Annotated in this window: 47 protein-coding genes and 6 pseudogenes (2 of these 53 only partly in view); 19 read left to right on the forward strand and 34 right to left on the reverse strand. The window is 62.3% G+C overall.

Translation table 11 applies throughout. The features are described 5' to 3' along the window. From ACZ1G0_RS13340 to bcoG, 9 genes and pseudogenes are all read right to left on the reverse strand, one after another. Positions 1–67, reverse strand: the 5' end (the start) of a protein-coding gene (locus ACZ1G0_RS13340) for a hypothetical protein (RefSeq protein WP_472737386.1). It extends 479 nt beyond the left edge of the window; 67 of the gene's 546 nt are visible here — the first part of the coding sequence; it begins with the start codon at positions 65–67; the stop codon falls past the left edge of the window. 118 nt (positions 68–185) lie between these two features. Next, positions 186–812, reverse strand: a complete 627-nt coding sequence (locus tag ACZ1G0_RS13345) for a LysE family translocator (RefSeq protein WP_472737387.1) — start codon at positions 810–812, stop codon at positions 186–188. Positions 813–934: 122 nt separating this feature from the next. After that, the gene (gene rpsD / locus ACZ1G0_RS13350; RefSeq protein WP_472737388.1) at positions 935–1,555 is read right to left on the reverse strand and encodes a 30S ribosomal protein S4; all 621 of its coding nucleotides are present in this window, start codon (positions 1,553–1,555) and stop codon (positions 935–937) included. 136 nt (positions 1,556–1,691) lie between these two features. Next, positions 1,692–2,744: a Hint domain-containing protein gene (locus tag ACZ1G0_RS13355; protein WP_472737820.1), complete on the reverse strand. Its 1,053-nt coding sequence runs from the start codon at positions 2,742–2,744 to the stop codon at positions 1,692–1,694. A 108-nt stretch (positions 2,745–2,852) separates the two neighbouring features. Next, positions 2,853–3,482, reverse strand: coding sequence for a LysE family translocator (locus tag ACZ1G0_RS13360; protein WP_472737389.1), 630 nt, complete (start codon positions 3,480–3,482; stop codon positions 2,853–2,855). A gap of 1 nt (position 3,483) precedes the next feature. Next, positions 3,484–4,893, reverse strand: a complete 1,410-nt coding sequence (locus ACZ1G0_RS13365) for a carnitine 3-dehydrogenase (protein ID WP_472737390.1) — start codon at positions 4,891–4,893, stop codon at positions 3,484–3,486. Continuing rightward, a pseudogene (locus ACZ1G0_RS13370) lies at positions 4,890–5,641 on the reverse strand (SDR family oxidoreductase). Before ACZ1G0_RS13370 ends, ACZ1G0_RS13365 begins: the two are co-directional and overlap by 4 nt. Continuing rightward, positions 5,638–6,264: a GDSL-type esterase/lipase family protein gene (locus ACZ1G0_RS13375; protein WP_472737391.1), complete on the reverse strand. Its 627-nt coding sequence runs from the start codon at positions 6,262–6,264 to the stop codon at positions 5,638–5,640. Before ACZ1G0_RS13375 ends, ACZ1G0_RS13370 begins: the two are co-directional and overlap by 4 nt. After that, on the reverse strand, positions 6,261–7,169 hold the full coding sequence (gene bcoG / locus ACZ1G0_RS13380) for a 3-dehydrocarnitine:acetyl-CoA trimethylamine transferase BcoG (RefSeq protein ID WP_472737392.1): 909 nt from the start codon (positions 7,167–7,169) through the stop codon (positions 6,261–6,263). The genes ACZ1G0_RS13375 and bcoG overlap by 4 nt, the downstream gene beginning before the upstream one ends. Positions 7,170–7,293: 124 nt before the next feature. On the opposite strand from bcoG, the gene ACZ1G0_RS13385 reads away from it, so the two are divergent. Beyond that, complete coding sequence (locus ACZ1G0_RS13385; protein WP_472737393.1) at positions 7,294–8,163, forward strand: GlxA family transcriptional regulator; 870 nt, start codon at positions 7,294–7,296, stop codon at positions 8,161–8,163. A gap of 47 nt (positions 8,164–8,210) precedes the next feature. Here the strand turns inward: ACZ1G0_RS13385 and hisG are convergent, their stop codons facing one another. The 3 genes from hisG to hisS are packed head-to-tail and all read right to left on the reverse strand — an operon-like array spanning position 8,211 to position 11,454. Beyond that, the gene (gene hisG, locus ACZ1G0_RS13390) at positions 8,211–8,903 is read right to left on the reverse strand and encodes an ATP phosphoribosyltransferase (protein ID WP_472737394.1); all 693 of its coding nucleotides are present in this window, start codon (positions 8,901–8,903) and stop codon (positions 8,211–8,213) included. Next, positions 8,900–10,003 (reverse strand): ATP phosphoribosyltransferase regulatory subunit, encoded by a 1,104-nt coding sequence (locus ACZ1G0_RS13395; RefSeq protein ID WP_472737395.1) that lies wholly within the window; start codon positions 10,001–10,003, stop codon positions 8,900–8,902. The genes hisG and ACZ1G0_RS13395 overlap by 4 nt, the downstream gene beginning before the upstream one ends. Further along, positions 9,988–11,454: a histidine--tRNA ligase gene (gene hisS, locus ACZ1G0_RS13400; RefSeq protein ID WP_472737396.1), complete on the reverse strand. Its 1,467-nt coding sequence runs from the start codon at positions 11,452–11,454 to the stop codon at positions 9,988–9,990. The genes ACZ1G0_RS13395 and hisS overlap by 16 nt, the downstream gene beginning before the upstream one ends. A 70-nt stretch (positions 11,455–11,524) precedes the next feature. Between hisS and ACZ1G0_RS13405 the strand changes: the two genes are divergently transcribed. After that, a complete protein-coding gene (locus ACZ1G0_RS13405; RefSeq protein WP_472737397.1) occupies positions 11,525–11,725 on the forward strand; it encodes a SlyX family protein in 201 nt (66 codons plus the stop codon). A gap of 73 nt (positions 11,726–11,798) precedes the next feature. Here the strand turns inward: ACZ1G0_RS13405 and ACZ1G0_RS13410 are convergent, their stop codons facing one another. Further along, positions 11,799–12,116, reverse strand: coding sequence for an H-NS histone family protein (locus ACZ1G0_RS13410; protein ID WP_472737398.1), 318 nt, complete (start codon positions 12,114–12,116; stop codon positions 11,799–11,801). A gap of 51 nt (positions 12,117–12,167) precedes the next feature. Next, a pseudogene (locus ACZ1G0_RS13415) lies at positions 12,168–12,598 on the reverse strand (DUF1489 family protein). Positions 12,599–12,688: 90 nt separating this feature from the next. Between ACZ1G0_RS13415 and ACZ1G0_RS13420 the strand changes: the two are divergent. Both ACZ1G0_RS13420 and ACZ1G0_RS13425 read left to right on the forward strand, forming a co-directional pair. After that, a complete protein-coding gene (locus ACZ1G0_RS13420; RefSeq protein WP_472737399.1) occupies positions 12,689–14,947 on the forward strand; it encodes an adenosylcobalamin-dependent ribonucleoside-diphosphate reductase in 2,259 nt (752 codons plus the stop codon). A gap of 408 nt (positions 14,948–15,355) precedes the next feature. After that, positions 15,356–15,916 carry a P-loop NTPase family protein gene (locus ACZ1G0_RS13425; RefSeq protein WP_472737400.1) on the forward strand — a complete coding sequence of 187 codons (561 nt, stop codon included), beginning with the start codon at positions 15,356–15,358 and terminating at the stop codon, positions 15,914–15,916. Between the two features lie 40 nt (positions 15,917–15,956). Here ACZ1G0_RS13425 and ACZ1G0_RS13430 read toward each other — a convergent pair whose 3' ends face one another. Continuing rightward, entirely contained in the window at positions 15,957–16,496 is a 540-nt protein-coding gene (locus ACZ1G0_RS13430) for a rhomboid family intramembrane serine protease (protein ID WP_472737401.1), read from the reverse strand. A 132-nt stretch (positions 16,497–16,628) separates the two neighbouring features. On the opposite strand from ACZ1G0_RS13430, the gene ACZ1G0_RS13435 reads away from it, so the two are divergent. Both ACZ1G0_RS13435 and ACZ1G0_RS13440 read left to right on the forward strand, forming a co-directional pair. Further along, positions 16,629–18,332, forward strand: a complete 1,704-nt coding sequence (locus ACZ1G0_RS13435) for an AMP-binding protein (RefSeq protein WP_472737402.1) — start codon at positions 16,629–16,631, stop codon at positions 18,330–18,332. Between the two features lie 3 nt (positions 18,333–18,335). Further along, positions 18,336–19,217, forward strand: coding sequence for a bile acid:sodium symporter family protein (locus tag ACZ1G0_RS13440; RefSeq protein ID WP_472737403.1), 882 nt, complete (start codon positions 18,336–18,338; stop codon positions 19,215–19,217). On the opposite strand, the gene ACZ1G0_RS13445 is transcribed toward ACZ1G0_RS13440, so the two are convergent. From ACZ1G0_RS13445 to ACZ1G0_RS13460, 4 genes are all read right to left on the reverse strand, one after another. After that, complete coding sequence (locus ACZ1G0_RS13445; protein ID WP_472737404.1) at positions 19,209–19,982, reverse strand: IclR family transcriptional regulator; 774 nt, start codon at positions 19,980–19,982, stop codon at positions 19,209–19,211. The genes ACZ1G0_RS13440 and ACZ1G0_RS13445 overlap by 9 nt on opposite strands. 6 nt (positions 19,983–19,988) lie before the next feature. Then, positions 19,989–21,347, reverse strand: a complete 1,359-nt coding sequence (locus ACZ1G0_RS13450; protein ID WP_472737405.1) for a TRAP transporter large permease — start codon at positions 21,345–21,347, stop codon at positions 19,989–19,991. Next, positions 21,344–22,015, reverse strand: a complete 672-nt coding sequence (locus ACZ1G0_RS13455; RefSeq protein WP_472737406.1) for a TRAP transporter small permease — start codon at positions 22,013–22,015, stop codon at positions 21,344–21,346. Before ACZ1G0_RS13455 ends, ACZ1G0_RS13450 begins: the two co-directional genes overlap by 4 nt. 114 nt (positions 22,016–22,129) lie before the next feature. Then, positions 22,130–23,362, reverse strand: a complete 1,233-nt coding sequence (locus ACZ1G0_RS13460) for a TRAP transporter substrate-binding protein (RefSeq protein WP_472737407.1) — start codon at positions 23,360–23,362, stop codon at positions 22,130–22,132. Positions 23,363–23,466: 104 nt separating this feature from the next. Here ACZ1G0_RS13460 and ACZ1G0_RS13465 point away from each other — a divergent pair, with 104 nt between their 5' ends. From ACZ1G0_RS13465 to ACZ1G0_RS13480, 4 genes and pseudogenes are all read left to right on the forward strand, one after another. Continuing rightward, positions 23,467–25,062: a GMC family oxidoreductase gene (locus ACZ1G0_RS13465; protein WP_472737408.1), complete on the forward strand. Its 1,596-nt coding sequence runs from the start codon at positions 23,467–23,469 to the stop codon at positions 25,060–25,062. Positions 25,063–25,143: 81 nt separating this feature from the next. Beyond that, positions 25,144–26,303 (forward strand): annotated as a pseudogene (locus ACZ1G0_RS13470) (acyl-CoA dehydrogenase family protein). Between the two features lie 191 nt (positions 26,304–26,494). Then, positions 26,495–28,414: an acetate--CoA ligase family protein gene (locus tag ACZ1G0_RS13475; RefSeq protein WP_472737409.1), complete on the forward strand. Its 1,920-nt coding sequence runs from the start codon at positions 26,495–26,497 to the stop codon at positions 28,412–28,414. Next, entirely contained in the window at positions 28,375–29,154 is a 780-nt protein-coding gene (locus ACZ1G0_RS13480; protein ID WP_472737410.1) for a carnitinyl-CoA dehydratase, read from the forward strand. Before ACZ1G0_RS13475 ends, ACZ1G0_RS13480 begins: the two co-directional genes overlap by 40 nt. Before the next feature lie 484 nt (positions 29,155–29,638). Here ACZ1G0_RS13480 and ACZ1G0_RS13485 read toward each other — a convergent pair whose 3' ends face one another. Further along, positions 29,639–31,033, reverse strand: coding sequence for a hypothetical protein (locus tag ACZ1G0_RS13485; protein WP_472737411.1), 1,395 nt, complete (start codon positions 31,031–31,033; stop codon positions 29,639–29,641). 35 nt (positions 31,034–31,068) lie between these two features. Here ACZ1G0_RS13485 and lepA point away from each other — a divergent pair, with 35 nt between their 5' ends. From lepA to ACZ1G0_RS13500, 3 genes are all read left to right on the forward strand, one after another. After that, positions 31,069–32,865 (forward strand): translation elongation factor 4, encoded by a 1,797-nt coding sequence (lepA, locus tag ACZ1G0_RS13490; protein WP_472737412.1) that lies wholly within the window; start codon positions 31,069–31,071, stop codon positions 32,863–32,865. A gap of 127 nt (positions 32,866–32,992) precedes the next feature. Next, positions 32,993–33,124, forward strand: coding sequence for a DUF4160 domain-containing protein (locus tag ACZ1G0_RS13495; RefSeq protein ID WP_472737413.1), 132 nt, complete (start codon positions 32,993–32,995; stop codon positions 33,122–33,124). A 91-nt stretch (positions 33,125–33,215) separates the two neighbouring features. Continuing rightward, positions 33,216–33,449: a DUF2442 domain-containing protein gene (locus ACZ1G0_RS13500; protein WP_472737414.1), complete on the forward strand. Its 234-nt coding sequence runs from the start codon at positions 33,216–33,218 to the stop codon at positions 33,447–33,449. A gap of 10 nt (positions 33,450–33,459) precedes the next feature. Here ACZ1G0_RS13500 and ACZ1G0_RS13505 read toward each other — a convergent pair whose 3' ends face one another. Further along, positions 33,460–33,645: a hypothetical protein gene (locus tag ACZ1G0_RS13505; RefSeq protein ID WP_472737415.1), complete on the reverse strand. Its 186-nt coding sequence runs from the start codon at positions 33,643–33,645 to the stop codon at positions 33,460–33,462. A 455-nt stretch (positions 33,646–34,100) separates the two neighbouring features. Here ACZ1G0_RS13505 and ACZ1G0_RS13510 point away from each other — a divergent pair, with 455 nt between their 5' ends. Together ACZ1G0_RS13510 and ACZ1G0_RS13515 are read left to right on the forward strand one after the other, a co-directional pair. After that, positions 34,101–36,113: a M3 family metallopeptidase gene (locus tag ACZ1G0_RS13510; protein ID WP_472737416.1), complete on the forward strand. Its 2,013-nt coding sequence runs from the start codon at positions 34,101–34,103 to the stop codon at positions 36,111–36,113. After that, positions 36,110–36,940, forward strand: coding sequence for an inositol monophosphatase family protein (locus ACZ1G0_RS13515; RefSeq protein WP_472737417.1), 831 nt, complete (start codon positions 36,110–36,112; stop codon positions 36,938–36,940). Before ACZ1G0_RS13510 ends, ACZ1G0_RS13515 begins: the two co-directional genes overlap by 4 nt. A gap of 7 nt (positions 36,941–36,947) precedes the next feature. On the opposite strand, the gene ACZ1G0_RS13520 is transcribed toward ACZ1G0_RS13515, so the two are convergent. Then, the gene (locus ACZ1G0_RS13520; protein ID WP_472737418.1) at positions 36,948–37,445 is read right to left on the reverse strand and encodes an SH3 domain-containing protein; all 498 of its coding nucleotides are present in this window, start codon (positions 37,443–37,445) and stop codon (positions 36,948–36,950) included. 103 nt (positions 37,446–37,548) lie between these two features. On the opposite strand from ACZ1G0_RS13520, the gene ACZ1G0_RS13525 reads away from it, so the two are divergent. Beyond that, the gene (locus ACZ1G0_RS13525) at positions 37,549–38,535 is read left to right on the forward strand and encodes a 2-hydroxyacid dehydrogenase (RefSeq protein WP_472737419.1); all 987 of its coding nucleotides are present in this window, start codon (positions 37,549–37,551) and stop codon (positions 38,533–38,535) included. Between the two features lie 24 nt (positions 38,536–38,559). On the opposite strand, the gene panC is transcribed toward ACZ1G0_RS13525, so the two are convergent. Beyond that, positions 38,560–39,399, reverse strand: coding sequence for a pantoate--beta-alanine ligase (gene panC, locus ACZ1G0_RS13530; RefSeq protein WP_472737420.1), 840 nt, complete (start codon positions 39,397–39,399; stop codon positions 38,560–38,562). 136 nt (positions 39,400–39,535) lie between these two features. On the opposite strand from panC, the gene ACZ1G0_RS13535 reads away from it, so the two are divergent. Further along, the gene (locus ACZ1G0_RS13535; RefSeq protein WP_472737421.1) at positions 39,536–42,043 is read left to right on the forward strand and encodes a GcvT family protein; all 2,508 of its coding nucleotides are present in this window, start codon (positions 39,536–39,538) and stop codon (positions 42,041–42,043) included. Positions 42,044–42,133: 90 nt separating this feature from the next. Here the strand turns inward: ACZ1G0_RS13535 and ACZ1G0_RS13540 are convergent, their stop codons facing one another. The 10 genes and pseudogenes from ACZ1G0_RS13540 to xdhA form a co-directional block, all read right to left on the reverse strand. Further along, positions 42,134–42,787 (reverse strand): DUF938 domain-containing protein, encoded by a 654-nt coding sequence (locus tag ACZ1G0_RS13540; protein ID WP_472737422.1) that lies wholly within the window; start codon positions 42,785–42,787, stop codon positions 42,134–42,136. Then, positions 42,784–43,857, reverse strand: a complete 1,074-nt coding sequence (locus tag ACZ1G0_RS13545; protein ID WP_472737423.1) for an NAD(P)/FAD-dependent oxidoreductase — start codon at positions 43,855–43,857, stop codon at positions 42,784–42,786. Before ACZ1G0_RS13545 ends, ACZ1G0_RS13540 begins: the two co-directional genes overlap by 4 nt. Before the next feature lie 174 nt (positions 43,858–44,031). Continuing rightward, a complete protein-coding gene (locus ACZ1G0_RS13550; RefSeq protein WP_472737424.1) occupies positions 44,032–45,129 on the reverse strand; it encodes a BMP family ABC transporter substrate-binding protein in 1,098 nt (365 codons plus the stop codon). Positions 45,130–45,151: 22 nt separating this feature from the next. After that, positions 45,152–46,084, reverse strand: a complete 933-nt coding sequence (locus tag ACZ1G0_RS13555; RefSeq protein ID WP_472737425.1) for an ABC transporter permease — start codon at positions 46,082–46,084, stop codon at positions 45,152–45,154. Continuing rightward, the gene (locus ACZ1G0_RS13560) at positions 46,084–46,338 is read right to left on the reverse strand and encodes a hypothetical protein (RefSeq protein WP_472737426.1); all 255 of its coding nucleotides are present in this window, start codon (positions 46,336–46,338) and stop codon (positions 46,084–46,086) included. Before ACZ1G0_RS13560 ends, ACZ1G0_RS13555 begins: the two co-directional genes overlap by 1 nt. Next, a pseudogene (locus ACZ1G0_RS13565) lies at positions 46,335–47,410 on the reverse strand (ABC transporter permease). Before ACZ1G0_RS13565 ends, ACZ1G0_RS13560 begins: the two are co-directional and overlap by 4 nt. Continuing rightward, complete coding sequence (locus ACZ1G0_RS13570) at positions 47,407–48,921, reverse strand: ABC transporter ATP-binding protein (protein WP_472737427.1); 1,515 nt, start codon at positions 48,919–48,921, stop codon at positions 47,407–47,409. Before ACZ1G0_RS13570 ends, ACZ1G0_RS13565 begins: the two are co-directional and overlap by 4 nt. Next, a complete protein-coding gene (xdhC, locus tag ACZ1G0_RS13575) occupies positions 48,918–49,682 on the reverse strand; it encodes a xanthine dehydrogenase accessory protein XdhC (protein WP_472737428.1) in 765 nt (254 codons plus the stop codon). The genes ACZ1G0_RS13570 and xdhC overlap by 4 nt, the downstream gene beginning before the upstream one ends. After that, positions 49,675–51,982 (reverse strand): annotated as a pseudogene (gene xdhB, locus ACZ1G0_RS13580) (xanthine dehydrogenase molybdopterin binding subunit). The gene xdhC and the pseudogene xdhB overlap by 8 nt, the downstream one beginning before the upstream one ends. Continuing rightward, positions 51,979–53,363, reverse strand: a pseudogene (gene xdhA / locus ACZ1G0_RS13585) (xanthine dehydrogenase small subunit). The pseudogenes xdhB and xdhA overlap by 4 nt, the downstream one beginning before the upstream one ends. Before the next feature lie 182 nt (positions 53,364–53,545). Here xdhA and dnaE point away from each other — a divergent pair. Further along, positions 53,546–57,040: a DNA polymerase III subunit alpha gene (dnaE, locus tag ACZ1G0_RS13590; RefSeq protein WP_472737429.1), complete on the forward strand. Its 3,495-nt coding sequence runs from the start codon at positions 53,546–53,548 to the stop codon at positions 57,038–57,040. A 26-nt stretch (positions 57,041–57,066) separates the two neighbouring features. Here the strand turns inward: dnaE and ACZ1G0_RS13595 are convergent, their stop codons facing one another. After that, entirely contained in the window at positions 57,067–57,582 is a 516-nt protein-coding gene (locus ACZ1G0_RS13595) for an Lrp/AsnC family transcriptional regulator (RefSeq protein ID WP_472737430.1), read from the reverse strand. Positions 57,583–57,668: 86 nt separating this feature from the next. Between ACZ1G0_RS13595 and ald the strand changes: the two genes are divergently transcribed. Beyond that, positions 57,669–57,671: the 5' portion of an alanine dehydrogenase gene (gene ald, locus ACZ1G0_RS13600; protein ID WP_472737431.1), read on the forward strand. Its footprint extends 1,116 nt past the window's final position; 3 of the gene's 1,119 nt are visible here — the first part of the coding sequence; it begins with the start codon at positions 57,669–57,671; its stop codon lies off the right edge, out of view.

Consider the following 57,671-nt stretch of genomic DNA (forward strand, 5'->3'; position numbering starts at 1 on the left):
CCGCGTTTTTGGGCTTGGGGTCTTTACACTTGGGATCACCCACGGGGGCAGAAAGTTTGTTTTCCATCAAATAGCTCCGGACAAAATGGCGTCGATTTTTGCGAAAATGCGCAAAGGATAACGAAGGATATGCCCAAAGTCCTTATTTTCCCAAGTATGTTTTTCCGTAGTTCGACGAGCGGGTTCTACTTGTCCGTGAACACCAGCTTGGCCGCCAACGCCACGAACACAAGGCCAGATGCCCGCCCGATCCAGACCTGCGCCCTTGGGGATCGTTGCAGCCATTCGCCCAACGCCCCCGCCGCCAGCGCAACCGCACCAAACACCACGATCGTAATGGCGAACATCAGCGCGCCCAGTTGATACAATTGCGCCACGATAGAGCCATGGGCGGGGTCCACAAACTGCGGTAGGAAGGCCAGAAAGAAGATTGTGATCTTGGGGTTAGCGATGTTCATGATCAATCCGCGCAGGTACAGGCGCGGGATCGCCTCGGCGGGTGGTCTGTCACCCGCGACGGCGGGCCCAGAGGTGCCAAAGGCCTTCCACGCCAGATACAGCAGATACCCTACGCCCACATATTTCAGGACCAGAAACGCCACTTGCGAGGTCTGAAAAATCACCGCAACCCCAAGGGCCACCGCCGTGGTGTGAAAGACCAACCCCGACGCAAGACCCAGCGTCACAGCCAGTCCAGCCATCCGACCGTGCATCGCCGATTGCATCATGACAAAGATATTGTCGGGCCCAGGCACGGCAGCCAAAGCGAAGCCTACGCCAAGGAACAGAACGAGAGTATCTAAGGGGATCATGGACTTGTCCTTGGTACGGGCGCGTTATCTGACCCCTACACCGAACACGCTCCAAACAAAAAGGGCCGCGCCTTTCGGCACGACCCAAACTGTAGGGTGGGACTTGTCCCACCGCGCCCGGGTTAGTTCTGGGCGTAGTATTCGATGACCAGATTTGGTTCCATCTGCACAGGGTATGGGACATCGCCCAGACCGGGGGTGCGCATGAAGACCGCTTTCATCTTGGAGTGGTCGGCTTCGATGTACTCGGGCACGTCACGCTCGGCCAGTTGGACGGCTTCCAGAACCGAGACCAACTGCTTGGAGCGCTCACGTACCTCGATCACGTCGCCTTCTTTGACGCGGTAGGAGGGGATGTTCACCTTCTTGCCGTTCACAGTGACGTGACCATGGTTCACGAACTGGCGCGCCGCGAAAACGGTGGCCACGAACTTGGCACGGTAGACAACCGCGTCCAGGCGGCGCTCCAGCAGGCCGATCAGGTTTTCACCGGTATCACCCTTCACACGCTGCGCTTCGCCGAAGATGCGCTTGAACTGTTTTTCGGTCAGGTCGCCGTAGTAACCTTTCAGCTTCTGCTTGGCGCGCAGCTGCAGACCAAAGTCCGACAGCTTGCCCTTGCGGCGCTGACCGTGCTGGCCGGGGCCATATTCACGACGGTTGACGGGGGATTTGGGGCGGCCCCAGATGTTTTCGCCCATGCGGCGGTCAATTTTGTACTTGGCAGACGTGCGTTTGGTCACGGCTGATCTCCTTCTAAGGGCCCTGTGGGGCGTGAAGGGCGTTGTCCTCTGCCGGGAGTATGCCCGACTGACAGGGTTCCCCTTGCGGGGTCCACCAACACCAATGGGCGGCGTATGCAGCCCATGGCAGTCTGTGTCAAGCCAGATAGTGCGGGGCCGAGGTATAGCGCAGGATCGCCAGTTCTGCCCGCGTCAGACACCGCCGCACATAGGGGCCGTAGGTGTCGGGTTGGGCACGGACGCCGGGGGTGACCTCGTCCATATCCTCCTGCTCCACCGCGTTCAGGTGCGCGAGATCGGCCAACCCGGGGTGGAAGCTTTCGGTTTCGACGCCATTGGCCCAGATCACCTCGTGTCGGGGCAGCATCAGATGCACATAGACCGTCTGTGTCGCGGCATGGTCAATCAACACGTTGCGGTCGTCCACAAGATCGCCAGCGCGCACAAGCACCTCGGGCGTGTTAAACAACACCTCTGCCTTGCGGCCTGTCAGAACGACCCGGTGATCGGGCGAGACCACGAGATCCGGCTGCGGCTGTTCGACCCCAAGGGCACCAGCGCGGATACGGATCGGACGCAGGCCGGGGTCAATGTGCAGGCGCGCCCCGCTGACCTGACGCAGACCCATCCACAGGATCTCTTGCGGGCCACTGTCCTTGGTCAGGACCGTGTCGCCAGGGTACAAATCCTCGACCGCTGTTTGGCCCGATGGCGTTGCGATCAGGGTGCCCGGCGTGAAACAGATCACCCCTTGGCGCGCCTTGCGGCGTCGGGCGGCGGCGGTTTGGACCACGGTCAGGGAGACATTGGCCGGCGGCACGGCCCCGGCAAAGACCACAAGCGGCCCGGCAGGATCGCGGCCTTCGATCAGCATCAGAGGATAGAACCGCGCCCCATCCGTGACCACGAAACCACCGTCGTACAAAGGATCAGGATCGTCGAAAGGGATGTGCGGATCAGCACCGTGGACCCGGGCCAGTTTGTGCACCACAGCACGGGCGCGGCGGCGCAGGTCGGCTTGGCCAATCGGCTCGCCCAGCAGCATGGCACCTTGGGGGCCGTCAACGCGCAGCGGGACGCCAAACCAGCGCCACGTTGCCCCTTCCATCACGGACGCATCAGGGGCCGGAGCTTCGCCCTCCAACCGCGTTTGCGCCCACGAGATGAGATGCGTGCCCACGCTCCCCATACTCATTGCCTGTACCTGCCTATGTTTGCTTTTGGTTGGCTGCCCAACGTGTTGGAGTTGATTCTAGCATAGCCGAATCAACCTGCCTAGTGGGTGATTCGCAAAACTTCAGCGAGCTTGTGCGGCCACTGCATCACGCAGGATCAACGCCCCTGCCCCACCAATCAGTGCAGCCGCGCTGCGGTTCAAGCGGCGCAGGGCGGCGGGACGGGTCAGCGTCACGCGCAGCCGGCCTGCAAGCAACGCATAGGGCATGAGAACCGCGAACAGCACGGCAAGTGTCACCGCCGACAGGACCAACCAGTCCCCCACCCGGACCGCCGCAAGGTCCAGCACATTGGGCAAAAGCGCCAGATAGAAGACCACCGTTTTGGGATTGCCCATGGTCACGGCCAGCCCGCTTAGCCCTGCGATCCACGCCGATTGTGAAGGGGCCTCCGTCATTTTTGTCTCTTGCACCGGCGCAGTCCAAAACCGGTAGGCGAGGTACAGCAGATATAAACCGCCAAGGACCTTCACGACGAAAAACACGCCGGAGGCAGCGGCGGCCAAGGCAGACAACCCCAGCACAGCGATGGTCAGAAAGACCACATCGCCCAAGGCCAAGCCAAGGATGAACGGAAAGGACGATCCGCGGCCCAAGGCACGCCCGATCACAGCCGCCACGCCCGGCCCCGGGATTGCCGCCGCGATGCCCAGAGCCAGCGCATAGGTCAGAAAAGGAGCTATGCTGTCCATGCTAGCCCCGCTGCCCCACGTAGCGCCCGGCTTGATCGGGGCGCGCCATGCCTGCGTGCGCCGCCGCATAGTGTGCCAAGGCAGCGGCCACATCATCCCGGGCCGGGGCGCTGCGTCGGGTGGACAAGTCCACGTGCAACAGGAAGGTCTCCATGGTTGCTGCCGTCTCACCCTCCGCGCCGATGATCCGGTGGAACAGGTGCATCTTTTTCGGGCCACCCTCAATCACTTGGGTCGTTACATGCACCCGGTCGCCCGCGTTCACCTCGGCCAGATAGCAAAGGTGGTTCTCAGTTGTGAAATAGGACAGCCCGCTGGCGATGTAGCCTGCGTCGGCCCCGATCATCTCCATAAACCTGTCCGTCGCCTGTGCGCCCAACTCCAGATAATGGGCCTCGTTCATGTGGCCGTTGTAATCGGTCCAGGTTTGGGGGATCACGCGGTCGGCGGTCACGGGCAGGTCGGCGGGCGCGGGTGCGGGCAGGGTCGCCTCGTGCGCCGCGATCACGCCCCCTGCGGCGGCGCCCGTGCGTTTCAGACTGCGTAGGAAGCCCACGAGGTTGTCGTCGCGCAGACGCTCCAGCTCTCGGATACTCAGGTGCCCCGATTGCGCGTCGGACTGGCCCGCGATCAGATCGACCAGTTCGTCGGTGAACTCTGGCACGTCCATCAGCTTGGTCCAAGGATAGGTCAGGCAAGGACCAAACTGAGCCATAAAGTGTTTCATCCCGGCCTCGCCGCCCGCCACGCGGTAGGTCTCGAACAGGCCCATTTGCGCCCAACGCAAGCCGAACCCCATTCGGATCGCCTCGTCGATTTCTTCTGTCGTCGCGATGCCATCCTTGACCAGCCAAAGCGCCTCGCGCCAGACGGCCTCCAGGAACCGGTCGGCAATATGGGCGTCGATTTCCTTGCGGACATGCAAGGGATAGAACCCCACCCCGCGCAACAGATCCGGCGCATGGGTCGGCACATCCCCCACCAGTTCGATCAGGGGCAGCAGATAGACCGGGTTGAACGGATGCGCCACGATGCAGCGTGCGCCCTGCGCTGTCAGCTCCGACGGCTTGAACCCAGAGGTGGAGGAGGCAATCACAGCCCCCTCGGGCGCTGCACCTTTGATCGCAGCCAAGACCGTGTGCTTGATCTCCAACCTTTCCGGTACGCTTTCCTGGACCCAGTCCGCATCCGCGCAGGCGTTCTCCAGCGTTCCAAACGAAAGCGTGCCCTCGGGCGGCAGGGCCACGTCATAGACCGATGGCAGGGACCGGCGGGCGTTGTCCAGCACCTCTGTGACCTTGCGTTCTGCCTCTGGGTCGGGGTCAGCGACGCAGACATCCCAGCCGTTCAAAAGGAACCGAGCGGCCCAACCGCCCCCAATCACGCCACCACCTATGATTGCTGCTTTCATGTCATACGCTCCGTATGGCCGTCGATCGACAGCGCTTGTCCTGAAATTCGTTTGCCCGCGTCGCTGGTCAGAAACAGCGCGGTATCCGCCAGATCATCCGCTGTCACCCATGTGCGCAGAGAGTTGCCGTCCGCGTACAAAGCGCGCACTTCCTCCGGGTCGCATTCCTTGGCCGCTGCTTCCATGGCCAGCACACGTTCCATCCGGTCGCCTTCGACCGCGCCGGGGCAGATGGCGTTGACGCGCACGCCTGCGGGGCCAAGCTCCATGGCGAGGGTTTTCATCAAACCAACGATGCCCCACTTGGCTGTGACGTATGGGGCGCGGGTCGGCACCCCCATTGGCCCGAGGTCGACGAGGTCAGCAGGATCGACCCCGCCCCCTGCCCCGTCATGTGGCGGGCCGCCCACCGGCAGGCGAGGAATGCGCCGTCGAGGTTGGCGGACAGGCACGCGCGCCAACCGTCGAAGTCCATGTCCTGGATCGGAGCCGCGGGCCCCCCGGTGCCCGCATTGGCACACAGGATGTCCACGCCGCCCATCTGTCCCTCGACCTGTGCAAAGAACGCGGCCATTGCGGCCTCGGACGTTACGTCCGCCTGCACCCTCAGCACGCCGTCCGGTGCGGTGCCAGGGTCCAGATCGCAGTAGGCCACCTGCGCGCCCGCCGCTTGGAACCGGCGCACAAAGGCCGCGCCGATGCCGGACCCGCCTGCGGTCACGACCACCCGTTTGCCTGCGTGGGTCATGGCCACGTGGCGCGCACAAAATCGCGGGCAGCACTGCCTATGGCCGCGTGGGTCTTTGCCGTCCAATGCACGCCGTCGATGTCCGAGGTCTGACCGTGCAGACCGCAGTCAAAAAACGCGCAACCTCGGGCCTGCGCCACCCGGGCGACCAGGTGGTTCAGACCCGCTTGCCGCGCCTCGGCCCCCGGGAACACATCCACCAAAGATCCAACCTCGCGCACGGGAACCGGGGCCATCAGGGCGATGCCGTCCGTCAGACCACTGTGATGGATGCAGTCGATCAAACGTTCAAGGGACCGGGCAATTTCATGGGCGGTCACCGAATAGCGCGGCTTCAGGTCGTTGGTGCCCAGCAGGATCATCACCGCATCCAACGGTTTATGGCTGTGCAGGATCGCAGGCAGGACCGTCAGACCGTTGCGCATGCCGCCCTCCACCAGGTCATCGTGTACCGTGGTGCGCCCGGGCAGGCCTTCGGTCACTACTTGCCAATCGGGCAGCCCCGCGGCCATCACATCCGGCCAAGGGGTGCCCCGGGGATAGCGGTGCGACACCCCGGCCACTTCCATCGGCATGGTGCCGTGGCTGTTGCTGTCGCCGTAAACAAGCAGGGTCCGGGTCATTTGGCCGCCCGCTTGACCAGACCCAGCTTTTCGCGCACGGCGGCGGGTCCGATCACATTGGCCCCCATACGGGTGATAATCTCGGCGGCGCGTTCCACCAGTTGCGCGTTGGTGGCCAGTACCCCGCGATCGAGCATGAGGTTATCCTCCAGCCCCACACGGACGTTGCCCCCCGCCAGAACGCTGGCCGCGACATAGGCCATCTGGTTGCGCCCCAAGGCAAAGGCGCTGAAGGTCCAATCATCCGGCACATTGTTGACCATGGCCATAAAGGTGTTCAGGTCATCGGGCGCGCCCCATGGCACCCCCATGCAAAGTTGCACCAGCGCGGGGCTGTCCAGCACGCCGTCTTTGACCAGTTGTTTCGCATACCAAAGGTGGCCGGTGTCAAAGGCCTCGATCTCGGGCTTTACGCCCATCTCGGTCATCATGCGGCCCATGGCGACCAGCATGCCCGGCGTGTTGGTCATCACATAATCGGCCTCGGCAAAGTTCATGGTACCGCAATCGAGGGTACAAATCTCGGGCAGGCAGTCGGCGATATGGGCGACCCGTTCGGTCGCGCCAATCATGTCGGTGCCGGGGGCCACGGGAAAGGGCGCCTCGGGTCCGCCGAAAACGATGTCGCCGCCCATGCCCGCAGTCAGGTTCAACACCACGTCCACCTCGGCGTCGCGGATACGGTCCGTCACCTCGCGGTAGTAGGCAAGATCGCGAGAGGGCGCGCCGCTTTCGGGGTCCCGCACGTGGCAGTGGACCACCGCCGCCCCGGCCTTCGCAGCCTCAATCGCGCTGTCCGCAATCTGCTTGGGGGACCGAGGTACGTGCGGGCTGCGGTCTTGGGTGCTGCCCGATCCGGTCACAGCGCAGGTGATAAAGACCTCTCGGTTCATGGTCAGTGGCATGGTATTCTCCCGTTTTGCGACACTTTAGCCAGCAATCGGGGATGCGTGCCAACAGATTTTGCCCTATGATTTGCAAATGCAGCCATTCCGCACCCATATCCTCCTTCACCCCGGTTTTTCAAACATGGTCCTCGCCTGCGCGCTAGAACCCCTGCGCGCAGTCCGCGACCTTCAACCGGGGGCGGTGGAGTGGGCCGTTCTGACACCGGACGATGGACCGGTGCACAGCTCCAGCGGGCTGGCCCTGACCCCCGATTGCACAAGGGACGCAGCGGGCGAGGCAGACCTGTTGATCGTGATCGCCAGCTACGGGTTTCGGGATCAGATTGGCCCTGTCGCAAATTCAGACCTGCGCCGTCTGGCTCGGCGCGCCAAGTCTGTCGTAGGGCTGGACAGCGGACCGTGGTTGATGGCCGCCGCTGGCCTGCTGGACCGCCGGCGTGCAACCATCCACTGGCAGACCAGCGCAGAATTTGCCGAAGCCTTCCCAAGGATCGAAGTCACAGCCGCCCGCGTCGAAGAAGACGGCCCCTATCTGACAGCGGGCGAGGCCTCCGCGACGCTCGACATGATCCTGACCGTGATCGAGCGGCGCTTTGGTCCCGGCATCGCCTTTGAGGTGTCGACCCTGTTCGTGCACGACCCATCGCGCCAAGGCCCCAGCCGCCTGACCGCACGCGGATCCCCTGCCCTGCGCAAGGCGGTGACCATCATGTCAGAACGCATCGAAGACCCGGTGCCCCTGCCCGAACTGGCCAAGGAAACGGGCCTGTCAGAGCGGTCACTGACCCGCCTGTTTACCGCAGAATTGGGGATGAGCCCGGGCAAATACTACCAATCCCTGCGCCTGTCCCGAGCCCGCGACCTTGCGGCCGCCGGGCAGTATTCTCAGACAGAGATCGCGTTGCGCACGGGCTTTGCCTCCTCCGCAACGCTCAGCCGCGCGTTTTCGACCCACTTTGGCCAGACGCTCAGCCGGGCGAAGGGGCGCTAGACGTCCGCGGTATAGTAGCCGCGTTGCGACACGTCACGTTTGCACGGCTACGAGGTCGTCAGCACCTCGCGCAGCCGAGCCAGCTCTGCCAGCTCCGCATTGCTCCAATCGGCTGCACGAGAGCGGAACAGCGTCGCTTGGGACCGATGGATCACTGCGTCATCCAAGATCTTCAGGTGGTTGGCCCGCAGGGTTTCGCCCGTGGATGTGATGTCCGCCACGGCCTCGGCGGTTTCGTTTTTCACAGTGCCCTCGGTTGCGCCCTGACTGTCGACCAGTTGATAATCCGCCACGCCGTGTTCGCGCAGGAACTCACGCACCAAACGGTGGTACTTCGTCGCAATCCGCAAGCGATATCCGTGTGTTGCCCGGAACTGCGCGGCTGCGGCGTCGAGATCGTCCAGCGTGTTCACGTCCACCCAGAACTGCGGCACGGCCAGAATCAGGTCCGCGTGGCCAAAGCCCATGGGCGCCATGTCCTCGACCTTCCGGTCCCAGGCGCCCAGCTTTTCGCGCACAAGATCACTGCCAGTCACGCCGAGATGGATGCGCCCCGCCGCTAACTCGCGCGGGATTTCCCCAGCGGACAGCAGCACCAACTCCATATCCGCGCCCTCCACGGCACCGGCGTATTCCCGGTCCGATCCGGTACGGCGCAGAGTCAGGCCCCGGTCTCCGAACCAGGCAAAGGTCTTTTCCATCAACCGCCCCTTGGACGGCACGCCGAGTTTGATCGTCATTGGCTAAGCCCTGCCAACTGGGCGACAACTGCGGGCCGGATGACGCCGCCCACTGCCGGGATGGAACGGCCATTTCCCAACACAGAGGTCAGCGCATCGTAGCGCCCGCCTGTCGCCACGCAGGGCAATTCCGGGTGCGCTGTCGCGGTGAAGCCAAAGACGAAACCATCATAGTATTCCATCGACGTGCGCCCGTAGGTGGTCGAGAATGACAAGGCCTCTACATCCAAGCCGCGGGCGGCAAGCGCGTCCAGACGCGCCTCCATCCCGTCGATGGCCGGGGCAAGGGCGGGCATGTCCACCTCGATATCGCGCAAGGTGGACAGGGCCGCGACACTGGTGCCCGAAACACCCAAGATCATGTCCAGAACCTCCGCCTGCATAGGGCTGATGGGCGCGGCGGCGGCATCGTCGCGCAAGGCTTGGATGCGATCGGTCACGTCTTCGGCACTTCGGACTCCCACGACTGGACCGGCGGTTGCCACAAGGTCGGCTGGGGCCAAAGGCGCTTGGATAAGGGCGGCGCGGGCAGCGGGTTCGGCAGTACGCCCGGTGAACCGGTCCAAAAGTGCGCGAAACCGCCGGGGCCGCCAGATGTGACGGCGCAGGGCAGCGCGGCGTCTGTCGGTGGTTGTCAGGGCGTTTACGGCCGCAATCAGAATACCGATATCACCGGTCAGGGGATGCAGGTCCAGAGGGGCCAATACATCCGCGAACAACGCGAACACCTCGGCATCGGCGGCGGCGGGGTTGATGCGGTCAAAAACCTCGAAACCGACCTGCATGTATTCGCGCGGACGGGTGTCGTCATGCTCTTGCCGACGGAACACGAGGCCGGAGTAGGCGTAGCGCGCAGGCTCCGCCCCTTCGGCCATGTGTTGCTGTACGACAGGCACCGTGAAGTCCGGGCGCAGCATCATGTCGCCAGCATCGCCCGTTGTGTAGGCACGCCCCCGGATGTCTTCGCCGTACAGGTCCAGCAGCGCGCCGGCCGGTTGCAGCACATCCGCCTCGACCCGCTGGGCACCTGTGGCCTCTAACTGAGTCAGCAGGCGAGCGGCGCAGGCGCGCTCGGCCTCGCGGGTCACTGGTTGAGACATGCCTGCACCTCGGTCATCAAATCGGCCAGCGCGACCTCTCGCTGGGCGGGCTGGCCTTTCCATTCCTCAAGGGTCGCGGTTCGGGCGATTTCAGCGCCCAAGATCAAATCCTTGATCTGTACAACGCCCCGTTCCGCCTCGTCCGTGCCTTGGATGATGGCCACGGGACTGTTACGTTTATCTGCATATTTCAACTGGTTGCCAAAGTTCTTGGGGTTGCCCAAGTAAACCTCGGCCCGGATGCCCGCGCTGCGCAGGGTCGTGACCATGGCTTGATAGTCGGCCATGCGGTCGCGGTCCATGACGGTGACGATGACGGGGCCATGGGACTGGCTGGTCATGCGACCCTTTTCACGCAAGGCGGCCAGCAGGCGGTCCACCCCGATGCTGACGCCCACGGCAGGCACGGCTTGGCCGGTGAACCGTTTGACCAGATCGTCGTAACGCCCCCCGCCCGCGACAGAGCCGAACTGACGCTTGCGGCCTTTTTCGTCGAGTATTTCAAAGGTCAACTCGGCCTCGAACACGGGACCGGTGTAGTAGCCAAGGCCGCGCACCACCGATGGGTCGATGTCGATCCGGTCTGGGCCGTAGCCTTGGGCCGCCAGCAGGGCGGCGATCTGTTCCAGTTCCAAGATGCCCTCGGCCCCGACGGTACTGTCGCCAATCGCCGCGCGCAGATTATTAAGTGTTTCCGAGACGTTCGCACCCTTGGACGTCAAGAAGGCAATCACGGGTTCGGCCTGTGCGTCGTCCAACCCAACCCCGTCGATATAGGCACCCGAGGCGTCCAGACGGCCCTTGCCCAGCAACTCGCGCACACCGGCCTCGCCCACTTTGTCAAACTTGTCGATGGTGCGCAGGACGTCTGCGGCCCGGGCGGGATCAGTGACGCCCATGGCTTCCAACACGCCATTTAGGATTTTGCGGTTGTTCACACGCACGATGTAATCACCGCGTGGGATACCAACCCGTTCCAGCGTATCCGACAGCAGCGCGCAAATCTCGGCGTCGGCGGCCATCGAGGACGTGCCGACGGTATCCGCGTCACATTGATAGAACTGCCGGAATCGCCCCGGCCCTGGCTTTTCATTGCGCCACACGGGACCCATCGCATAGCGGCGGTAGGGCGTTGGCAGGTCGTTGCGGTGCTGGGCGTAGACCCGCGCCAAGGGCGCAGTCAGGTCATAGCGCAGGGCCAGCCAGTCAGTCTCTTCTTCCAGCCACGCGAAAACACCCTCGTTCGGACGATCCACGTCGGGCAGGAATTTCCCAAGGGACTCCACGGTTTCTACAGCCGAGGATTCCAACGCGTCAAAGCCGTACAGGTGGTACACGTCGGCGATCTGATCCAACATGGCCTTGCGTTCCGTGACCTCTGCCCCGAAATAGTCGCGGAAACCCTTTGGCGTTTCGGCCTTGGGGCGACGGATTTTCTCTTTCTTGGCCATGGTGGTCCCTCTGCATTCTGGGGCCGCGTTTACAGGGGCCGCGCGCGCGGGGCAAGCAACGGAGCCGATGATGAGTAACCAATTGATCGAAGAGAAGGTGGCGCACCTCACGCGGATGGTCGAGGACCTGAGCGACGAGGTGGCACGCCTGTCCAAAGAGAATGACGTGGTGCAGCGGCGTCTGGCAATGCTGATGCAGCGCGCGGCGGAACAAGAGGCAGACCAGTCGGGCACAATCCCGTTGGCCGATCAGCGCCCGCCCCACTGGTGAACGGGCTATGTGCTTGGGGGCACGCTGCGTACCCCTGCACATGGAATGGTGTGAACGATCTGGCGTAGTCGATTCAGATTTTGACAGCGTCCAGATTGCCGTCGCGCGCCAACACGTCTTTGATCCACTGGGGCTGACGTCCACGTCCAGTCCAGGTCTTGTTCGGATCTTCGGGGTGGACGTATTTGGGGACGGACACGGTCTTGCCCTTTTTACCACCCATCACAGCGTCAAGGGTCACGCCCAATTCGCGCGCTTTTTCCTCTAGGACCGCGCGGGCTTCGGCCAATTTCCGATCCTCAAAACCGTCGATTTCCTTTTCGACATGTTTCTTGAGCGATTTGAGTTCCGCTAGGGAAAGGGATTTCAGATCCATTAGTTCAAAGTCCATATCATGAGGGATATGGCCGTTTAATCCCCATTCCAGAACGCCGCAATAGTCTTAAAGGACACCCATTGCCGCCAATTCCCGTTCCAATTCAGCAGGCAATGCCGTGTCGGTGGCTTCACCCTTTCGCAAATCGCGCGGGGCATCGGCATCGGGCAGATAACGCCAGCCCTGAAATGGACGTTTCGGCGAGGGCGCCACGCGAATCAGACCGGGTTCCAGAACGATGCCGCAGCGGCGGATGCCATCGGCCCCAATCACTTCGTCCAGACTGACAATCGGCTGGCGACACAGAATCACGCCTTTGATCACCCAATAGATCGACCCGCCATTCAGGATCTCGGCCTCGCGCTTGGGCCACATGCGGGTGACGTGACGCGGACGGCCGCAAGGCCCTTGGCGCGGGGATTTTCCTGCCACCGCGCGAGGTCCTCGATGGCTTCGGACCCGACGCTCAGCTTTACGAGATGCACAAGTTTATCCACAGGGTCCTCCACAGACTTTCGTAGATATGGTATTGGAAATGGGGGAACGTTCAAGCTATTGTGTGGTTCCCCGCACGCAGGAGCCGCGCCATGACACGATTTACCGCCCCCATCGCCGAACAAATCTGGGACATGAAATACCGGTTCAAGGACGCCGACGGTACGGCGCGTGACGTCACCGTCGAGGATACATGGCGCCGCATCGCCCGGTCTTTGGCCGAAGTCGAGGCGGAGCCCGAGGTCTGGGAAGAGCGGTTCTATGGCGCGCTGGAGGATTTCAAGTATCTGCCCGCAGGCCGGATCACCGCAGGCGCGGGCACGGCGCGGTCGGTCACGCTGTTCAACTGCTTTGTTATGGGCACGGTCCCCGACAGCATGGGCGGGATTTTCGACATGCTGAAAGAAGCGGCCCTGACCATGCAGCAGGGCGGCGGCATCGGTTACGACTTTAGTACCATCCGCCCCAAGGGCGCGGACGTCAAAGGCGTGGCGGCAGACGCCTCCGGCCCCCTGTCCTTCATGGATGTGTGGGACGCCATGTGCCGAACCATCATGTCCGCGGGCAGCCGCCGAGGCGCGATGATGGCCACCATGCGCTGCGACCACCCGGACGTGATGGACTTTATCGAGGCGAAATCCGACCCTGCCCGCCTGCGCATGTTCAACGTGTCAGTGTTGGTGACGGATACCTTCATGGACGCAGTCAAGGCGGATGGATCGTGGGATCTGGTCTTTGACGGGCGCGTCTATCACACCGTGCAGGCCCGGGACCTGTGGAACAAGATCATGAAGGCGACCTATGACTACGCCGAGCCGGGCGTGATCTTCATCGACCGGATCAACGCGGCCAACAACCTGAACTACTGCGAGACGATTGCCGCCACAAACCCGTGTGGCGAACAGCCCCTGCCCCCCTATGGCGCCTGTCTGCTGGGGTCGATCAACCTGGCGCGTCTGGTGGACCGCCCCTTTGAGGACGGTGCCGATCTGGACGAGGCGCTGCTGGTAGAGCTGGTCGCCACCGCTGTGCGGATGATGGACAACGTGGTGGATGCCAGCCGCTTCCCGCTGGACGCACAGCGGGCCGAGGCGCAGGCGAAACGCCGGATCGGGCTGGGAGTCACTGGGTTGGCCGATGCCCTGCTGATGGTGGGGTCGCGCTATGGGTCTGAGGAAGCGGCGCGTCTGACCGACCGCTGGTTACACCGCATCGCCCGCGCCGCCTATCTGGCGTCGGTGGAGCTTGCGAAGGAAAAGGGTCCCTTCCCCCTGTTCGATGCGGACGCCTATTTGGCCAGCGGCGCGATGCAGGTCATGGACGATGACGTGCGCGAGGCAATCCGCGAACACGGCATCCGCAATGCCCTGCTGACATCCATCGCGCCCACCGGCACGATCAGCCTGTACGCGGGCAACGTGTCCTCGGGGATCGAGCCTGTGTTCGCCTACGCCTACACCCGAAAGGTGTTGCAAAAGGACGGCACCAAGACCGAAGAAGAGGTCGTGGATTACGCCGTACAGATGTGGCGCGAAAAATTTGGTGACCGGGACCTGCCGGAGTATTTCGTCAACGCCCAGACCCTGGCCCCCCAAGACCACGTGCGGATGCAGGCGGCGGCGCAAAAGTGGATCGACAGCAGCATCTCTAAAACGATCAACTGCCCCGAGGACATCAGCTTTGACGATTTCAAAGACGTGTACATGGCGGCTTGGGATCAGGGCTGCAAGGGCTGCACCACCTACCGGCCCAACGACGTGACCGGATCCGTCCTGTCCGTATCCGAGACCAGCGAGGCCGCGCCCGAGGTCGACACCGGCGCGGACGTCATCCACATCGCCGAACCCCTGTCCCGCCCCGAAGCGCTGGAGGGGTCCACCTACAAGGTCAAATGGCCCAACACAGAACACGCGATCTACCTCACCGTGAACGATGTGATCCTGAACGGGCACCGGCGTCCGTTCGAGGTTTTCATCAACTCCAAGAACATGGAACATTTCGCGTGGACCGTGGCCCTGACCCGGATGATTTCCGCGGTATTCCGGCGCGGGGGCGATGTGTCCTTCGTAGTCGAGGAGTTGAAGGCGGTGTTCGACCCGCGCGGCGGGGCGTGGATGGGGGGCAAATACGTCCCCTCCATCCTTGCGGCCATTGGTGGTGTGATCGAACAGCACCTTGTGGCCACGGGGTTCATTGCGGGCGAGGGCATGGGCCTGAAATCAGACCCCCAAGCACAGGTGGTAAACCTCGGCAACAAGGGCACATCCTGCCCCAGCTGCGGCGGCTACGGCATGCGCATGGTAGAGGGCTGCATGACCTGCGGGGAATGCGGCCATTCCAAGTGTGGGTGAGCGGGGCGATCAGTAGTTTTGTTTGACATAGCAAAACGTGACCATTCCTGAGGTTTTTTGACCTCTCGACACAGATCAAATGACCACCGAGAGGACTGCTTTCGGTGGTTATTTGATTTTTTTCAATGCGTTGACGGGATTTCGCGCATAGGCCGCCTCTAAGCTGAACGAAGCGTTGGGGCACTGTGCAGAGGCCTTGCTCTGCGCAGTATATGTTCTCTAAAAGTTCCACTGGATTCCGGAACCATTTAGATCTCAACGCCCGACTGATTGCGGCTTGGGCGACCTGCGTGAAGACGTCTTCGCGCATTGAAAGGATTCCACCATGACCCGCGCCACGACGACCATACCGTTTCACAACCTGATCTTCATGGACGACATCGCCAAACTCCGCGATATCGAGGAGCGGTGGAAGAGGTTCCTCAAGCATTTCCGTCGAGAGGCGCAGGAGGCGGCCTGCCGATTGCCAAGATCACCACAGAGCACGACGCCGACGAGATCGCATCAGCCCTTCACGCCGAGTTGACATGGATGGCCCCCGCGACGGAGGAAGTATGGCACGGCTTGCGCGCATCAGCGCGTGAGGGGCTCCCAGGTGTTCGGCTCAATCCCCTGCTGCTGGTCGGTTCAGCCGGGATCGGCAAGAGCTTCTGGACACGACGTCTGGCGCATCACCTGACTGTGCCAACAACCAAGATCGAAGCCACAGGAGAACCCGCCGCCTTTTCGATCGTCGGTTTACAAAAGGGCTGGGGCAGTGCATCGCCGGGCAAGCTGGTGCAAACCGTTCTGCGGGACCGCCACGCTGGGCCGCTGATGATCGTGGACGAGGTCGAGAAGGCCGACGAGGTGTATTCGAACAAAGGCTCACGCCAACGAGGTACGTTCAAGCAAAAGAGGCGGGGGTGCCGTGCCGCCCTATCTTGGGATGGCAACAATCAGCACTGCCTGCTCGATGATGTTAGATAAACCGCCGCGCCTGCCGTGGGATGAGAGCTGACATAGCGGGCTAGCGGGACAGGACCTTGGCTGCGATGGCACCGGACAGGGCGCCGAACAGGTGCGCCTCCCAACTGATGCCGGGTTGGCCGGGCAGGACGCCCCAGATCATGGCCCCGTAAACGACACCGACCCCGATGCTGACCAGCAGCGGCAGGGCGCGGCGTTCCACCAGCCCACGCGCGACCAGATAGCCGAACCAGCCAAAGATCAGGCCCGAGGCGCCAACATGGATCGCCGTCTGTCCGAACATCCAGACCGCCAGACCGCCCAGTCCCACGATGATCGCCGTTGCCGGCACCGCATCGCGCCCGGCGGTCAGGGCCATCAGCGCGCCCAGCACCACCAAGGGGCCGGAGTTCGCCGCGGCATGTGCCACGGACCCGTGCAGCAGCGGCATGAACAGCACCCCGTCAAGTCCTGCGAAGCTACGCGGGATCAGACCCAGCCAGCCGTTCAACCCGTACCCTGTGATCAGGTTCACGACTTGCACGGCCCAGATCACCACCAACAGGGCCAACGGCCAGCGCAGGTTTCTCGTTATGTCCATGACGGCTCCTCTCTCGGCCCGACATAGAGCTCCGCTCTTCAAACCCAAGTGACGCGGCGTTGACGCGATCGGCAATAGACTCCGCCCCCTCTCTCGGTATGGTGAGCAAAATATCATCGGGGAGGGATGATGATGAACACCGAGGCACGCCCGTGGACGGCGTACTATGGCGCGGATGTGCGCGCCGACATTCCTGAACCAAGCTATCGCACCATCGGCGACCTGATCCGGTCTGTGGCAGAAACCTACGGCAAGGCTCCGGCCTTTACCACCTGCCTGCCCAACGGAATGAACGGCACCCTGACCTTTGCCCAAGTAGACGAGATGTCGGACGCCATGGCCGTCTATCTGCGCGAGGTGGCGGGCCTGTCCAAGGGCGACCGGGTGGCGCTGCAGATGCCAAACTGCCTGCCCTTTCCTGTGGCGGCCTTTGGGATCCTGAAGGCGGGCTGTGTGCTGGTGAACGTGAACCCCATGTACACCGCCGACGAAATGGCCAAGCAGTTCAACGACGCCGAACCGCATGCCCTGATCATTGTGGACATGTTCGCAGACAAGATCCCGGCGGCGACCAAGGGCCACCCGATCCCAAACATCATCGTCACGCGCGTGGCCGAATTCCTGCCCGCCGCCCCGCGCGGGATTGTGGGGCTGGTGCAGAAATACTGGGACAAGTCGGTCAAGCCTGTGACCGTGCCCCATATCCGCCTGCCCGCCGCCCTTGCCGCTGGACGTGCCAAACAACAATCCGCCCTGGTCGAAGTCGACGCTTACCACCAAGCCGTGCAGCCCGACGATATCGCCGTGTTGCAATACACCGGCGGCACCACCGGTGTGGCCAAGGGTGCGATGCTGACCCACGGCAATCTGATCATGAACATGGAACAGACCCTCGAGCTGTTGGGCACCTCTGTCCGCAAGGGGGAAGAAGTCGTGCTGACCGCCCTGCCCATGTACCACGTGTTTGCGTTCACTCTAAACCTGCTGGGGTTCTACTGGCTGGGATCGCGCAACATCCTGATCCCAAACCCACGCCCCCTTTCCAACCTCAAGCGCGCGTTCGAAAACTACAAGGTGACGCTAATCACGGGCGTGAACACGCTGTTCAACGGATTGACCAACGAGGTCTGGTTTACCGACAGCCCACCGCAGCACCTGAAACTGGCCGCCGCCGGGGGTATGGCCTTGCAAACGGCTGTGGCCGAGACGTGGGAAAAGATCACCGGCATCACGATCCTGCAGGGGTACGGTCTGACAGAAACTTCGCCGGTGCTGACCTTCAACCCCCAAGGCAAGGTGCGCGAAGGGTCAATTGGGGTGCCCGTCCCCTCCACCCAAGTGGCCTGTCTGGGCGACCGCAACCAAGTGTTGCCCGCAGGCGAAGTGGGCGAGATCGCGGCCAAGGGCCCGCAGGTGATGAAGGGGTATTGGAAGAACGACACCGAAACCGCCAAGGTGATGCATCAGGGATGGTTCCTGACCGGCGATATCGGCGTGATGGACGAAGATGGGTATTTCACCATCGTGGACCGTAAGAAAGACATGGTCGTCGTGTCAGGCTTCAACGTCTACCCGAACGAGATCGAGGATTGCCTGGCCACCCATCCCGGGATCGTGGAAAGCGCGGTCATCGGTGTGGACGATGGTGCCACCGGCGAGGCCGTACGCGCATTTGTCGTCGTGCGAGACCAAGGCCTGACCGAGGCGGACATCCGCAACCACTGCAAGGCGCATCTGACGGCCTACAAGGTGCCCAAGCGGGTCGAGTTCCGGGACGAGTTGCCGAAATCCAACGTAGGGAAGATCCTGCGCAAAGACCTGCGGGCGGAGGTATAAGCGATGGTTGATGAATTTACACAGACCCTCCTGGGGGTCATGGTCGCAGTGATCATGCTGGGCATGGGCGCGTCCCTGACCCCGCGCGATTTCTATCTGGCCCTGCGCCGCCCCTATGGTCTGATGATCGGGGTGATCAGCCAATACGGCATCATGCCCCTGCTGGGCTTTGTGCTGGCAATGTTTCTGGCGGTGCCCGAGGCCATCGCCATCGGCATCCTGATCATGGCCTGTATGCCGGGCGGGACCACATCGAACATCTTTACCTACTTTTCCAAGGGCAACCTTGCGTTGTCGGTCCTGATGACGGTGACCTCGACCATTTCGGGGGTGATCATGATCCCGATTATCCTGCTGCTTTATGCCTCGGCCCTGGATCTGGAAATCCCGCGCGAGGATATCGTCAAAGTGCTGATTGTGCTGCTGGTCCCCGTGGCCATCGGCATGGGCATCCGCAAGCTGAACGCCAACGCAGGGGCGGTGATCGAGTTTGGCGGCTCCATGTTGGCGCTGTTCTTCATCCTGTTCATCATGGTGACATGGGTGCCGCAGAACTGGCAGTTCCTGCTGAACACCACGCCCGCGACCTATATCGCGGCGATCGGACTGGGACTGGTGGGGATCACCATCGGCTATCTGTTCGCCAAGTCCCTGCGCCTGCACCCGCGCAACGCGCGCACGGTCGCTTTGGAAACCGGGATCCAGAACGGGCCGCTGGCAATTGCGATCATCGTGTTCACCTTCCCACCCGAACAGCAGCAGGCGATCATGGCCGTGCCCGCGCTCTATTCGCTGTTCATTGTGATTGTGGCCACCTGCGTGACCCTTTTCTTCCGTCGGGCGAACACGGCGGCGGAACAAAAGCTGCCCGACAGCCTACTCTAGGACGAGGGCTTCCATCTCGGCTGCGGCTTTGCGCAACCCCGCAAGACTGCGGTCGAGATTGTCTAGCGGGCTGCGCTGGTCCGGGGCGTGAATGGACAGGGTGCACAGCAGCCGGTCCATGTCGTCACGCACGGCAACCGCAACGGCGGTCATGCCTTCCATGAACTCTTCATTGTCGATGGCATAATCCTGCTTGCGTATCGCACGCAGCTCTTCGCGCAGGGCCTCCAGATCCGGCAAGGTCTTTTCCGTGCGTCGTTCCATCCCCACAGAGCCGATCAAACGGTCCAGCTTTTCAGGGCGCAGGGTGGACAGGTACATCTTGCCCCCGGCGGTGCAATGGAACGGAACCTGCGTTCCCACGGGCAGATTGATCCGCAGGGGCCATGCGGTTTCCACACGGTCCAGATAGGTCATTCCGTCCCCGTCGGGGGTGGCAAGGTTCACCGTCTCGCCCACCTGATTGGCCAGCGCGCGCATGATGCGCTGCCGCTCGGACCGGATGCGTTGTGACGACAGGGTATGCACGGCGATCGAGCGCAGCCGGTGACCGGGGCCGTAGGACCGCCCGTCAATATGGCGTTGCAAGAAACCCTCATGCTCCGCGGTGTGCAGTAGGCGATGCACGGTGGGTTTGGGCAGGCCCAAAACCTCTCCGAGGTGGGTGGGGGACACAGGCACCCCGGCACGCGCCACTTCCTCAATCACACGAAGAAGCCGCACGTTGGTGGGTATTTGACCCGGGGTGCCTGTCTCTTGTTTCATCTGATCCTAGCGTTCGGGCAGCAAGATCAACGCGGTTTCCGGCACAAGGGCGACAAAGAACCAAACGCTGATCAAGGCGATCAAGTAGGGTACAATGTAGCGCAGCAGGCGGAAGTACGGAACACCCGTCACCCCAGACGCGACATAGAGGTTCAACCCATAAGGCGGTGTCACGAACCCAATGGACGCCCCCACGAGGAAAATCACCGCAAAGTGGATCGGATCCACACCGACGCTGGCCGCAATGGGGGCCAAGATCGGGGCGAGGATGATCGTCACGGGCAGCGACTCCAGAATCATGCCCGACACGAACACAATCGCCATCGCCGTGAACAGCACCGCGTGGTAGCCGCCCATAGAAGTGACGAAGTCCCCGATCACCTGTTGCGCACCTAGAAGGGACAGGATCTGCTGCATCACAACCGACACCGCGATCAGCGGGGCCAGAATGCCCGTGATCTGCGCCGACCGCATGACGATGCCCGGGATCTGCGGCACCGAGAAGCCCTCGACCACCAGCATCGACAGGGGCGATTTTTGCTCCCACGTCAGATCCTGGTTCATGCTAAAGATCTTGGTGACCAACCACGACAACAGACCCGCGATCACACCAAAGGCAACGGTCACGCCAGCGGCCTCGGTGGGGCTGAATTTCCCGGTGTAGATCCCCCACAGCACAAGCCCGATGGCCGCAAAGCCCAACCAAGCGCCAATAGAGGTTTTCAGGATACGGAGCGGCGAAATGCCAATGATATGACCCCAGCCGTTGGCAAAGCAGACGATGAAACAGGCGGTCATCATGCCCAGAACCATCATCGCACCGGGCACGATACCCGCAACGAAAAGGTCGGAAATCGGCAGGTTCATCAGAAAGCCGTAGACGATAAAGATGATGGACGGCGGGATGATGATCCCCACCGTGCCACCCGCGGCGGCCGTGGCAGCCGAGAACCGCTCGTCATAGCCGCCCTTGACCATCTCAGGGTGCAGCATGGACCCGATGGTCGCCGTCGTGGCCGAGTTCGACCCCGAGATCGCCGCGAACAACCCGCAGGCCGCCAGCGACGCCATGGCCAAACCGCCCCGGATCCAGCCAAGGCAGGAGTAGGCGAAATCGGACAATCGCCGGGCGATGCCGGACCGGTTGATCAAATCCCCGGTCAGGATGAACAACGGCATGGCCAAAAGGGCAAAGCCATCGGTAAACACGTCCTGAAGGGCCGCACCCATGTTCAAAAGGGGCAGGTCCAACAGGAACGACATACCGATAACCCAATAGGCGATGACCAGAAACACCGGCACGCCCATCATGAACAGGATGGTCACGACCACGGATATCAATGTGATGATGGTTGGATCGCTCATGTGTCACCCCCGATCACGGCTGTTTCGATCATCTCGCCACCTTCCCTGAAAACACGAATGTCACGCTCGACCCCCAGGATCACGCGGGCGGTCAGCAGGATGAAGGCCACGGGCACCGTGCCCAAGAACCACCACTGCATCACGTTGTCCGTGCCCAGCATGATCGAAAAGTTCGCCGCCGCGCGGACGGTTTCCTGCGTTGTGGTCACGACCACGATCCACGCAAAACCCAGCCACAGCAGCGCATCCAGCAACAGGAATCCGAATTGAACGGTGCGCGGTGCCATGCGCCGGAATTCAGCAAAGGCCAAATGTGTGCGCAGCTTGACGTTATAGCTGCACCCGACCCACGCCATGATCAAAAACAGGAACGGCGGGATCGTCGTGGACCAGGGCGGCTGACCAGACAGAAAGAACCGCTGCACCACACCTGCAAAGATGATATAACCGATGGACAGATAGGCAACGACCATAATGGTCGGCTCCAGATGGCGTTCTATGAACGCGACCTTTTTGTAGACGAGGGCGATGACGGCGCCCCCCACCAACGTGGCGATCAGTCCAAGTGGCCAGATACCGGGGTTGCCCCGCATCGCACCTTGAATCTCGAACGAATCCCCACTGGCGAACGCGGCGAGAACTTCGCCCATGCCAGCGATCATTTCCATTATGTGACCTCCCCGGGGTCGCTGCTGGTACGCAGCTTCTTGATTTTTAATCAAATGGACCCGGGCGCGAAAACGCCCGGGCCACGGTCCTTACAGTCGGATCGGCGTGGCCGATTAACCGCGCCACCAACGGCGAGGCTCGACGTTCTCGGCCAGGGTGTGTGGGTTGTTGCGGACTTCGTTGTAGATGTCCTGATACGTGTCGATGCCACCGGCCCAACCGTTGATCCGCTCACGCCACTGTTCCCACAGCTGCGGTTGGAACTCGGGCGAGCAGATTTCCTCGGCCTTGCGGACTTCTTCGTCCGACAGGGCGGCAACCCGTACATCGTTCTTGGCAAAGATCGACTCGGGGTTCATGTGCGGCGAGGTGTGGCCGACGGTATTGGCCAGTGCAGCCTCGTTGGCGGCCTGGACGTGCACCTGTGTCAGGTAGGACGATTCCATCACTGCGTCCTGCAGTTCACCACCCAGCTTGTCGAAGCTTGGGGCAGACATCGCGGTGTGCTCGGTGCCGCAGAAGAAGCGCAGGTCGACCACTTGGGACACAACGGGGGACATGTTGGCGTAGGCCACGGCGGACGCCCATGTTTCGGCCCCGTCGATCAGGCCCTGCTTCAGACCGTCGAGGGTTTCTTCCCACGCCACGGGCACGGGATTCAAGTCCAGCGCCTGCATCGCGATGCGACCCAGCTGCGTGCCTGTTACACGGTTCTTTGTCCCCTGAATGTCGGACAGTTTCGTCACCAGCGGTTTATCCGCAAAGTTCTGACCCATCATGATGCCGCGCAGTTCGGCGTGGCTGAACAGGAATTTCAGGCCGTGACGTGCCTCGAAGGGTTCGCGCAGGATGCGCTGGCTCTCGGGGGAATACAGGAAGTAGTACTGGTCGGCGCGGCTGCGGAACATGTACGCGTAGTCCAGCACGTTCAGATAGGGCGCACCACCGGCAGAGTTCTGGGTGGACGCGGCATAAAGGTCGATAATGCCCTGTTGCGCCTTCTCCACACAAGACAGCTGACCACAGATCTGGTTATTGCCTATGAACTCTACGCGGATCTCCCCATCCGTGCGTTCTTCGAGGTCGCGAGCGAACTCCAGACAGCCCGCGCGTTCGATCAGCAGGTTTTGCTGGTTGAACCCGGCTGCACCGAATTTCAGCGTAAACTTGGCTTCCTTGGAAAAGCGCTTTTCGTATGTAGACTCCGCCGCCGCTGCGAGATTGGCCAACGACATCGCACCACCAAAGGAGCCCGCTGCCAGCAACGTGCTGCTTAGACCATAGCGACCCGCGACCTTGAAAAGGTCCCGGCGCGAGATGTGGCTGATATTTTTGCTTACCTTCATTGTCATTCCTCCCGATTAGACAATTATTGAGACGTTTCTTATCAAAAAACGCTAGAACAGGTTTTGTGTTTTGCCTAGTCTTTTTTTCAAAGGGAGGATGGCCGTTGGATTTTGACTATATCGTCGTGGGCGCAGGCTCGGCGGGCTGTGTGCTGGCCAACCGCCTCAGCGCGGACCCTCGCAACAAGGTTGCGCTGTTAGAGGCTGGGGGTCCAGATAATAATCCGTGGATCCACATTCCCGTCGGCTATTTCAAGACCATGCATAACCCCAAGGTCGATTGGTGCTATCGCACCGAACCTGACCCGGGGTTGAACGGGCGGGCCATCGACTGGCCGCGCGGTAAGGTGCTAGGCGGTTCCTCTTCGTTGAACGGACTGCTGTACGTGCGCGGGCATCCTGCTGACTACGACCGGTGGGCGCAAATGGGCAACACCGGTTGGGCGTGGGACGATGTTTTGCCCCTTTTCCGCCGGGCAGAGGATCAGGAACGCGGGGCAGATGATTTCCACGGGGTGGGCGGTCCGTTGAAGGTGTCGGACATGCGCCTAAAACGCCCCATCGTCGATGCCTGGGTCGAGGCCGCGCAGGCCGCAGGATACCCCTACAACCCCGACTATAACGGCAAGGAGCAGGAGGGCGTGGGCTACTTCCAACTAACCGCCCGCGATGGCCTGCGCTGCTCGTCCGCCAAGGCCTACCTGAAGCCAATCAAGTCCCGCCCGAACCTGACCATCATCACCCACGCGCTGGCCAGCGGGTTGATCTTGGACGGAAAAAACTGTGTGGGCGTGCGGTATCTGGATCGGTCAGGCGCTGCGCAAGAGGTGCGCGCCAAAGGCGAAGTCATCCTGTGCGGCGGGGCCCTGAACTCGCCCCAGCTGTTGATGCTGTCCGGGATCGGTCCGGCGGACCACCTGCGCGCCAATGGCGTGACCCCGGTGCATGATTTACCCGGCGTGGGACAGGGATTGCAGGACCACCTACAGGCGCGGCTTGTGTTCAAATGCAACGAGCCGACCCTGAACGACGAAGTGCGCAGCCTGTTCAATCAGGCCAAGATCGCACTGCGCTACGCCCTGACCCGGTCCGGCCCCATGACCATGGCGGCCAGCTTAGGTGTGGGGTTCATGAAAACCCGCCCCGACGTGGCGACCCCCGACATCCAGTTCCATGTCCAGCCTTGGTCCGCCGACAGCCCCGGCGAGGGCGTGCACCCGTTCAGCGCTTTTACCATGTCGGTCTGCCAACTGCGGCCCGAAAGCCGGGGACACCTGGCGCTGGATGGGCCGGACCCGAAAGCTTACGTCAAGATCCACCCCAACTATCTGGCCACCGAAACCGATTGCCAGACGGCAGTGGCAGGCGTGAACATCGCCCGCAAAATCGCGCAATTCGAGCCGCTGAAAAGCAAGATCAGCGAAAGCTTCCGTCCCCATGGGGACCTTGCCATGGATGATTATGCGGGCACGCTGGACTGGGCGCGAAACAACTCCGTCTCGATCTATCACCCTACAGGCACGTGCAAAATGGGGACGGGGGGCGATGCCGTGGTTGATTCGTCCCTGCGTGTGCACGGGATCGGGGGGCTGCGCGTGGCGGATTGTTCCATCATGCCCGAGATCGTTTCAGGCAACACCAACGCCCCGGCCATCATGATTGGGGAAAAAGCCAGCGATCTAATCCTAAGCCAGACCTGACGCAAAAAGCAAAAACCTTGGCGCAAATTGCCAAGCGCTGCAGCCCGGCCCCAGCCATACTGGCGAAAACGGGAGGACGCGATGCATTTTGGTCTAAGCGAAGAGCAGGAGATGATCGTCTCGACGGTGCGAACCTTCGTCGAGAAGGAAATATACCCCCACGAGGCCGAGGTGGAGCGCACGGGCATCGTCGACCCCGACCTTGCCGCCGAGATCAAACGCAAGACCATTGATCTGGGTTTTTATGCCTGCAACTTCCCCGAAAGCGTGGGCGCAGCGGGCCTGTCGCACCTGGACTTTACCTTGGTTGAGCGGGAGCTGGGCCGGGGGTCCATGGCCCTCACACACTTCTTCGGGCGGCCCCAGAATATCCTGATGGCCTGCAAGGGTGATCAGATCGACCGTTACCTGATGCCCGCCGTGCGCGGTGAACGCATGGATGCGCTGGCCATGACCGAACCCGGTGCCGGGTCGGACGTGCGCGGCATGACCTGCACCGCCCGGCGGGAAGGGGGGATTGGGTCGTCAACGGCACCAAACACTTCATCTCGGGCGCGGATCACGCGGACTTTTTCATTGTGTTCATCGCGACGGGCGAGGATGACACCCCCAAGGGCCCCAAGAAACGGATCACCTGTTTTCTGGTGGACCGCAGCCATCCGGGGTTCGAGGTGCGCGACGGTTATAAATCCGTCAGCCACCGGGGCTACAACAACTGTATCCTTGAATTCGACGGCTGCCGCCTGCCCGATGCCGCGGTGCTGGGCGAGGTCGATGGCGGCTTTGCGGTGATGAACGAATGGCTGTACGCGACCCGCCTGACCGTGGCGACCATGTCCGTGGGCCGGGCGCGGCGGTGTTTCGACATGGCCGTGGACTACGCTGCAGAGCGTCGCCAGTTCGGCCAGCAGATCGCCAAGTTCCAAGGGGTCAGTTTTCAGGTGGCCGACATGGTGACAGAGATTGACGCCGCAGACTGGCTGACCCTGTCGGGCGCATGGCGCTTGGATCAGGGCCTGCCCGCCAACCGAGAAATCGCGTCCGCTAAGGTCTATGCCACGGAAATGCTGGCCAAGGTCACTGATACCACTTTGCAGATCTATGGCGGGATGGGCCTAATGGACGACTTCCCGATTGAGCGGTTCTGGCGGGATGCCCGAGTCGAACGGATCTGGGACGGCACATCCGAGATCCAGCGCCACATCATCAGCCGGGAGATTTTCCGGCCTCTGGGCGCCTGATCCATGGTTTCGCCTGACGGCGACCCGCTGGAGGGGCCAGCCCCTCCAGACCTCCCCTGGGGTATTTCCGACCCAATGAAGGACAGGCTGGCGCGCCTATTGCGGCCAAAGTCTATCGCGGTGGTCGGGGGCGGCACGTGGTGCGCCAATGTGATCGAGCAGTGTCAGAAGATTGAATTTGCGGGGGCGATTTGGCCCGTGCATCCAACGCGCGCCACGATGGGGGGCTGGGCGTCTTTGCTTCGGTCGCGGATTTGCCTGAAGCGCCGGACGCGACATTCATTGGGGTGAACCGGTCCGCCACGGTGCAGGTTGTTGGGCAGCTGTCGGCCATGGGGGCCGGCGGGGCGGTGTGTTTTGCCTCGGGTTTTGCCGAGGCTGCGGGCGAATTGGAAGGAGCCGCTGATCTGCAAGGCGACCTGCTGCGCGCGGCGGGTAACATGCCCATCCTTGGCCCGAATTGTTACGGGTTCATTAACGCGCTGGACGGGGTCGCCTTGTGGCCCGACCAGCATGGCGCGGTGTCAGTGGACCGTGGCGTGGCCTTGATCACGCAGTCTTCGAACATCGCCATTAACCTTACCATGCAGGCAAGGGGCTTGCCAATCGCCTATGTGTTGACGGCCGGCAACCAAGCTCAGCTGGATGTAAGCGCCTTGGGTCGCGCCGTCCTTGACGACCCGCGTGTTACCGCGTTGGGATTGTACATCGAGGGGATCAAGGACCCTTCGGGATTCCATGCCCTTGCGGTTGAGGCCCATGCCCGCGGCAAGCGGATCGTCGCCCTGAAGATCGGCGCGTCGGATCAGGCACGGGCGGCGACCGTCAGCCACACCGCGTCAATGGCCGGATCGGACGCGGGCGCACGGGCGTTTTTGGCACGCTGCGGGGTGGCGCAGGTGGACAGCCTCAGCGCGCTGATCGAGGCGTTGAAGGTGCTGCATGTGCATGGTCCCCTGCGGTCGAACCGCCTGGTGTCAGCGTCCTGTTCAGGTGGCGAAGCCAGCCTGATCGCAGACAGTGCCCTTGGGCGGGAGGTCTGCTTTCCACCGCTGCTTGACGGGCAACGCACCGCCCTGCGCGCGGCCCTTGGCCCTAAGGTGGCCTTGGCCAATCCCTTGGATTACCACACTTATATCTGGGGCGACCTAGCGGCCATGACCGCGACATTCCAAGGGATGATGCAAGCGGATGTGGGGGCGGGCCTGGTGGTGCTGGACTTTCCCCGGGCCGACCGGTGCAGCGATACGGAATGGGTGCCCGTCATAGACGCGGTGGCGGCCGTTGACGCGCCCATGGGAATTGTCGCCACCCTGCCCGAGACACTGCCCGAACACCACGCGCGCGCCATGATCGCCCAGGGCATCGTGCCCCTGTGCGGAATTGATGACGCCTTGGTGGCGCTGGACCGCGCGGCATGGTTGGGCCGGAACGCCCCTGGATCGGCTGTTCTGGACGCTCCGACGGGCAGTGGCGCGATCTTGCCCGAGGGGCGTGCAAAGGCCGCGTTGCGCGACCACGGGCTGCGCGTCCCCAGGGCCGAGCGTGTGGCAACCCCCACCACCACCCTGCCCTTTCCGGTGGTGCTGAAAGCCGAGGGCGTTGCCCACAAGACCGAAGCAGGGGCGGTCGCCGTTAACCTTCATGACGCCGCTGCGCTAACACATGCCGCAGCCCATATGCCCCCTGGTCCATACCTGATCGAGGAAATGGTGACCGGCGGGGTTGCGGAATTGCTGGTCGCGGTCACGGCCGACCCGGTGCATGGCTATGTCCTGACCCTTGGCGCGGGGGGGACACTTACGGAACTGTGGGCCGATACAACCACCCTCATGCTGCCCGTCACCGATGCCGATATCCGCACCGCCCTGACCCGCCTGCGCATCGCCCCCCTGCTGGCGAGCTATCGCGGCGCGCCCCCCGCCGATGCGGACGCCATTGTGCGCGCCGTGCTGGCCGTGCAAGCCTATGTGAAAGCCGCCCGCCCGGCGGAGGTAGAGATCAACCCCCTGATCTGCACCCCCACGGACGCCATTGCCGTTGACGCCCTGATCACCCTTTCGGAGGACCCATGCCCCCCATTCGCACCGAGACCCGCGGCCACGTCCTAGAGGTCACCCTTGACCGGCCCAAGGCCAACGCCATCGATCTGGCCACCTCCCGCATCATGGGCGAGGTCTTTACCGAGTTCCGCGACACCCCCGACCTGCGCGTGGCGATCATCACCGGGGCGGGCCCTAAATTCTTTTGCCCCGGTTGGGACCTGAAGGCAGCGGCAGAGGGCGACGCGGTGGACGGGGACTACGGCAAGGGCGGCTTTGGCGGCCTGCAGGAACTGCGCGGGCTGAACAAACCGGTGATCGCGGCCGTCAACGGCATCGCCTGTGGCGGCGGGTTGGAACTGGCCCTGTCGGCGGACATCATCCTTGCCGCAGACCACGCGACCTTTGCCCTGCCCGAGATCAACTCGGGCACCGTGGCGGACGCTGCGTCCGTCAAGCTGCCCAAGCGCATCCCCTACCACATCGCCATGGAGCTGTTGATGACAGGGCGCTGGTTCGACGCCGCCGAGGCGCACGGCTGGGGCCTGATCAACGCCATCCACCCCGCCGCGACGCTGATGGACCAGGCCCGCGCCATGGCCGACGCGATTGCGGCTGGCCCGCCGCTTGTCATGGCGGCAATCAAGGAAATCGTGCGCGAGGCGGAGGACATGAAGTTCCAGGACGCCATGAACAGGATTACGCGCAGCCAATTTGAAACCGTGGAACGGCTGTATCGGTCCGAGGATCAGCTGGAGGGGGCGAGGGCGTTTGCGGAGAAGCGCGATCCGGTTTGGAAGGGCAAGTAGGGTGAGCGGCAGAGAAAAATTGATCCAGTGGACCAATTGAGCCGCGAGCGATCGGAGACCCCAGGACTTGTCTCGCTATACGGTTTGGTGCACCGCACTCTCCAGCCATTCCGCCCGGCATCGCCGGGCCACGCCCGACCTCCCCCGGAGGGCGTGATTGCAGCGTTTCAAACGGAAGTGCCGTTGCACGTTTTGTGAAGCCAGAAGCCAATCCAAGCTAGCAAACGCCCTCCAGGTCGGGCACGGCCCTCTCGTTGTTTGCCGCACAAGAGCACTCGTGCGATGCATCCCGCCTGTTTTGCCAAAAACAGGCACGCGTCCGGCCGCCCTTCAAAACATCAGTTTGCCTATGGCAAAACAGCGGGCGCTTGGGCATCGGGATCTAGAAGGAGCAAAGGGCAGTGCCTGACCGCAGGGTGGGCGTAAGCGCCCGCCCGTGGGGGGCGGTCGGGCACTGCCCGTGACGCAGGGCGCCACGGGCGGTTCAGGTTTCAAATGTTGGAGGTAACTGAGGAGACGACATCTGCTCGATGGGTGTCGCGCCCCGCACGCCTTCAATGTAATGGCGTAAGTTCTCGAGCGTCATATCTGACGGTGTCACCCCAAAGAAGTGACACGTCCCGAACCCAAGCGCGCCAATAAACCAAGGACTCCCTACCGTCTTCCCAAAAGACTCAATCGCAGCAATCCGAAACTGCCCATTCAACGTTTTTGCCTCGGCCTCGGCCAATGCACGTTCCAACGCCGCGACCTTCGCATTCAAAGCCTCAATCTGATCCGCAAGGTCAGCCGCTAAGGTATCCTTCTCGCCCCCAGAACGCACAAGCTGCGCGATCTGTCGAAACAGAGGCGGCAAGTCCTCAAGATCCTGCAACTCCGCCGGCAAAGCATTCGCCGGAGCCATCGCCTTGTACTCCGCCACGGCCTTCTCAACCGCCTCCGCCGCGCCAGCCGCGCTTTCGGCGGTATGCTTCGGCTGCTCCAAAAGCCGCCGGACATGCTCCAATAGCATCTTGCGCTCCAACTCCGGTACACTGTCCGGATTGCCGTTCTGCTCCGCCTCCCACTCCGCCTCAATCTGCTCAATCTTGGCGGCGACATGCTCGCGACTTGTTTCCCAATCGGTATCCGTTAATCCATTTGAGACCCGTTTAACCAAGCTCCATGGCAAAGGCTTTCCAACCAGAAGGCCACGGTACCAATTGCGCCAAAAAGAGAAGTGAGGACCCTCCGGAGGGTCATCCGTATGCGGTTGCACTGTCATCATGAACAACGTCTTCAGGTCACCTGTCAGCCACTCTTGGTCGAACAGTGGGGTTGAGAGAACATCTAGGAAAGGCTGTGATGCCAAAGCATCTGCATCCCATTTGGCGTGCTCCCAAACACGATCCAAAGCGGTCGATAGAAGCGCGTTAAAGATCTCTTGTTGCTGCTTGTTCGTTCCTGTGTTTCCCGGATGGGCTGTGCTGAGCAGTGCCGCGGCCGCAAAGTGCAACGCACACCAAGCGTGATAGCCATCCCCTCGCTTGCCTTCCGCTACCGCATGATCCATCGCAAAAACCGCCATCTGACCTTGGATGTTTAGAACAGCCGGAACCGTTTCAAACTCTAGGTCCAACAGGTCCGGAAGATTTGATCCGTGCTCTTGTATGCGTCCAAACGTGTGCCCACCAATCACTGCGATGACCTTGTTGATTTCTCGATGCGTTGCTTTCCAACTATGCAATTCAATTCGGGCATTCCTTGAGGCTTGCGCCAAACAGATGAAGAACGCGCGAACAGCTGCTATTGCCGCCACCTGAGCACGCCGTTGTTTCGGCAAGCTTTGAACCCACCGGATCACCTCATTCTGATTATTAGCTTGTGCGCGCAGGACCACTCGACAAACCTCCAAAACCACTCCATATCCCCATCATGACCGACCTGTCTCATATCCGCAATTTCTCCATCGTCGCCCACATCGACCATGGCAAATCCACCTTGGCTGACCGTCTCATCCAGGAGACCAACACCGTGGCCGACCGGGATATGAAGGAGCAGATGCTCGACAGCATGGATATCGAGCGCGAACGCGGCATCACCATCAAGGCCAACACCGTGCGCATCGAATACACCGCCGACAACGGCGAGGATTACGTGTTGAACCTGATCGACACGCCGGGCCACGTGGACTTTGCCTATGAGGTCAGCCGGTCCATGCGCGCGGTCGAGGGCTCGCTTCTGGTCGTGGACTCCTCCCAGGGGGTCGAGGCGCAGACCCTCGCCAACGTCTATCACGCCATCGAGGCGGATCACGAAATCGTACCCGTTCTGAATAAGATCGACCTGCCCGCCGCCGATTGTGACCGCGTGGCCGAACAGATCGAGGACGTCATCGGCATCGACGCCACGGACGCCATGCGCGTGTCGGCCAAAACCGGAGAGGGCATCCGCGAGACCCTGGAGGCCATCGTTCAAAGGCTGCCCGCGCCCAAGGGCGACCCCAACGCGCCGCTGAAAGCCATGCTGGTGGACAGCTGGTACGACGCCTACCTTGGCGTCATCGTTCTGGTGCGCATCATCGACGGGCGCCTGAAAAAGGGTGAGAAGGTCAAATTCCTGTCCAACAACACCATCCACCACGTGGACCGCGTCGGCGTCTTCCGCCCTGAAATGGTGCAGGTCGACAGCCTCGGCCCCGGTGAGATCGGCTTTCTGACCGCGTCGATCAAACAGGTGCGCGACACCCGCGTGGGCGACACGATCACCCACCAACGCTCCGAGGTTGCGGCGCTGCCCGGCTTTAAACCCGCCCAACCGGTGGTGTTCTGTGGGCTCTTCCCCGTGGACGCCGCGCAATTCGAGGACCTGCGCGACAGCATCGACAAACTGGCCCTGAACGATGCCTCCTTCAGCTTTGAGATGGAAACCTCCGCCGCGCTTGGCTTCGGTTTCCGCTGCGGGTTCCTAGGCCTGCTGCACCTCGAGGTCATCCGCGACCGGATCGAGCGGGAGTATGACATCGACCTGATAACCACCGCCCCGTCCGTGATCTATGACATCCACATGAAGGACGGCACCGTGCAGCAACTGCACAACCCCGCCGACATGCCCGACATGACCCTGATCGACCACCTGCAGGAACCGCGCATCAAGGCGACGATCCTTGTGCCCGACGACTACCTGGGCGACGTGCTGAAACTGTGCCAGGACCGCCGCGGCATCCAGTTGGACCTGACCTACGCAGGCAGCCGGGCGATGGTGGTCTATGACCTGCCCCTCAACGAGGTGGTGTTTGACTTCTACGACCGCCTTAAATCCGTGACCAAAGGCTATGCCTCCTTTGACTATCAGATGGAGGGCTACCGGCAGGACAACCTTGTGAAAATGTCGATCCTTGTGAACGATGAACCCGTGGACGCCCTGTCGATCATGGTCCACCGCGACCGGGCCGAGACGCGCGGGCGGGCCATGTGCGAGAAACTCAAGGACCTGATCCCCCGCCACATGTTCAAAATCCCGATCCAAGCGGCGATTGGCGGCAAGGTCATCGCGCGCGAGACGCTGGCGGCCCTGCGCAAGGACGTGACCGCGAAGTGCTATGGCGGCGACGCGACCCGGAAAAAGAAACTGCTGGAAAAGCAGAAGGCCGGTAAGAAAAAGATGCGCCAGTTCGGGAAGGTCGAGATCCCGCAATCTGCGTTTATTTCAGCACTTAAAATGGATTCCTAATCCAATTTAAGTAGCAGTGAGCAAAAGCGAATTTCCAAGGGAAATTCAGCGGGCCCACACCGTGCCAATCTGGGTGCCCGTAGGGCGGGACTTGTCCCGCCGCCCCCCCGACGCCTATCCTCCCCACATGCCGACGGTTTTTCGCCACGATGGATTTCGATCCTTCTTCTATTCCAACGAAGGTGATCCCCTTGAACCAGTGCACATCCACGTGATGGAAGGCGGCAGCGAAGCGAAATTCTGGGTCGATCCGATCTAACTCGCCCGCGCTTCCGGCTTCTCGGCCAAAGAACTCCGCGCTCTGGCCAGCACCGTTGCGACCCACAAAGCAAAGATAGAAGAGGCTTGGCATGACCATTTCCGCCGATAAGTTCACATTCGACGAACACACCATGTGGGTGGGGCTAGAAGACGGCCGCACCTTGGGCGCTCCTTTGGCTTGGTTCCCCCACTTGATGAACGCCACCTCCAAGACCCGCGCAGAGGTTACGATCTCCGCGTTCGGGTTGCATTGGGAGGCCCTCGATGAGGACATTTCCGTGCCTGCGCTCGTGACGGAACGGGTAAAGGTTGCGGCGGAGTAAAATAGTTAGTTTACGGCACTAATACGCCGCGCTTGTGACATTCTTCTCTTAGCGCAGTTTTATATGTGTCCAGTTCAATTGCTTGCTCATCACTCAGCTGGTCTTCACGAGTTTTGCTCTCTTCTACTTTAGCACAGATTGCCTGATAGAGATCTAGGATTTGGCTTGGAGACAGTGCTTTGATCTGGCGTCGCATTTCCAGGCACAATAGTCGATCGACCCCTGCAATAAACGGCTGGTCGACTACATTTTGACTGTGGAGTAGATACCTAACTTTTTCATTAAATTTGTTTTTCCTTCAGCAAGATTCGCACAAATGACATTGAGTGTTATTTTCCTTTGGTTGTTTGCCGAACTGCAAACCAGACAACTTTATCAATGCCATATCCATTGTAATTCCCTCAAATGAAATCGGAAGTGCACAGCTAATCATACGGTAAGGTAGTTTAGCTCTTTCTCCCTCGGTTCATGCACCGCGCCCTGAACAATCATAACACTGAGAACAGCGCCCCCGGCGTTTCACGCGTTCGCCCCACCGCCGTGTCGGCGCAGGGGCTGACACTCTGTTTTCCGCGCACAACACCGGTCATCAGCAACTCTGGGATTGGACCCAAGGCGCGCCGCCCATATGTTAGGGGAAAGGAGATTTCCATGACCCACCCCCTGCTAGACGACTGGACCGGCCCCCTTGGCCTGCCCGATTTCACGGCCATTGATGACGCCGATTTTGGCTCCGCCTTCGACACCGCTTTGGCGCAGGCAAAGGCGGCTGTTCAGGCGATTGCGGAAACGCCCGATGCGCCGACGTTTGACAACACAATCGATGCGTTGGAACGGTCCGACGCGGCGCTGAACCGGGTAGCGGGGGTGTTCTACAATCTGGCTGGCGCCGACAGCAACGACGTGCGCGAGGCGTTGATGCGCGACCTTGCGCCCAAGCTGTCCGCCCACGGGTCCGAGATCACCAACAACGCCGCCCTATTTGCGCGGATCCAGACCCTGTGGGACACCCGCGAAGCGCTTGATCTAACATCGGAACAGGCGCGGGTGTTGATGCTGTACCACCGGTCGTTCGTCCGCTCCGGCGCAGCGCTGGAAGGGGACGCCCGGGACCGTTTGACCGCTGTGAAATCGCGCCTTGCCACCCTGGGCACGGAGTTCACGCATAACCTGTTGGCGGACGAGCGATCATGGTTCATGCCCCTGTCCGAGGCAGAGCTGGAGGGCCTGCCGGATTTCGTCATCGCCACGGCCCGCGCCGCTGGCGCGGAGAAGGGCGCGGACGGTCCCGTCGTCACCCTGTCGCGGTCTTTGATCGTGCCGTTCCTGCAGTTCTGTCCCCGCAGGGACGCTCGGGAAAAGGCCTATGAGGCTTGGGTATCTCGGGGGGCCAACGGGGGCGAGACAGACAACCGCGCCATCGCTGCAGAGATCCTGAAGCTGCGCGAGGAGCGGGCGCATTTGTTGGGCTACGACACCTTTGCCGACTACAAGTTGGAAACCGAAATGGCCAAGACCCCCGGGGCCGTGCGCGACTTGCTGATGCAGGTCTGGACACCTGCGCGGGCCGCGGCGCTGGACGATGCAGCGGTGTTGGAACAGATGATGGTGGCCGATGGACACCCTGCCCCGTTGGAACCTTGGGACTGGCGGTACTATTCCGAAAAGCGCCGCAAGGCAGAGCATGACTTGGACGAGGCAGAGCTTAAACCCTACCTGCAACTGGACCGGATGATCGACGCAGCCTTCACCTGTGCGACCCGGCTTTTCGGTCTGCAGTTCAAACCCTTGGACGTACCACTGTACCACGCTGACGCCCGCGCGTGGGAGGTCACACGGAATGGCGCACCCATCGCCGTGTTCATCGGGGACTACTTCGCGCGCGGATCAAAACGGTCCGGCGCGTGGTGTTCGGCCATGCGCAGCCAATCGAAACTGGACGGCCCTGTGATCCCGATCGTGGTAAACGTGTGCAACTTTGCCAAATCGGACCCGGCACTGCTGTCCTATGACGACGCGCGCACACTGTTTCACGAGTTTGGCCATGCCCTGCACCAGATGCTGTCGGATGTGACCTACAGCCTTATCTCGGGCACCTCCGTGGCGCGGGACTTTGTGGAACTGCCAAGCCAATTATACGAACACTGGCTGGAAGTCCCCGAGGTACTGGAAGAATTCGCAACCCACGCCAAGACGGGAGAGGCGATGCCGCGCGATATGCTGGACCGACTGCTGGGGGCGGCGACCTATGACATGGGGTTCTCGACTGTCGAGTATGTGGCCAGTGCGCTGGTCGATCTGGGCTTTCACGATGGCCCCGCCCCCGCCGATCCGATGCAGAAACAAGCAGAGATCCTCGAAGACATCGGCATGCCCCACGCCATCCGGATGCGCCATGCCACGCCCCACTTCGCACACGTGTTTGCGGGGGACGGATATTCCAGCGGTTACTACAGCTACATGTGGTCCGAGGTTATGGACGCAGACGCCTTCGCCGCCTTTGAGGAGGCGGGCGGCGCGTTTGACGCCACAACCGCGCGGGCACTGGAACAGCACATCCTTTCTGCAGGCGGGTCCGAGGATGCAGAGGTCCTCTATACCCGCTTCCGGGGGCGCTTACCCGGGGTAGAGGCGTTGTTAAAGGGTCGAGGGCTGGCGGCGTGATCGACACCGGCCCGATCATCGCAGCGGTGCGCAAGGTGGCAGCGGCAGAGATCCTGCCCCTGTTCCGCAACATACCCCCAGCCGAGGTCGACCGAAAATCCGGACAGGACGATCTGGTGACCGTGGCCGACCGCGCCGCGGAGGTCGCTTTGACACGGGTGTTCCGCGCCGCCTATCCCACGGCCACGATCATAGGGGAGGAGGCGGTCAGCGCCGATAAAACCGTCCTGCGCGGCCTGTCCGACGACCTGACGATCATTATCGACCCCATAGACGGCACGTGGAACTACGCCAACGGGATCGGGGTGTTTGGCGTACTGATCGCCGTGGTGGCCAAGGGGGTGACACAGTTTGGGATGCTCTATGATCCCTTGGGGGACGACTGGGTCGAGGCGACGCGCGGGGCCGGTGCCTGGTTCGTCAAGGGCGACACGCGCCGCAAGTTGACCCTGACGGACCGTCCCACAGAAGGCGTGCAGGCGGCGGGCAATGTGCAGATCAACAACTATGCGCCGCCTGACCGCGTGGCGCTGGCCCCCACCATCGCGCTGCAACGTCGGTTGGTGCAGGCCAGTTGTTCGTGCCATGAATACCGGATGCTGGCCCAAGGCCAGATCGACTTTGCCCTGTCCAGAATGCTGAACCCATGGGACCACGCCGCGGGCGCCTTGGCGGTGACCGAGGCAGGCGGTGTCGTGCGCTTGCTGGACGGTCGGGACTACATGCCGACGATGACAGACGGGCTGTGCCTGACAGCGACGTCCGAGGCCCTGTGGCAGGAACGCACCACAGTCTACCGGGCGGCTTTGAGACGCGACACCCCGTAGGGCGGGACTAGTCCCGCCGCTCTCCGGGCTCTACGCCCCACAGGTGTTCGGTGCGCGCCCAACCCTTGGCGCTGCCGACCCGCAACTCGCACCAGCCGTTCCCAAGGCAGTCGCCCAGTTGGGCGATTACGCCCGCCTCTGACTTGGCGGTCACACGGGCGTCTGGTTCAGGCTTTGCCCGCAGTTCCAGCATGTGGGTTTCAACGATCACGTGGCGCGATCCGGACAGCAGGGAATAGTGCATCCAGCCGCCTTGCCCCTCGCGGTCCACGACGCGGCGCCAGTGGCCGTATTCCGCGATGATCTGCACGGGCATATTGCGCCGCTGGAACACCCAGTCGACCCGGTGGGTCCGGGAGGGGCCGCGCCGCACGTTACCCTCGGCGGCCTTCATGGTGACGTAGCGCGGCAGGGGCAGGTTTGTCTCGGGACCACGCTCCCGCTCGGCCATGGCCGCACCGGCCACCATCAGACCCGCAAGGGCCAGTGAAATCAGCTTTTTCATTCGGTTATCCTGCTCGACCCGTCTTGGCGCGGGTGTGTTATTGGCTTGAACCTACCGCCCAATTTGACAGACTGCACACATTAAATCCAGTGGAGAGCCCACCATGCCAGCCCCAAAGCTCAAAGTCATTGTCACCCGTCGCCTGCCCGAGGCGGTCGAGACTCGGATGATGGAACTCTTTGACGTCGAGTTGCGCGAGGAAGACACTCCCATGTCCCGCGCAGAATTGGCGGCCGCCATGGGACGGGCAGACATTCTGGTGCCGACCATTACCGATACGATTGACGCAAGCCTGCTGGCCCAAGCGGGTGACCGTTTGAAACTGATCGCGAACTACGGCGCGGGCGTGGACCACATTGACGTCACCACCGCGCGACAAAGGGGCATCCTTGTGTCCAACACCCCGGGCGTTCTGACGGATGATACGGCGGACATGACTCTTGCCCTGATGCTGGCCGTCACCCGTCGCATCCCAGAGGGGATGGCCCGCATGCAGTCAGGCGACTGGGACGGTTGGGCCCCCACGGCCCTGCTGGGCGGGCGGCTTGCGGGGCGACGACTGGGCATCTTGGGCATGGGGCGCATAGGCCAAGCGGTCGCGCGCCGGGCGCAGGCCTTTGGGATGCAGGTCCACTATCACAACCGCCGGCGCCTACACGAAGGGTTGGAACAGCCCCTTGAGGCGACCTATTGGGAAAGCCTTGATCAGATGATTGCCCGCATGGATGTCGTGTCGGTGAACTGCCCGCATACGCCCTCCACGTTTCACCTGATGAACGCGCGGCGGTTGAAGTTGATGAAGCCGACAGCGGTGATCGTGAACACGTCCCGCGGGGAGGTTGTGGACGAAAACGCCCTGACCCGGATGCTGCGCGCGGGCGATATCGCGGGGGCGGGGCTGGACGTCTACGAACAGGGGCGCAGCGTAAACCCCCGCCTGCGCGAACTGCCCAACGTGGTTCTGCTGCCCCACATGGGATCCGCCACCCACGAGGGCCGGATGGAGATGGGCGAGAAAGTCCTGATCAACATAAAGACCTTTGACGACGGGCACCGACCGCCCGATCTGGTCGTGCCAAGCATGCTGTAAAGGGGCGGCGGGACAAGTCCCGCCCTACGGATGCAGCACCGCATTGTCGATCAGCAGCACATCACCGAATTCGGCCGCGAGCAACAGAACCGCCGGAGCGGTCAAGCGACGGTCAGGCACAGGATTCAGGGTTTGGGCACAGCGTAAATCGAGACTGGCAAGCTGCGCGCGGGGTTCAGTGGCAATCACGGCGCGCACCTCACGCCGGATGCGCCGAGGCGATGCACCTTTGGTGGCCAAGCCTTGGGCATGGACGAGGGCCTGTGACAACACGACAGCGGCCTCGCGATCTTCGTGGGACAGGCGCAAGTTGCGGGACGACAAGGCCAAGCAGTCACGTTCTCGGACCGTTGGGTGGGCGATGATGTCCACGCCCATGTCAAGGTCCGCAACCATCTGTCGGATCACGGCCGCCTGCTGAAAGTCCTTTTCCCCGAACCACGCCGCATCGGGCCGCACCAGATTGAACAGCTTGGTCACCACGGTCGCGACACCGCGAAAATGGCCCGGACGCAGGGCACCCATCAACATACCCGCAAGCCGCGGCGTTTCCACGTAGGTGTCGCCTGCATCCCCGTACATCTCGGCCGCGTCAGGGACAAACACGAGATCCACCCCCGCCGCGCGCAGCTGCGCGAGGTCGGCCTGCAGCAGATCGGGGTACTTCGCCAGATCGTCTGGGTTTCCAAACTGGAGCGGGTTGACGAAGATCGACGCCACGACACTGTCGCAAGCACTGCGGGCATCCCCCACAAGGGCCATATGCCCCGCATGCAGCGCCCCCATTGTCGGCACAAACCCCACTCGCCCGGGCAAGGTGGCGCGGGCAGACCGCACATCGGCTTTGGTTCTCACAATCTTCATGCCCGCGCCCTACCGGACCAAACGCGCCCGGTCCATGCGACAGGTCGCAATCGCGCTGATTTGCGTCGGGTGGGTTAGGCGCTCACCGCCCAGATCGGGCACAAGGGGCGCAACTATGGCTCAGGGAGTGTGCCCAATGAAAACCAATGTCAAAGCTCTGGTCGTCGGTGGCGGCGCTGTCGGCACCTCGATCGCCTATCACTTGGCCAAGGCCGGCTGGGACGATGTGATGCTGTTGGAACGGGACGAGCTGACCTCGGGGTCCACATGGCATGCGGCGGGGCTGCTGCCATTGTTCAACATGTCCTATGCCACGACTCACATCCACAAATACTCCGTCGATTTCTACAAGACGCTGGAGGAAGAAACGGGCCTGAACGCAGGGTTCGCAGTGGTGGGCAATCTGCGCATGGCGCAGACGGACGCGCGGATGGATGAGTATATGCTCTATGCCTCAACGGCCGAGACCTGCGATGTCCCCTATCAGTGGATGACGCCCGACGAGATCAAGGAACGTTGGCCCCTGATCGAAACCTCGGACCTGAAGGGCGCACTGTATCACCACACGGACGGCTACATTAATCCCGCCGATGTGACCCAGGCCATGGCCAAAGGGGCCCGCCAACGCGGCGTGATGATCGAACGCAAATGGCAGGCGGACGCCTTCGAATGGAACGGCACCCACTGGGAGGTCACCTGTACCAAGATGGTGGAAAAAGGCGGCAACCTTGTGCCCAGCGACGAACAGATCGTCATCACCGCCGAACATGTCGTGACCGCATCCGGCAACCACGCGCAACGCACCGCCAAGATGCTGGGTATCAAAATGCCCGCGATCCCTGTGGAGCACCAATTCATCGTCATGGACCAAGACCCCGCACTGGTCGAGTTCCGCAAGAACGGCGGCCCGGAACATCCCGTGGTGCGCGACGCCGACGCGCAATCCTACGTGCGCGAAGAACGCGGCGGTTGGATTTTGGGCGTCTATGAAAAGGGCGCCCCAGCGGTGTTCGAACATGGCGTACCGGACAGTTTCCGCGCGGACCTCTTCCCCCTTGATCTGGAACGGATCGAAGATCAATACATGGCCATGATCCACCGCATCCCCTCGTGCGAGGAAAGCGGCCTGAAAGACGATTTCAATGGCCCCATCTGCTACACTCCCGATGGCAATCCGCTGGTGGGTCCCGCCCCGGGCCTGCGCAACATGTGGCTGGCCGAGGGGTTCAGCTTTGGCATCACCGCCGCAGGTGGCACGGGCTACTACCTTGCGCAGATGATGGTGGATGGCGAGGCCGCGATCGACATGGCTGCCCTCGATCCCAAACGCTATGACGAGACGTGGATGACCACGGAATACGCCGCCCGCAAGAATGAAGAATGTTACGACCACGTCTACATCCTGCACCACCCGGACGAAGAACGCCCCGCCTGCCGACCCCTGCGCACAACGCCTGCCTATGACATGCAAAAGGCCGAAGGCGCGCAGTTTGGCTGTGTAAATGGATGGGAACGGCCCAACTACTACGGCCCCAAGGACGCCCATGACAATTTCGACCATGACAGCCGGTCGTTCCGGCGCGGGGCATGGTGGCAGTATGCGAGGGCAGAGGCGGAGGCCGTGCGCAAAACCGCAGGTCTGATTGATGCCAGCGCCTTTACCAAGCACGAGGTAAAGGGCCCGGGCGCCACGGCCTTCCTGGATCACTTCACCTGCAACAAACTGCCCAAAGTTGGACGGATCAACCTGACCTACGCCTTGACCGAGGCCGGCACGACACGCACGGAATACACGATCGTGCGCCTGTCTGAGGACAGCTATTACCTTGTGTCCGCAGGCGCTTGGTCCGCCTACGATCGGGATTTCCTGAAGAAGTCTGCCGAGACCTTCATGGCCAACGGCGGCGGTTATGTGGCCATCAGTGATGTGACCACCCAATACGGCGTATTTGCCATCGCCGGCCCCAAATCCCGCGACATCCTGAACGAATTGGTCGTGGACGGGGACCCCGAAACGGTGCTGTCGAACAAGCGCTTTCCGTGGCTGTCCATGCGCCATATCGAGCTGAAGATGTGCCCCACCATGGCGATCCGCGTGGCCTACACCGGCGAGCTGGGGTGGGAACTGCACCACCCCATCGAGATGTCCCGCTACCTTTGGCAACAATTGACCGAAGCAGGCGCCAAACACGGCATGAAGCTGGTGGGTGCGCGAGCACAAAACTGGCTGCGTCAGGAAAAGAGCTACCGCGCGTTTGGTACGGAACTGGGCCGCGACGCGACCCCACTAGAGGCCGGTTTGGACCGGTTTGTGGACCTGTCCAAAGACTTCCACGGCAAGACCGCGATGGAAGCGACGGGCATGCGGGTCAAATGCGTCACCTTCCTGATCGACGGGCCGGACGACGCCGACCCCTGGGGCCGCGAGGCGCTGTATCACGGCGATACCAAGGTTGGGCGGCTCACCTCCGGCGGCTACTCCGTGGCGTTTGGTAAGCAGATCGGGATGGGCTATGTGCCACCAGAGTTGGCGGAGCCCGGCACGAAACTGCATGTGCGCATGTTTAATCAGCTATGGGGCGCAGTTGTCACCGAAGACAGCCCCTATGACCCAGCCAACGCCGCGATCCGCGTGAACGGCTAGGCTTTTTTAGGCTCCAAATACCTCGGGGGCGTTTGAGGGGCAGCGCCCCCTCATCCAAAACATAGCGTGCGGCGCAGCCGCTCCGTTAGGTCAAACCACGTCCGGTTTGCGGGCAACCAGCATCACGTTGTTGGCGGGCATCGAATGGGTCGTGACCCGCAATTGCAGCGCCTCCAACACACTGGCCACTAGCCCCAGGTCTTTGTAGCCTATGGCCGGGTCCTGCGACCGCAGGCTGGCGTCAAAGGCGGCATCACCCTCGGACGTAGGCTCCCCATCCCGCAAGAACGGACCATAGACCGCAAACATGCCACCGGAGGCAAGGGCACGCGCCGCCTCGTCTAACAGTACAGCCATCTCTGCGTCAGAAATCAGATGCAGCAGGTTGACCAAGACAACACCGTCCCAAACCCCGACCTGTGCCGCCCAACCGGGCGCGCAGGCATCCAGCCTTTGCACAGGCAAAAGATTGCTGTGCCCGGCCTCGGCGGTCCAAGTCTGGATCGACAGGATACGGTCCATATCGGCCTCGGTTGGCTGCCACTGCACCGACGGAAAGGCTCCCGCGTGGGCAACGATATGTTCTCCGGTGCCCGACGCGATCTCCAGCACTCGGCCAGAGGCAGGCAAATATTTCGCCAACACCTGCTGAATGGGAGCAAGGTTTCGCGCCGCTGACGGAGCAGTCATCTTGGCGCCATCGGCGCGGGCCGCACTGTCGGGTAAGTTCAATTTGCGGGTCATAGGAACCGTCCGGGATCAAGGGCTGCAACAATGTCTTGTGGGAGCGTTGGGGGGCGTCCGCCCACCAGATCAGCCACGAGGGCAGAGGATGCCGGTGCAGTCTGAAATCCGTAGCCACCCTGCCCGGCCACCCAGACAAAGCTGGCATCATCACGGGCCGGACCGAGGGCCAACCGGCGGTCTGGCGTAAATGTGCGCAGACCTGCCCACGAGTGATCCACCCGGGTCACAGGTGCCGTCACCATCTGCTCGTACCGCGCGATCCCTTCCGCAAGCACCATGTCATCGGCCCAAGCGTCATGGGGGGCGACCGGGTCTTCCTCCGCCGGAGAAACCAGCCAAGCCCCGGCATCGGGCTTGGCATACCACGTCTCGCCCGCGCCAATCACCATGGGCCAACCCGTGACATCATGGCCACCGGGCGCAGGCATCCGTGCCATGGACCGGCGCAGGGGCGTCAGGCCCAAGGGCGCGATCCCGGCCATACCTGCGATCTCATCTGCCCACGCCCCCGCAGCATTCACCAGATAACGCGCCGTAATGACCGCCGCATCGCTTGTCACTTGCCAACCGCCGGGCACCTTTTCGATCCCAGTCACCTTGCGTCCGCTTTGCGTCTCTCCCCCGTTTTTGCGGATCGTGCGTGCCGCATCCTGAACCATCCGTTCCGTGTCCAGATCCCAAGCATCCTTGTGGTGTCCCGCCATGGCCACTGTATCCACATTCAGGATCGGGAAAAGGGACTGCGCCTCCGCGCCGCTCAAGGGCTCTAACCCGTAGGTGGCAATATCCTGCGCCATCTCGGCCCGTTGATCCGTATCGGCCAAAAACAGCAACCCCCGGTCCGAGGTATAGCCGCCCGCGTGGTGCGCCTCGGCGCTCGCTTCGTTCAATGCGATTGTTTCCGGCAGGCCGTACTTGGCCTCGAACAAGGCCGCCGACCGCCCGGACGCGTGATAGGCCAAAGCTGGTTCAGTTTCCCACAAGGCCACACGACCCAAGGTCGACAAGGCCGCACCGACACTAGCGCCGGCAATGCCACCACCAATCACAAGAAAATCAGTATCCATAGTCGGACGGTGGCAGAGTGCCGGGAATGCCGCAAGTTTACAACAGATTGGCATTGTTTCATTCCCAGCAACGCGATGCCTTATATGTGCCCTCTTTGAACTGCGGCGACACCCGGTGTCTCAACGCAAAAGGCCCGCCGTTTCTGGCGGGCCTTCGTCGCGTATGGTCTACGCTTAGTTGGGGATTTCGGCTGTGATGCCTTCGACGTAGAAATCCATGGTCAGCAGTTGTGCGTCCGTGGCAACCTCACCCTCGGCCAAAAAGACAGACCCATCGGCCTTGTTGATCGGGCCGGTGAAGGGGTGGTATTCACCCGCAGTGATGGCAGCGATCATAGCGTTGGCTTCGGCCTGCACATCGGCGGGCACGGCATCGTTCATCTCACCGATGACCACTTCGCCTTCGGGCATACCGCCCCAGCTGTCCATTTGCTCGTAGGTGCCGTCGATCAGCTGGCCCACGCGCTTGATATAGTAGGGAGACCAATCGTCGATGATCGACGCCACGCGAGGGCCGGGGGTGCCGTCGTCGTTGGTCATGAAGGCCGCCATGTCAGACGCTTGGCCAAAGCCCCAAGCGGTGCCACCTTCTTTGGCGATTTCAGCCAAAGGCGCGGTGGAGTCGGTATGGGCGGTGATCACGTCAACGCCTTGGTCCAGCATGGCGCGGGCGGCGTCAGCTTCCTTGGCGGGGTCGAACCATGTGTAGGCCCAGGTCACCACCAACTCTACGTCCGGGTTCACCTTTTTGGCGTGCAGGTAGTAGGCGTTGATGCCCATGATCACTTCGGGGATCGGGAAGGATGCGATGTAACCGATCTTGTTCGTCTCGGTCATGCTGCCCGCGATGTGGCCCACAACGGCCCGGCCCTCGTAAAAGCGCGAATTGTAGGTGGTCACATTGGGGTGCAGGCGCTTGTAGCCCGTCGCATGCTCGAACTTCACGTCTGGGAACTGGGCCGCAACCTCGTTGGTCTGATCCATGTAGCCGAAGGACGTGGTAAAAATGATGTCCGCACCAGACAGCGCCATCTGCTGCATCACGCGGGCGGCATCCGGACCCTCGGGCACGCTTTCCTGAAAGATCGTCTCGACCTGATCGCCGAACTCGGCCTCGACGGCCAGACGGCCTTGGTCGTGTTGATACGTCCAGCCGCCATCGCCGACGGGGCCAACATAGACAAAGCCGACCTTCAACGGGTCTTCAGCATGGGCCGCAAAGCCGAGTGTGGCAGCCAGCGTAGCAGCGCCGAGCAGTTTGGTGAGTTTCATGGACTTCCCCCTGATTGTGCCCCTAACTTGAGGCGTGAAATGGTTTGCCAAGATCGGCAGGCGCATTGTGCGACACCCGGCGGCGATCGGCGGATATGATAACAAGCACCAGTATGGTGATGACATAAGGCGACATCGACAAGACCTCCACCGAGATTGTCGCCCCGGCTGCTTGCAGATTAAGCTGCAAAACCGTGATGCCGCCAAAAAGATAGGCACCAAGGATGATGCGCATAGGTTTCCAGCTGGCAAACACGACAATGGCAAGGGCGATCCAGCCCGCCCCGGCAGTCATGCCCTCGGTCCAGCTGGGCACGCGCACCAGCGACAGGTAGGCCCCGCCCAAACCGGCGCAGGCCCCACCAAATGCAATAGCCAACAGACGGACCCGCACCACGTTGTAGCCAAGGGCATGGGCGGCCTCGTGGCTTTCGCCCACGGCCCGCAAGATCAAGCCACCGCGCGTGAATTTCAAAAACGCCCAGACCCCCGCCACAATCCCCAGCGAAATGTAGACCATGGGGTCATGCCCAAACAGGATAGGACCCACGACTGGCAAATCCGTCAGCGGTCCAAAGTCCATTTTCGGCAGGCCCGGCGCGCGGATACCCACGTAGGATTGGCCGATCAGGGCCGACAGTCCAAGGCCGAACAAAGTCAGCGCAAGGCCCGTGGCCACTTGGTTCGTCAGCAAGAACTGGGTCAAACAGCCGAACAACAGCGCCAAGATTGCCCCGCCAAGGGCCGCCGCGACGAACCCCACAACGGGCGAGCCGACCTCAACGGCGATGATAAAACCACAGACCGCGCCCATGATCATCATCCCCTCGACGCCAAGGTTCAGGACCCCGGACTTTTCGACCACCAACTCGCCAATGGCAGCCAACAGAATGGGGGTGGCAGCGACCATCAGCGATGCCACCAGCAGGACCCAATTGATTGATGACAGGTCCATCACAGCATCCTCGCCAGCAGGTTCACAAGGCTCCACCCGATCACGCCGCCAAGGCTGGCGCTTTGCACCATATGGATGCCGGGGGTGTAGTTGTCTTCGTCCCAACCGGTTTTCAGCACGACCCAAGCCATCATGGACGCCAGCGCACATAGGAACAGTATGCCGATCCAAGGCAGGACGGTCGCGTCCAGATACCAGACTAGCGCACCGAACAGGGCGGCAAGGCCCATGGTTTGCCACCGCCCCAATGTCATGCGCGCCCCCAGCGGAACCGATAGTTCGTCAACACATCCACTCCCAGCAAAAAGAACAACAACATCCCCTGAAAGGCTTGGATGGCCGCTGTGGGGATCGATAACATGAAGGATGCCAACTCTCCGCCGATGTAGGTCAGCGCCATCAGCAACCCTGCCAGCAAGATACCAACCGGGTGCAATCGGCCGAGGAAAGCAACGATGATGGCAGTGAACCCGTAGCCCACATTGAAGTCGATGCTGATTTGCCCAGCAGGGCCCGACACCTCGAACAACCCGGCCAAACCTGCCAGCGCGCCCGAGACGCCAAGGCAGAACAGGATCAGCCGCGCAGGGTTCACCCCGCGAACCTCGCCGCGCGGGGGGCCGATCCGGCCAGACGCACGTTGAAGCCCATGATATGCCGCGCGAACATCACGTACCCCAGGATCACCGCGATGATCGCCGCAACCACGCCCCAATGGGCGCCGGTACCGGCAATCAACTCGGGGTTCGACGCAGCATCCCACTGGGACAGGTTGCGTGATCCCGGAAAGCCCGCACCGTCAGGGTTTTTCAACCACCCCACGGCCGCCGAGGCGAGGATGTTTTCCGCAACATAGACCAGCATCAGGGACACAAGGATTTCGTTCGTGCCAAACTTTACCTTCAACAGCCCCGGGATCATCGCCCAGGCCCAGCCTCCGAAGGCCCCGGCCAGAACCATGGCGGGGAAGATCAGGACGGACTCGGACGGATAGAACATCAGCCCGACAGCAGCCCCGATCACCGCGCCCATGATGTATTGCCCCTCTGCCCCGATGTTCCAGATGCCTGCGCGGAACCCGATGGACAGGCCAACGGCGATCAGGATCAACGGCCCCGCTTTGACCAAAAGTTGCGGTCGCGAAAAGGCTGCGAATTGTTCATTGAACAGGGGGTCCCAGAAGATCGTCCGCAGCGCCTCCAAAGGGTCCTTGCCCAGCAGGGCAAACATGATCCCCCCCGCGACCAGCGTCAGCAGCACGGCAACCGGCGGGGCGGCATAGGTCCACAGGCGCGAGGGCGAGGGGCGTTTTTCCAGCCGGATCATTCTGCCGCCTCCATCCCGTGGGCACCGCCCAGCATCAACCCGATCCTCTCCATTGTCAGGCCAGCGGTGGGCACCTCGGCGGACAGGCGGCCCTCGTTCAGGGCGGCAAAGCGGTCGGTGATTTCGATCAACTCGTCCAAATCCTGACTGATGACGATGACGCCCGCACCCTGCCCCGCAAGGTCTAACAACGCCTGCCGGATCGCCGCCGCCGCCGAGGCGTCAACACCCCACGTGGGCTGATTGACCACCAGCACCTCGGGCCGTTGTAGAACTTCGCGCCCAATGACGAACTTTTGCAGATTACCGCCCGACAGGGCGCGGGCCGCGACCCAAGGGCCGGGGGTGCGCACGTCGAACTTTTTGATCACAGTCTCGGCAAAACCCTTGGCCTTGCCCCAATCCATAAACCCACGCGACACCATCCCCTCTCGCCCGGCGGCGGTGAGGGCCCCGTTTTCGGTCAAGCTCATGTCAGGGGCGGCGGCATGGCCCAGGCGTTCCTCGGGTGCACACAGCAGGCCCAAGGCACGGCGCGCGCGCGGCCCCAAGGGGCCAACGTCTTGGCCATCAAAAGCAATCGTTCCGGTGGGCGCCAGCCGTTCGCCGCTCAGGGCGGCCAACAGTTCGTCCTGACCATTACCCGCAACGCCGCCGATGCCCAGCACCTCGCCCCGCCTCAAGTTGAGCGATACGTCACGCAGGTTGGTGCCAAAGGCCGCCGCCGACGTCAGCGACAGGCCAGACACCTGCAACACAGTATCACCCGGCGCATGGGCGGCGGCCTTTGGCGCGGCGAGCGTTTGGCCCACCATCAGTTCCGCCAACTCCGATGCAGATTTCTCGGACGGGGTGCAACGCGCGACCACTTTGCCGTGGCGCAGGATCGTGGCGGCGTCACACAGCGACCGGATCTCTTCCAGCTTGTGACTGATGTACAGGATCGCTGTCCCTTCGGCACTCAGGGTGCGCAGGGTCTTGAACAGGATGTCGACCTCTTGCGGGGTCAGCACGCTGGTGGGTTCGTCCATGATCAACAGGCTGGGGTCTTGCAGCAAACAGCGGATGATCTCGACCCGCTGCCGTTCGCCCGCGGACAACTCGCCCACCAGCCGGAAAGGGTCCAGCGGCAGGCCGTAGGTCTCGCTGACCTCACGGATGCGCGCGGCAAGCTGGCTGGCCTTGGGCGGGTTTTCCATGCCTAGGGCTACGTTTTCAGCGACGCTCAAGGCCTCAAATAGGGAAAAGTGCTGGAACACCATGGCCACGCCAGAGGCACGGGCCGCGCGGGGCTCTGACGGCATGAAAGGCGCACCGCGCAGGGTCATGGAGCCCGCATCTGGCTTGACCAAGCCATAGATCATCTTGACCAGCGTGGACTTGCCCGCACCGTTTTCGCCGAGCAGGGCGTGCACCTCGCCCGGTTGGATCGCAAAGGACACGTCGTCATTTGCAACAACGCCGGGGTAAGCCTTGGTCAGCCCGTGAAGATCAAGCAGTGGTGCAGTCATGTGCCCCCGAAACTTGGCATCGACGCCGAATCTTTCGGCACTTGCCTATCAAGTAGCCGTGCCGCAACGCCAATCGCAATGGCTTGGGGGTGTTTGCCAAGTCCGGGATCACCGATTGGGCAGTCAATGCGCGAAATTTGAGCATCTGAATGCCCCATCTGACCCAGCCGCTTGCGGAACCTTGCCCACTTGGTGGCCGATCCGATCAGACCGCAGGTCCCGAACCCATGGCGCAAAAGCGCATCGCACAGGGCAAGGTCGATGTCGTGAGAGTATGTCAGGATGAAATGCCGCGCATCAGCAGGCGCATGGCGCACGGCGCGGGGCATGTCGGTGGCAACCAAAGGCGCCACTCTGGGCGGTAATGGATTGGGCAGGCGGGCGGGCGCGTCGTCGATCAGGGTCACCTGGTGGTTTTCAAAGGGCGCAAGGGTCGCGGCAATCGCGCGCCCCACATGGCCCGCGCCCCAGATCCAGATCGGGGGATCGGTCGGCTCTGGCCCCAACGCACCGGCCACAAAATCCAGCGTCACGCTGCCCCCACAACACTGACCAAGGTCCGGGCCTAGGGGAAAGGTCCGCTGCATCTGCGCGCGCCCCTCGGCCAGCATCCCGCGGGCGAGGCGCATCGCCTCATACTCCAACGCGCCGCCCCCGATCGTGCCGCGCAACCCGGCTGCGCTGACCCACATGGTGGCACCAGCCTCGCGGGGGGCAGACCCCTGCGTGGCTGTCACAGTGACGGCAATCTCCTCAGCCACGGGCACGCTCGATTGCCGCCAACAAGGCCTCTGGCGTGGCGGGGGCCTGCAAATTGGGCGGGTTCGGGCCAGCAGCCGCGCAGGCTTGGGTCAGGGCAGACAAGGCGCTGATGCCAAGCATGAAGGGCGGCTCCCCAACGGCTTTGGACCTATAGATGGTGTCGGCGTGATTGGCCCCATCCCAAAGCCCTACGTTGAACACTTCGGGCGTGTCACCGGTCGCGGGGATTTTGTAGGTCGAGGGCGCATGGGTCCGCAGCACGCCGCGATCATCCCAGACCAGCTCTTCCATCGTCAGCCATCCCGCCCCCTGCACGTAGCCCCCTTCGATCTGTCCGATATCGAGCGCGGGGTTCAGGCTGCGGCCCACATCGTGCAGGATGTCCGCACGCAGAATGCGGTTCTCGCCGGTCAGGGTGTCCACGACCACTTCGGTGACCGCCGCCCCATAGGCAAAATAGAAGAACGGCTTGCCCTGCCCAGCCTCGCGGTCCCACGCGATGGAGGGCGTCTTGTAGAACCCTGTTGCGGACAGGGGAACGCGGGCCAAGTAGGCCTCGGCCACCACGTCCGCAAAAGGGCGGGCCACACCGTTGGCGATCACATGCCCACCCTCGAACCTCGCCGCCTCGTCGCCCAGATGCGCAGCAATCGCGGCCTTGATCTTGTCGCAGGCGACCGCCACGGCCATCCCGTTCAGGTCCGACCCGGACGAGGCCGCTGTGGCCGAGGTGTTTGGCACTTTGCCCGTGTCCGTCGCCGTGATCTTGACCGCACCCGTCTCAAGCCCGAACCGATCCGCCGCGACTTGAGCGACCTTTTGAAATAGCCCCTGCCCCATCTCGGTCCCACCGTGGTTCAGATGGATGGACCCGTCTTGGTAGATATGCACCAATGCGCCAGCTTGGTTCAGATGGGTCAAAGTGAACGAGATCCCGAACTTCACCGGCGTCAGGGCGATCCCGCGTTTCAGGATCGGATGGGCAGCATTCCACTCCGCCACGCGCTGCTTGCGCGCGACGTACTCCGACTGCTCGGCCAATTGTTCCACCAACTGGGGCAGAATGAACCCCTCCACGACCTGACCATAGGGCGTGGTGTCCCGCTTCTTTGGGCCAGAAATACCCTCGGGGGAGGCCGCAAGGCCGGGGGCATCGCCCCTCGCATCGTAGAAGTTCGCGCGCCGCACGTCCAGCGGGTCGCGCCCCAAGGCGTAGGCGATCTCATCCATCACCCGCTCAATCCCGACCATCCCCTGAGGGCCACCAAACCCGCGAAACGCCGTGGCGCTTTGCAGGTTGGTGCGCAACCGCCAGCTGCTGATCTCGACCGCGGGCAGAAAGTACGCATTGTCGGAATGCAGCATCGCCCGGTCCGCCACCGGCAGGCTCAGGTCCTGCGCCCAGCCACACCGCACGTAGTGGCCGAACCGGATACCCTCTATCCGACCCTCGGCGTCAAAGCCCACGTCATAGGTGATCCGAAAATCGTGACGCTTGCCGGTGATGGTGAAATCATCGTCGCGGTCATAGCGCATCTTGGCAGGCCGCCCGGTGCGCGCGGCCACCAGTGCGCAAGCGATGGCCAACGCGTTGCCTTGGCTTTCCTTACCGCCAAACCCGCCGCCCATGCGGCGTACCTCCACCCGAACCGCGTGCATGGGCACGTGCAATGCATGGGCCACCTTGTGCTGGATCTCCGTCGGGTGCTGGGTGGAGGATTGGATGACCATGTCCCCCCTCTTGCGGCAGGGCGAGAGCCGCTTGGCCCTCCAGATAGAAATGCTCCTGCCCGCCGACCTCGAATGTGCCGTCCAAGCGGTAGGGTGCGGCGGCCAGCGCACCGCTCACGTCGCCGCGCCCCCAAATCCGCGGGCCCCCGTCAAACCAGCTTTCCGCCTGCATGGCATCCTCGACGGTCAGGATCGCAGGTTTCTCGTCGATCTCTACCACTGCCAACCGTGCGGCCGCCCGCGCCGCGCGATGGGACGTGGCCGCCACAAGGAACAAGGGTTGGCCTGCGTAGTGCACCTGCCCCTTGGCCAGCAAAGGTTCGTCGTGCACAGAAGGGGAGCAGTCGGGCATTGTGTCCAAATCGTCTGGCCCGATCACCGCGACCACGCCGGGTGCGGCCCGGACCGCAGACAGTTCCAACGAACGCAGGTCCCCGTGGGCCACTTGCGACACCCCGAAGGCCAAGTGCAGGGCGTTCGCGGGCAGGGGAATATCATCCACGTAGCGCGCCGCCCCGCTCACATGCAAAGGCGCTGCGTCGTGGGGCATCGGTTTACCGGCGGTCATGGGCGCACCCCCTGAATATCGGTGACGGTGCCCTGATAATCGGCCCAGACGCGGCGCAGCATGTTGGCCGCGGTCTGCGCACGATAGGCGTCCGAGGCGCGCATGTCAGAAATCGGGCTGTAGTCCTCGGCCAACTTTGCAGCGGCGGCGTCCACGGTGGCTTCGGTCCAAGGCTGATGCAGCAGCGCGGCTTCGGTCGCCGTGGCGCGCTTGGGCGTCGCCGCCATGCCTCCAAACGCAATGCGGGCCCGGGTGACTTGGCCGTCGGACACAGCAATGTTGAAGGCCCCGCATAACGCAGAGATATCTTGGTCGAACCGCTTGGACAGCTTGTAAACCCTCAGGGTGTCGGGCTGTTTCGGGATGGTCAGGCCTTCGACGAATTCGCCCGGCGCGCGGTCTTGCTTGCCGTAGTCGATAAAGAACGCCTCAAGTGGCAGGGTGCGGCGGGCATCCCGGTGGCGCAGGGTCACTGTCGCGCCAAGGGCGATCAGCGCGGGGGGCCGTCGCCGATGGGCGAGCCGTTGGCCACGTTTCCCCCGATGGTTGCCGCATTACGCACCTGTTCGGAGCCATATCGGCGCAACATCTCTGCAAAGCTGGGATGACGGTCTTGCACCGCCGCGCGCAGGGCCGCGACCGTGACACCGGCGCCAACGTGCAAAGCGTCGTCGGTTTCAGTGATCTGTTGCAATTCGGTACAGGCCCCAAGGAAGGCCACCGTGCCTAGATCGCGAAACTGCTTGGTGACCCACAGACCCACATCCGTCGCCCCTGCCACAAGGGTCGCGTCCGGGTTGTCTGCATACCACTGCGCGAGGTCATCCGCCGTTTTGGGTTGCACCCAAGCTGGGGGCTCTGCCCCCGGCCTTGCGGCCTCCCCCGAGGGTATTTGGGGAACAATGAGGTGGGGCGGCGGAGCCTTGGTCTCGATCGCTTTCGCCGCGCGCAGGATGGGCGCGTATCCGGTGCAGCGGCACAGATTGCCCGCAAGTTGGTCCGCGTGATCCGTGGCCCCGTTGAGGTGCGCTGTCGCCATGGAAACGACAAAGCCCGGGGTGCAGAACCCACACTGACTGCCGTGGTGTTGAACCATGGCGGTTTGTGCCGGGTGCGGGGTGCCGTCAGGCGCGGTCAGCCCCTCGACCGTGGTGACAGATTTGCCGTTCAGTTGCGGCAGGAACAGGATGCAAGCGTTCAGCGCGCGATGCTGGCCGTCACTGACCATGACCGTGCAGGCCCCGCAGTCGCCCTCGTTGCATCCTTCCTTGGTGCCGGTCAGGCCGCGTTCTTCGCGCAGCCAATCCAGCAGGGTGCGCGTCGGGTCATCGACCGTCAGGCGCACCGCGTCTCCGTTCAGTAGAAACGTGATCTGTGTCATATCATCAAGGCCGCGGTACCCAAGGGTTGCCCCCTCTCGCGGTCGATGCGGCGTAGAGCGCGGGGGTGGCAAAGAGTAAAGCGGGTGAAGGCGGACTTGGCAACCCTTGCCCACGCACAGGAAACGCGCTGCACAAGATTTGACCCCTTTTCGGGATGGCTTGCACCACATAGTGTCGACCCATGCCTCAGCCCCCTCGATTCATCCACCTGCGCGTGCACACCGAATACTCCCTTCTGCAGGGGGCGGTCCGGCTGAAAAAGCTGTCTGACCTGTGCACGCGGGCGGATATGCCAGCCGTCGCAATCACAGACACCAACAACATGTTCGCCGCATTGGAGGCGTCCGAGACGCTGGCCAAGGCGGGGGTGCAGCCGATCATCGGGTGTCAGGTGGATGTGATGTACGACCCCGCGCCCTTGGGCGCGCGTGCCCGCAACCCAGCCCCTGTGGTCCTGCTGGCGCAGTCCGAGGCAGGTTACGAAAACCTGATGAAACTGAACACCTGCCTGTACACCGCGCGGCCCGAAATGCTGCCCCAAGTCACGATGGAGGAATTGGCGGCCCATTCGGACGGTGTGATCTGCCTGACCGGGGGGCCGCTTGGTCCGCTGGCGCAACTGTTGGACAGCGGGCAAATGCCCAAGGCGGAGGCGCATTTGGCGGCCCTGCAGGCGGCCTATGGCGACCGTCTGTATGTCGAGATCCAGCGCCACGGCGGCGTCCACAAGACCGAGGCGGACAGCGTGGAGCTGGCCTATGCCCACGCCATCCCTTTGGTCGCCACGAATGACGTCTATTTCCCCGAGGCCAAGATGTACGAGGCGCACGACGCCCTGATCTGCATCGCCGACGGCACCTATGTTGATCAACAGGACGACCGCCGCCGCCTGACGCCCGAGCACCACTTCAAAAGCCAGGCCGAGATGGTGACCCTTTTCGCCGACCTGCCCGAGGCCATCGAGAGCACCGTCGAAATCGCACAGCGCTGCGCCTTCAAGGCCTACAAACGCGACCCGATCCTGCCCAAGTTTGCCGACGACGAGGTCGAAGAACTGCGCCGCATGGCCAACGAGGGGTTGCAAAAACGCTTGGCCGTGATCCCTCACGCAGCCCCGGTAGAGGAGTATCAGAAACGGTTGGATTTCGAGTTGGGGATTATCGAGGGCATGGGCTTCCCCGGCTATTTCCTGATCGTGGCGGACTTCATCCAATGGTCCAAGGACCACGACATCCCCGTGGGCCCCGGCCGTGGATCGGGCGCGGGGTCACTTGTGGCCTACGCCCTGACCATCACCGACCTTGACCCCCTGCGCTATTCTCTACTGTTCGAGCGGTTCTTGAACCCCGAACGGGTGTCCATGCCGGACTTCGACATCGACTTTTGCATGGATCGCCGCGAGGAGGTGATCCAATACGTCCAGGAAAAGTACGGCCGCGACCGGGTGGGTCAGATCATCACCTTTGGTGCGCTGCTGTCCAAGGCTGCCGTTCGCGACGTGGGCCGCGTGTTGCAGATGCCGTTCATGCAGGTGGACCGCCTGTCCAAGATGATCCCGGTGGAGGGCGTCAAACCCGTCAGCATAGAAAAGGCCCTCGCTGACGAGCCACGCCTGCGCGAGGCCGCTCGCGACGAAGAGGTCGTCAAACGCCTGCTCGACTACGGCCAACAGGTTGAAGGGCTGCTGCGCAACGCCTCTACCCACGCGGCGGGTGTCGTGATCGGAGATCGCCCTTTGGACGCGCTTGTGCCCATTTACCAAGACCCACGATCCGACATGCCCGCCACCCAGTTCAACATGAAATGGGTGGAACAGGCCGGGCTGGTGAAGTTCGACTTTCTGGGCCTGAAAACCCTGACGGTGATCCAGAACGCCATCGACATCATCCACGCCTCGGGCCGCGAAATCCACATCGCCGCGGATGGTACGCAGTTGTATGAACCGGCTCCCGGGACCGAAGGGGACATCAACGCGATCCCCTTGGATGACGAGGCGTCCTACAAACTTTATGCAGACGCGCGCACCGTGGCCGTGTTCCAAGTGGAATCCAGCGGCATGATGGACGCCCTGCGCCGGATGAAGCCGGACTGCATCGAGGATATCATCGCGCTGGTCGCGCTCTACCGCCCAGGCCCGATGGAGAACATCCCCAAGTTCTGCGAGGTCAAGAACGGCCTGAGTGCGCGAGAGTTGCTGCACCCAAGCGTGGACCACATCCTCGACGAAACCCAGGGCATCATCGTCTATCAGGAACAGGTGATGCAGATCGCGCAGGAAATGGCGGGCTATTCCCTTGGGGGGGCCGACATGCTGCGCCGCGCCATGGGGAAAAAGCTGCAAGAGGCGATGGACGTCGAACGCCCCAAGTTTCTGAAAGGGGCCGCCGAAAACGGCGTGGATGCCGCAAAGGCGACCGAGGTCTGGAACCTGTTGGACAAATTCGCCAACTACGGTTTCAACAAGTCCCACGCTGCCGCCTATGCGGTCGTCAGCTATCAAACCGCATGGCTGAAGGCAAACCACCCGGTGGAATTCATGGCAGGCGTCATGAACTGCGATATCCACCTGACGGAAAAGCTTTCGGTTTACGCCGAGGAGGTGCGCAAATCGACGGATCGCGGCGGGTTGGGCCTGACGATAATCCCGCCTTGTGTGAACCGCTCGATGGCCACGTTCAGCGTTCACGAGGGCGCCTTGGTCTACGGACTGGGTGCACTGAAAAACGTAGGGGTGGACGCAATGGAACTGGTCGTGGCGGGGCGCGGGACCAAACCCTTTGCCACCCTGTTCGACTTTGCCCGTCGGGTAGACCTGAAACGGGTCGGCAAACGCCCGTTGGAAATGCTGGCCCGTGCGGGGGCGTTCGATCAACTGGATGCAAACCGCGCGCGGGTGCTGGGTGCGCTGGACGGGCTGGTGGCCTATTCGGCGGCGATCTTTGATCAGAAGAACTCCAACCAAGTGTCCCTGTTCGGCGAGGCCGGTGACGATCTGCCCGAACCCCGCTTGCCCGCAATCGACGACTGGCTGCCCGCCGAACGCCTGGCCGAGGAATTCAAGGCCATCGGCTTTTATCTGTCCGGCCACCCGCTGGACGACTACATGGCCGCCCTGAAACGCAAAAAGGTCAAAACACTGGCCGAGGTCATGGATATCGTACAATCCGGCCCTGCTGCGGTCAAAATGGCCGGGATCATCGCGAGCCGACAGGAACGCAAATCCGCGCGCGGCAATCGGTTTGCCTTTGTGCAGCTGTCTGATCCCACAGGACAGTTCGAGGCAACGATGTTCTCGGACACCCTAGAGGCCAGCCGCAACCACCTTGAAACCGGCACCCGCATCACATTGCAAGTCGAGGCGACCCTCGAGGCGGATCAGTTGAAACTTCTTGCGCGCTCCGTCGCACCCGTGGACGACCTGATCAGCAATGATGCCAGCGCGGGCCTGCGGGTGTTCGTCGAGGAAACGCAAGCCGTGCCCGCCGTGGCCTCGCTGCTTGAACGGATGGCGGCAGACAGCGCCCCGCGCGGACGTGGCCCGGTGCGCTTGTGCCTGCTGGCCAGCGACCTGCCCGGCGAGGTCGAGGTGGAACTGCCAGACCCTTTCCCGGTGTCCCCACAGATCAAGGGGGCGCTGAAGTCCCTGCCCGGTGTGGCCTTGGTCGAGGATCTGTAGGGCGGGACTTGTCCCGCCGCCCGCCCCTAGCCGATCGGCAAGGCCGTCGTCTTGAACACCGTCTTCAGCGCAAAGCTGGACTGGATCTGCGCGACCCCCGGCAGCGATGCCAAATGCGCGCGGTGGATGCGGGCAAAGTCCTCGGTGTCGCGCGCCACGACCTTGAGCAGGTAGTCCGACGCGCCGGTCATCAGGTGACACTCCAACACGTCCGGCACCTTGGCCACTGCCGCCTCGAACGTAGACAGCACCGCATCCGACTGCCCCGACAAGCTCACCTCGACAAACACCGTCGTGCGCCGGTCCACTGCGCGGGGGTCCACAAGGGCAACGTAGTCCTTGATGATCCCCGCCTTCTCCATTCGTTGCACACGGCGGTGACAGGCCGAGGCAGACAGATGCACGCGTTCTGAAAGGGCCTGCATCGACGGCCGGGTGTCGCGTTGCAGATAGCGCAGGATTCGCAGGTCTATGTCGTCCATCTCGGGCTGCATACATAATTCTCCGGTTTTGGTCGCCGATTGCAGGACAATCTTGCACATACGCCTGTGAACACGCCAGAAAATTCAAAGAAATCCAAGCCAAATCAGATCATCAAGCACATACACACATAAAACGGGAGGTTCGCATG

The sequence above is a fragment of the Thalassobacter sp. HA4-2 genome (genome assembly GCF_055693705.1).

Excerpts from the sequence above, each read along its gene's own strand:
- ACZ1G0_RS13405 (WP_472737397.1), top strand. The coding sequence starts at position 11,525 with ATGAGTAACCAATTGATCGAAGAGAAGGTGGCGCACCTCACGCGGATG.
- panC (WP_472737420.1), bottom strand. The coding sequence starts at position 39,399 with ATGAAGATTGTGAGAACCAAAGCCGATGTGCGGTCTGCCCGCGCCACC.
- ACZ1G0_RS13455 (WP_472737406.1), bottom strand. The coding sequence starts at position 22,015 with ATGGAAATGATCGCTGGCATGGGCGAAGTTCTCGCCGCGTTCGCCAGT.
- ACZ1G0_RS13570 (WP_472737427.1), bottom strand. The coding sequence starts at position 48,921 with ATGACTGCACCACTGCTTGATCTTCACGGGCTGACCAAGGCTTACCCC.
- ACZ1G0_RS13520 (WP_472737418.1), bottom strand. The coding sequence starts at position 37,445 with ATGAAAAAGCTGATTTCACTGGCCCTTGCGGGTCTGATGGTGGCCGGT.
- ACZ1G0_RS13540 (WP_472737422.1), bottom strand. The coding sequence starts at position 42,787 with ATGACCCGCAAATTGAACTTACCCGACAGTGCGGCCCGCGCCGATGGC.
- ACZ1G0_RS13460 (WP_472737407.1), bottom strand. The coding sequence starts at position 23,362 with ATGAAGGTAAGCAAAAATATCAGCCACATCTCGCGCCGGGACCTTTTC.
- ACZ1G0_RS13345 (WP_472737387.1), bottom strand. The coding sequence starts at position 812 with ATGATCCCCTTAGATACTCTCGTTCTGTTCCTTGGCGTAGGCTTCGCT.
- ACZ1G0_RS13365 (WP_472737390.1), bottom strand. The coding sequence starts at position 4,893 with ATGAAAGCAGCAATCATAGGTGGTGGCGTGATTGGGGGCGGTTGGGCC.
- hisS (WP_472737396.1), bottom strand. The coding sequence starts at position 11,454 with ATGGCCAAGAAAGAGAAAATCCGTCGCCCCAAGGCCGAAACGCCAAAG.
- ACZ1G0_RS13525 (WP_472737419.1), top strand. The coding sequence starts at position 37,549 with ATGCCAGCCCCAAAGCTCAAAGTCATTGTCACCCGTCGCCTGCCCGAG.
- ACZ1G0_RS13500 (WP_472737414.1), top strand. The coding sequence starts at position 33,216 with ATGACCATTTCCGCCGATAAGTTCACATTCGACGAACACACCATGTGG.
- ACZ1G0_RS13550 (WP_472737424.1), bottom strand. The coding sequence starts at position 45,129 with ATGAAACTCACCAAACTGCTCGGCGCTGCTACGCTGGCTGCCACACTC.
- hisG (WP_472737394.1), bottom strand. The coding sequence starts at position 8,903 with ATGACGATCAAACTCGGCGTGCCGTCCAAGGGGCGGTTGATGGAAAAG.
- dnaE (WP_472737429.1), top strand. The coding sequence starts at position 53,546 with ATGCCTCAGCCCCCTCGATTCATCCACCTGCGCGTGCACACCGAATAC.
- ACZ1G0_RS13495 (WP_472737413.1), top strand. The coding sequence starts at position 32,993 with ATGCCGACGGTTTTTCGCCACGATGGATTTCGATCCTTCTTCTATTCC.
- ACZ1G0_RS13560 (WP_472737426.1), bottom strand. The coding sequence starts at position 46,338 with ATGACATTGGGGCGGTGGCAAACCATGGGCCTTGCCGCCCTGTTCGGT.
- ACZ1G0_RS13595 (WP_472737430.1), bottom strand. The coding sequence starts at position 57,582 with ATGTGCAAGATTGTCCTGCAATCGGCGACCAAAACCGGAGAATTATGT.
- ACZ1G0_RS13385 (WP_472737393.1), top strand. The coding sequence starts at position 7,294 with ATGGTCCTCGCCTGCGCGCTAGAACCCCTGCGCGCAGTCCGCGACCTT.
- ACZ1G0_RS13355 (WP_472737820.1), bottom strand. The coding sequence starts at position 2,744 with ATGGGGAGCGTGGGCACGCATCTCATCTCGTGGGCGCAAACGCGGTTG.
- ACZ1G0_RS13510 (WP_472737416.1), top strand. The coding sequence starts at position 34,101 with ATGACCCACCCCCTGCTAGACGACTGGACCGGCCCCCTTGGCCTGCCC.
- ACZ1G0_RS13430 (WP_472737401.1), bottom strand. The coding sequence starts at position 16,496 with ATGGACATAACGAGAAACCTGCGCTGGCCGTTGGCCCTGTTGGTGGTG.
- ACZ1G0_RS13435 (WP_472737402.1), top strand. The coding sequence starts at position 16,629 with ATGAACACCGAGGCACGCCCGTGGACGGCGTACTATGGCGCGGATGTG.
- ACZ1G0_RS13375 (WP_472737391.1), bottom strand. The coding sequence starts at position 6,264 with ATGACCCGGACCCTGCTTGTTTACGGCGACAGCAACAGCCACGGCACC.
- ACZ1G0_RS13480 (WP_472737410.1), top strand. The coding sequence starts at position 28,375 with ATGCCCCCCATTCGCACCGAGACCCGCGGCCACGTCCTAGAGGTCACC.
- ACZ1G0_RS13440 (WP_472737403.1), top strand. The coding sequence starts at position 18,336 with ATGGTTGATGAATTTACACAGACCCTCCTGGGGGTCATGGTCGCAGTG.
- ACZ1G0_RS13535 (WP_472737421.1), top strand. The coding sequence starts at position 39,536 with ATGAAAACCAATGTCAAAGCTCTGGTCGTCGGTGGCGGCGCTGTCGGC.
- bcoG (WP_472737392.1), bottom strand. The coding sequence starts at position 7,169 with ATGCCACTGACCATGAACCGAGAGGTCTTTATCACCTGCGCTGTGACC.
- lepA (WP_472737412.1), top strand. The coding sequence starts at position 31,069 with ATGACCGACCTGTCTCATATCCGCAATTTCTCCATCGTCGCCCACATC.
- ACZ1G0_RS13445 (WP_472737404.1), bottom strand. The coding sequence starts at position 19,982 with ATGAAACAAGAGACAGGCACCCCGGGTCAAATACCCACCAACGTGCGG.
- ACZ1G0_RS13420 (WP_472737399.1), top strand. The coding sequence starts at position 12,689 with ATGACACGATTTACCGCCCCCATCGCCGAACAAATCTGGGACATGAAA.
- ACZ1G0_RS13505 (WP_472737415.1), bottom strand. The coding sequence starts at position 33,645 with ATGCGACGCCAGATCAAAGCACTGTCTCCAAGCCAAATCCTAGATCTC.
- ACZ1G0_RS13450 (WP_472737405.1), bottom strand. The coding sequence starts at position 21,347 with ATGAGCGATCCAACCATCATCACATTGATATCCGTGGTCGTGACCATC.
- ACZ1G0_RS13360 (WP_472737389.1), bottom strand. The coding sequence starts at position 3,482 with ATGGACAGCATAGCTCCTTTTCTGACCTATGCGCTGGCTCTGGGCATC.
- ACZ1G0_RS13410 (WP_472737398.1), bottom strand. The coding sequence starts at position 12,116 with ATGGACTTTGAACTAATGGATCTGAAATCCCTTTCCCTAGCGGAACTC.
- ACZ1G0_RS13395 (WP_472737395.1), bottom strand. The coding sequence starts at position 10,003 with ATGTCTCAACCAGTGACCCGCGAGGCCGAGCGCGCCTGCGCCGCTCGC.
- ACZ1G0_RS13545 (WP_472737423.1), bottom strand. The coding sequence starts at position 43,857 with ATGGATACTGATTTTCTTGTGATTGGTGGTGGCATTGCCGGCGCTAGT.
- ACZ1G0_RS13555 (WP_472737425.1), bottom strand. The coding sequence starts at position 46,084 with ATGGACCTGTCATCAATCAATTGGGTCCTGCTGGTGGCATCGCTGATG.